Consider the following 57,671-nt stretch of genomic DNA (forward strand, 5'->3'; position numbering starts at 1 on the left):
GCGGCCATTGCGTTAACGGTCAACATGCTCAGTGAAGGTGGGCAATCGATAAAAATATAGTCGTAGTTATCGCGCACTGGCTGCAAGGCATTGGCCAGACGTTGTTCACGGGCAAAAGCTTCCATTAATTTAATGTCGGCGGCGGTAACATCGCCATTCGCAGCAACCAGGTGATACTTACCATTGGTTTCGGTAACTATTACTTCCTGTGCCGGCTTTTGATCCACCAGTAATTCGTAGGCAGTGTTCTCGACGTCGTATTTATCGATACCACTACCCATGGTCGCATTACCCTGCGGGTCGAGATCAATAAGCAAAACCTTACGTCGGGTTGCGGCCATTGACGCAGCCAAATTCACTGCGGTCGTGGTTTTACCGACCCCACCTTTTTGATTTGCAATGGCAATTATTCTACCCACGTGAAGCTAACCTCTTGTTGATATGATGACCAAATGCCGTTCTGCATCGACGCCAGGAACCTTTAATTCCGTCACTTCATCGACCTGATACGCTGCCGGTAAACTGTCGATTTCGGCCTGCGGATACACACCCTTCAACGCATAAAAGCGCCCCTTGGGGCCCGGCAAGTGCTGACACCAGTTGAGCATATCACTAAGCGACGCAAAGGCTCTACTGATGACACCATCAAATTTAGTTTCTGGTTGATAGTCTTCCACTCGACTTTGCACAGCATTTACATTGTTGATGCCAAGTTCGTGGCAGACCTGACGGATAAAGCGTATCCGTTTGCCAAGGCTATCAAGCAATACAAACTCTTTATCAGGCTGCACAATGGCTAACGGTAATCCTGGTAAGCCAGGGCCGGTGCCCACGTCAATAAAGCGATGACCTGAGAGGAAAGGTAACACTACCAAACTATCGACAATATGGCGACTGAGCATTTGCTCCGGATCACGCACTGACGTCAAATTGTAGGCTTTATTCCATTTATTCAGTAACTCGACTAAACGCAGCAATTTTTGTTGTTGCGCGGCAGGAATATCCAGTCCTGCCGTCGCTAAAAGTCCATTAAGTTTTGTTTGCATGATGATTAAGCGCTCTTGCGCAGCAATCCTTGTTTTTTCAGATGCACCAGTAACATAGAGATTGCCGCCGGCGTCACACCAGAAATCCGCGCCGCTTTGCCAACGGTCTCAGGTTGATGCTCATTCAGTTTGGCAATCACTTCGTTCGATAAACCTTTAATTCCGGCATAGTCAAAACCAAGTGGCAGACGGGTATTCTCATGCCGCAATTGCTTCGCAATTTCATCCTTTTGCCGCTCAATGTAGCCCGCATACTTAGTCTGAATTTCAACTTGTTCCGCAGCTTGACTATCGGCCAGGGCAGGCCCTAATTCAGGAATTGCCATCATCGCGTTGTAGGTAATCTCTGGTCGACGCAGCAGATCTTCACCACTAACTTCTTTGGTGATCGGCGTTTTTACCAGTTTATTTACTGCATCAACCGCTGGATGATCTTTATGGATCCAGGTGCTGCGTAAGCGCTGTTGCTCTTGCGCGATCGCTTCCATTTTTTCGTTAAAACGAGCCCATCGGGCATCGTCTACCAGGCCCAATTCACGACCTTTTTCAGTGAGTCGCATGTCAGCGTTATCTTCACGTAACAACAAGCGGTATTCGGCACGCGAAGTGAACATGCGATAGGGTTCTTTGGTGCCAAGGGTGGACAGATCATCGATTAAAACGCCCATATAGGAGTTGTCACGACGCGGCGCCCAGCCTTCTTTGTCCTGGGCTTGGCGAGCCGCATTAAGACCTGCTACCAGTCCCTGTGCACCAGCTTCTTCGTAGCCTGTGGTGCCATTAATTTGACCAGCAAAAAACAAGCCGTGGATATACTTGGTTTCCAAGGTTTGTTGTAAATCACGTGGATCAAAATAATCGTATTCGATGGCATAGCCTGGTCGCGTGATATGAGCGTTTTCAAAACCCTTTATCGACCGTACCAATTGCACCTGAACATCAAACGGCAAACTGGTAGAAATACCGTTTGGATACACCTCATGAGTGTTCAAACCTTCAGGTTCAACAAAAATCTGATGCGAGTTTTTGTCGGCAAAGCGCATGACTTTGTCTTCGATCGACGGGCAATAGCGTGGTCCTACACCCTCGATTACACCCGAATACATGGGCGAACGATCCAATCCACCACGAATAACTTCATGGGTTTGATCGTTGGTATGGGTGATGTAACAGCTGATTTGCTGTGGATGATCTTCAGCTTTGCCCATAAACGAGAACAACGGCGTAGGACTATCACCAGGCTGTTCCTGCATGACTGAAAAATCGATCGTTTTTGCATCGATACGTGGTGGTGTACCGGTTTTCAAGCGATCAACCCGTAATCGCAGTTCACGTAAGCGTTTTGCTAATGCGTTTGCTGGCGGATCACCAGCACGGCCACCCTGATAGTTCTCTAAACCAATATGGATCTGACCACCAAGAAACGTACCTACGGTTAGAACTACGGTTTTGGCTGCGAACTTCAATCCCATTTGCGTTACAACACCGACAACGCGATCGTTTTCAACGATCAGATCGTCACAGGCTTGCTGAAATAAACTCAGATTTGGCTGGTTTTCCAAAGTGCGGCGAATGGCAGCTTTGTAGAGTTCACGATCGGCTTGTGCCCGAGTGGCGCGAACTGCTGGTCCTTTGGATGAATTGAGGGTACGGAACTGGATACCTGCGCGATCTGCTGCATGGGCCATAGCGCCGCCAAGAGCATCTATTTCTTTAACCAGATGTCCTTTGCCAATGCCGCCAATCGCTGGATTACATGACATTTGTCCTAGAGTTTCAATGTTATGCGTCAACAGGAGTGTCTGACATCCAGTACGGGCTGCAGCTAGCGCAGCTTCGGTACCAGCATGTCCACCACCAATGACGATAACGTCATAGTGCTGATGGTAGTTTGAAGTGTTCGACATAAACGTAATCCTAGAAAAAATGTAGCCCAATAGTTTACCGTTTTTTTGGCTGGATCTAAACGGTTAAATTTCGGTCAATAAGGTCTTTAAGATCTTAAGAGTATTTAAAGATCTTTTGTTTTGATCTTTTATTACTATTACTACTAGGATCAGAAAATCTGTGGATAAGCATTTGCAGCCCAACAGGATCAAGGATCACAACGATCTGTAAAGATGTGTTCAGAGCATGATCCTTGTTCTGATCAACCGGTGGATAACTAGGGTACTTATGCACAGGCTGAGTTATACACAGACTTGTACAGTGAGTATCTACAGATCTTAGGGGATCTTATACATTCATTACTCACAGCTGTTGGGTGAAATAATCTAGCCATGTTGATGCTTTTTTCTCCGGATCGTCTACCGACATGTCAATTTCGAGGCGTTCGATCAAGGGTTTTGCCCCCAGTTCTTTCAGCTTATGATCAAAATCTCGTCCGGCAGCGCAATACGTATCGTAACAAGTGTCACCCACAGCGATAACAGCGTAACGCAAAGGATCGAGCGCCGGGTTTTTGGCGTGTAAATCCGCCGCGAAATCAAGCATGCTGTCGGCGTATTCCCCAGCGCCGTGGCTGGCGATACAGGCGAGCCAATAGCTTTGCTCGTTCACCGCTTCAACTAAGTCGGAATAAACCGGTTCGTAATGTAAACGGGTGCTATAGCCCTGTTGTTGCAGCTGATCACTGAGTTGGTCAGCAAGATACTCGGTATTGCCTGATGTGGTCGCAACCAGGATATCAATGGTTGGTAATGTGGTTTGCATAGATTTGGTTACCGCTATCGAAAATGAACAAATACTTATGCAGATGATACCACTTGATTGCGGCCATTGCGCTTCGCTTTGAGTAGCGCATTGTCGGCGCGTTGAAGAGCGTCAGTTAAGGATTCGTCAGGAGCTATTTCGACCACCCCGAAGCTGGCGTTGATTTGAATCAGCTCACGTCCGGCAGGTATTGCCGGTAGATGTTGGCGTAAACGCTCGGCGGTTTTCTCTGCTTCCTGCAGGTTTTGATCGGGCAGTAAAAGTAAAAATTCATCGCCGCCAAAACGGCCGATAAGGTCACATTGGCGGATGTGTGCACGAATGCTTTGGGCGGCCATGATCAGAGCTTGGTCGCCAACCAAATGGCCATAATTGTCATTTATCTCTTTAAATTCATCCAAATCAAAGACCATGAGCGCAACGGGAAAATCCCGGCTACGGCGGCCAGTCAGCTGGAGTTCTGCCTGTTCAAGGAAGTAACTTCGGGTGGCGACCTGGGTCAGGTTATCGGTTTTGGTCTGCTGATGGAGTTGCTTGTTTTGGTGCAATAAAGAAGGTACTGCAACTCCAAAATAAGTGTTGGCGGCAATTAAGCATAGAGCAAACTGATAGGTTAGGGCGTGGTCATCGACGCCAAAGGCACCGAACCAGGCTGCAATGATTACGCTAATCAGCGCAAGACTTAAAATGCCGCGTTCTAAAGATTCCGTGTAAACCATCCATAGCTGAGGCACACAGAGAAAAAAGATAAAATAAGCGATTGCTGGATGCCCGTAGACATAATCAGCAGTCAAAACAATGGCAACGAGCAGAATCATTAAACCGAGTTTTTTGCTCCACAACTGCTGATGTAAGGGTTCTCCGGAGAGTCTGATATTTAGAGGTTTCAACCAACTGTTATCAAGCTTCCACATACGCCCAAGTAACAACATAAAAAACGGGGTGAGCACCAAAGCTCCGGCTAAATCGCCGATCCACCAGGTCAGCCAGCTATTGAATACCTCGCTGACGGACATGGTGCCGATTAAGTAAAATGCAATCAGGCCGAGCCAGGCGCCGAGCAGGGTAGTCAGAAAAATAACCACGAGAAAAAACAGGATCCGTTGGGGAATATGCTGGATGTCCCAACTTCCTACCAGGCACCGGAAGTAGAAGCCACCAAGCCCGTATGCGACTGCATGTGCGGTACCCAAAGTCAGGCTGTTTTGTGCCTGACGCAGCCATGACAACGAAGAGTTTTCCTGCAAGTACATCCAAAAACCGGCGACCAGGGTTGCGGCTAATATAGGTAAAAAGGCGCGACGGCCGATAAGAATAAACGCGGCTAATGATAATCCAGCGGGTGGATACCAGAGACTAATGTATGGCTGATATTCCATCAACATCGCTGCCCACCAGACCAGCAACCAAAGACTGATCAAGGCTAAATAGCGAAACGATGATAATGACAAGTTCCCGATGTTTAGCGGATTCAACAGTAACTTCCTTTTGCAACCCTTCACTTAACTGTAAAGCATAGGATGCGATAAAGGGAAATTTTTTACGACCAGTGAAATGGTCTAACCCAGCCGAATTTGATAGTGTCCGGATAGTCTATTTAAAACAACGAGTAAAACTATGCAACGTACAAGTTTTTGGCTTGCTTGCGCAGCCATTGCTGTGGTGAGTTTTGGCGCTAATGAAAGCGCGGAAGCTTCTGCCATCAAGCAAACGAAAGGTCAGTTTGAAGATAAGTTTCGCCAATTAGATGAAGTGCTCCCCACCCCCAATGTCTATCGCAGTGCGGCGGGCGAGCCTGGCGAACGGTATTGGCAACAGCGCGCTGATTATGAAATCGATGTGCGTTTAAATGAAGAATTGCGCCGGCTTGATGCATCAGAAACCATTACCTATCACAACAACTCACCCTATACGTTGAAGTATATCTGGATTCAGTTGGATCAGAATATTTTCCGTAACGATTCACGGGCGGAACGTAGTGCAACTTTTGGTAGTCATCCGGAAACCGATTTAGCCGGTATCGATAAGCCGGCGCGGATTTCTTTAGGTGAATTACGACGCCAGCAGTTTATGACTGACAACGAATTAGGCTTCGCCATCGATAAGGTAACCAATGGTGTCGGCGACGCCCTGAGCTTCACCATTGTCGGTACTAACATGCGGGTTGATTTACCAGAGCCGTTGGCGCCGGGCGCGCAAACGACCCTGGGTATCGATTTTGGCTTTAATATTGTAGAAGAAGATGCGGTTGGCGCACGTGCTGGTTACGAGCACTTCCCTGATGATGCGCGGGAAGGCGGTAATGATATCTTCCTTATCGCACAATGGTATCCGCGGGTAGCTGCGTTCACTGATTATGAAGCCTGGACTAACAAAGAGTTTCTGGGTCGTGGCGAGTTCACTATGGAATTCGGTGACTTTGCGGTCAATATCGACGTACCGGCCGATCACATCGTGTCAGCCTCAGGGGTGTTACAAAATCCCGATGCGGTGCTGACGGATGAGCAGCAACGTCGGTTAAAAGAAGCGGAGACCGCCGAGCGTCCAGTATTTGTTGTGACAGCGGAAGAAGCTCTGGAGAACGAGAAAGCAGGTACCGATGAACGTAAAACCTGGCGTTTCGTTGCCGAGAATGTGCGCGACTTCGCCTGGGCTTCATCACGCAAGTTTATGTGGGATGCCAAAGGTTACCAACAAGGTGGCGACGTGCAGCCATTAGTTATGGCAATGTCATTCTTCCCGAAAGAAGGTGGCGATCTGTGGAAGAAGTACTCCACCGAGTCTGTGATCCATACCATGGACGTTTACAGCCGCTTCTCGTTTGACTATCCGTACCCAACTGCGCAATCAGTGAATGGCCCGGTTGGCGGTATGGAATATCCGATGATTACCTTTAACGGACCACGTACGGAATTGCAGGACGACGGTACCCGTACCTACTCATTGGCAGAAAAGCGCTTTTTGATCGGCGTGGTGATTCACGAAATCGGGCATATTTACTTTCCTATGATCGTAAACTCTGATGAGCGTCAGTGGACCTGGATGGATGAAGGCTTGAACAGCTTCCTTGACGGCGTTGCCGGGCGTGAATGGGATCCTACGATTCCGTGGGGAGTTGAGCCACGTAGCATTATCGATTACATGAAATCTTCGGTACAAGTACCGATCATGACGCAGTCAGACAGTGTTTTACGCTTAGGCCCGAATGCTTACACCAAGCCGGCTGCGGCGCTGAATATATTACGTGAAGTCATTCTCGGCCGTGATTTATTTGATTTTGCCTTCCGTGAGTATGCGCAGCGCTGGATGTTTAAGCGTCCGACGCCAGCGGATTTCTTCCGTACCATGGAAGAAGCATCGGGCGTCGATCTTGACTGGTTCTGGCGCGGTTGGTTCTATAGCACCGATCATGTCGATATCAGCCTCGATCGTGTGTTTAAGTTGCAGTTAGATACCCAGGATCCGGATATTGACTGGGAGCGTCGCCGTCAGGAAGAAGCGGATAAGCCAGTGTCGTTTTTCGTGCGTCGCAATGAGATCGAAGGCCGCAAGACTTGGGTGGAATTAAATTCTGACGTGCGAGACTTCTATGACGAGAACGATCGCTTCACTGTGACGAACAAACAGCGTAACGCTTATCAGAAGTTCCTTGAAAAACTGGAGCCGTGGGAGCGTCGCGTGTTTGATCGGGCGATTGCTGAAGACAAAAACTATTATGTTCTCGACTTTTCGAACGTTGGCGGTCTGGTGATGCCGATCTTATTGCAAATGACGTATGCTGACGGCTCGACGGAAGATTACCGCATCCCTGCTGAGATTTGGCGCCGTGACGCGAAAAATGTCAGTAAGTTGATTGTCACCGATAAAGAGGTGGTAAGTTTTGCGGTGGATCCAAATTGGGAAACTGCGGATGTAAATATTGAAAACAACTACTACCCGCGGAAAATCATTCAGTCGCGTATTGAAGCCTTTAAGTCAGAGCGTGGTACGGACCACATCAGTCGTGATCTGATGCAGGAAGCGAAAACCAAGCTCAAAGATGAGAGTGACGATAACAACGATGATTAAGGCTAAAACGCTCGTCGTTGGTTTAGTGGCCTGTTTGTTGGTGGGTAGCTTAGCTGCCCACCAACTCAAGTCAGCAGTAACAACGATTTTGTTTAATGACCGCACCGGCAACATCGAAGTTATGCATCGCTTCAATTTGCATGATGCGGAGCATGCGGTCGGCGAGTTATTTAACAAAGACCAGGTGGATATTCACACCGACGAAGCAACCCGCGCATTGTTTGCAGCTTATGTGTTGGAGCGATTCTCACTGAAAACCAGTTTAGGAGACGAGCTACCTTTAACCAGCGTCGGTTATCAGGTTGATGGGCGGGATTTTTGGGTTTATCAGGAAACCACCATACCCGCTGCCATCGAAGGCCTGGAAGTGCATCATAATGCGTTGCAGGAATTGTGGTCGGAGCAACAAAACCTGGTCAATATAGAAGGCAAAGGCGAAATTAAGAGTCTACAATTCAATGCAAACGATGACGGGTTAACCGTTCAATTCGACTGATTCTGCCGTTGGAGGCGTTATGGTTCGAATGATTCTTGCTTTTGTAATTGCTATGGTTGCTGCCGCAATAGTCGGTAGTATCATTCAGACGCAGTTTAATCTTGCGGCCTTAGCAGAGCTTTCGGTGCCCATCTCCTTCGATACAAGAATTTCTACGATAATTCACGATCTCCTGCATTTTTCGCCGATGTTCGCGGTAATTGTTGCTGCGGTGATGATGATCGCATTGCCGGTTGCGTATGCCCTTGCCCGTTGGCAGCAGCATAGAGAACGTTGGTGGTTTACCCTGGCCGGGTTTATCGGCTTATTGGTCGGCTTTTGGGTAGTAAATAATCTGGCGCCAATGCCGACGTTAATAGCTGCGACACGCACCTGGACCGGACTACTAAGCATGGCACTGACCGGCGGATTTGCGGGCTGGTTGTTTGATCGACTGTGGCGGCCGACGCCGCAGGAACTTGCGGAGCCGGTACTATGATTGGATTGAATAAAGTATTGATGGCCGGTGTCGCGGCGTGTGCGGTTTTTTTGACACCATTGACGAGTGCGCAGGATCCCGCAGACTTCGAGGTCATGGTGATAGCAAATGATCTGACTCATCCGTGGTCCTTAGTCGAATTGCCTGAACAACCCTTAAACTTTTTAGTGACCGAACGTGATGGTGGCTTTAAGTTGGTTTCCGAGCTCGGCTTTATCGATGAGATCCCGCTCGAGCTGCCTGGCTTATTTGTAACGGGGCAAGCTGGCTTATTCGCGGTCAGTCTGGCACCCGACTTTGAAAGCTCGCGCGAGCTGTATTTCAGTTATGCCTGTGGCGTTGCGAATGCCAACACGACTTGCGTTGCCCGCGGTACCTTGAGTCGAACCCGGCCGCTAAAAGTTAGTGATGTTAAGCAGATCTATGTTGCACAATCGCTGCGTGAAGGCGGTGCTCACTATGGTGGTCGTATGGTGTGGTTGCCCGATGACACCCTGGTTCTCACCTTAGGTGATGGCTTCGACTATCGTGAGGAAGCGCAAAATCTTCAAAACCATTTCGGTAAAATCGTGCGTATGACGCGTGATGGTGAGCCTGCAGCGGATAATCCGTTTCCACATAAAGCCGGTGGTTACATTTACAGTTACGGTCATCGCAACAGTCAGGGTCTGGTTTACGACTCTGAAGCAGATAATTTGTGGCAACATGAGCATGGCCCGCGCGGCGGTGACGAACTGAACCGGATACAGCCGGGCAAAAATTACGGCTGGCCGATTGCCAGTTATGGCATCGATTACACTGGCGCTTTGGTAACGCCCTATGAAGAGCTTCCGGGCGTCGCTATGCCTGAGTATCAGTGGACACCGTCGCTGGCACCTGCCGATATGGTGCTGTATCGGGGTTCTGAATTCCCCGAATGGCAGGGCGCGTTGCTAGTCACTCATCTTGCCGGCAAGCGCATGCAGGTGTTAAAGCAAAGTGCCAATGGCTGGGAGGTGGTTCACGAAATAAAGTTGGCTGAGCAACAACGGCTGCGTGCCGTTACTGGTGCCAGTGACGGAGCGATTTACCTTCTTACCGACAGCCCGCAGGGCCAGTTGCTACGGCTTTCCCGGGCTGAAAACTAATTCCTCAATGAAATCAGCGGTCATCTAAATTTTATGTAAAGCGTCCTCGCGCTTTGCGCGCGCTGTGCTACTTTGTAAAGACACAAACGTAACAACGTTCATCTGAGTTATCGAGGTTACATCATGAATAAATGGATTCCATTAGTTGCCGCCACAGCAGTTGTACTTGCGGGTTGTCAGACGCCTATGTCAAACACCCAGAAAGGGGCGACCATCGGTGCAATAGCCGGTGCAGTCATAGGTAAAGGAACTGGCGACCATGATAAAAGCCGTTATGTTTGGGGTGCTGCAGTTGGTGCGCTTGCTGGCGGTGCCATTGGTGCCTATATGGACAAGCAGGAGCGGGAATTTCGTGAGGAGCTCGCTGGAAGCGGTGTAGAAGTTATTCGAGACGGCGATACCATCCGCTTACAACTGCCAAGTAACATTACTTTTGGCACGGATAGCGCGGTTATCGCAAGTAATTTTGACCCGGTGCTGAATGACGTCGCACGGGTATTACAGAAGTACGAAAAAACGACAATGGTTATTGAAGGGCATACCGACAGCACTGGATCTGCTGAATACAATCAGCGCTTGTCAGAAAACCGTGCCTTGGCCGTCCGCAATCACCTGAATCGTAATGGTGTCGACGCACGACGCCTTACAGCAATGGGCTTCGGTGAATCGCAGCCGATAGCCACCAATGAAACCGAAAGTGGTCGGCAGTTAAACCGACGGGTTGAACTGCGTATTGTTCCTAACCGCGAGCAATAACAACCCTCAGTTCAATTGGAGAACGTTAAAAGCGAGCTACGGCTCGCTTTTTTTTATGCAGTTTGCGTCGACTGATGTTTATTTAAGTCCTGCTGTACCCGCAACAGCCAGCGTGCGGCAGTAAGCTTGGCGTTGAAGTCCAGCTTATCGGCGATTTTATAGAGCTTGAACAGGCGATGATAAAAGCGCGCGCGATAGCGTTCCAACTGCTGTTTAGTAAGACTCCGTTGTTCAATATCCTGCAACTCACGTTCAAGCGCCTGGAGTAAATGCCGCTGACGGCTGCGAAGGTTAGTGGGGAAGAGCAGTTTGTAACTCGCCATAGCCAGTAGTGGCGCCGCTGTAACTGCCAGCGCGATACTAATGGATTGCACTGCATCAAACTCATAGTGCAGGTTCGGCTGCATCAACAGTAAGAAGACTAAAATAAAGTCCATCGAACCCGGCGATGTGCGGTTGTGCGCCATTGGAATACCTGCCAGTAAAACAATCGGCACCAGACACAGAAGCATGGTAAAAATGCTGTTGGTATGGGGCCATAAAAAGGCTTGTATCGAAAGCGCGAGGATGGCCCCCGCGGCTTGTCCAATGAACACAAAGTACATGGTTTTAGCAGGATTTTCGGCAGTCGAAAATAAGGTCAGCATCACGGACGCACCGAGTAACAGGAAGGCTAATGGTGCCCAACCTGTGATCGCCCAGAGAATGCTGATTAAAGCCATAACCGCAAAGGTACGCAAGGCGGATTCTTTAGCGCCCCGCCAGTCGCGATGCAGCAGTACTGAGGGGGTGCGCACCGATTGTGCGGCCGCACCACTACCACGAAATGCCAGGCGCTCGGTGGCTGCGTGTTCAAATTCAAAAAACGCCTCGGCGACAGGGGTTTTGGCAACGAACGGGTGCAATGCAATCACCGTTGCGCGCATCCGTTTTGGGTCGTTATCGATAATCGCTTGCGCGCAGGTTTGCAAAGCCTCACTCAATTCCGGGTAGGGTGTTAACCTGGCACCACTGAAATGCAGGGTTTCAAGTTGGGCGAAAATCCCCAGTTGCGCATTGAGTAACCGGCGAAGCAATTTCGCCGACAGATGCGCAGAAGGTGAGCCACTACCGTGGTCGATGAGCTGGGTTTCTAAGTGCGCGAGCTGGGTGATGTGATCATGAACCGGTAGTTTCTCGATACTACCCTGAGCGAAGGCTTTGGACAGCAACTGCAGGTTAGCAGCCGTTTGGCGTCGCACTTTGTTGACTAAGGTTTGCTCGGCTCGTTTATAGGTAAACAACCAGCCAATCACGAGTGCTGTCAGAATGCCCAGCATCACCGTTACAAAACGGTCGACGCCGATATGTAATAAGGCATCGGATGTGCGCGTCAAAAGCACCACCATTGATGCTGAGTAGCCTGCTAACACCGCGCCGTAGGATAACAGGCCGTGCAGCAAAGTTGAGGTATAAACGCAGGCGACCACCCATAGTGTGAGCATCAGTCCGGCAAGCAGGGTGATGTCCTGGGTCAGGATGACGATAAGAATGCCGACGCTGGTGCCGATAATGGTACCCAGCGCCCGAAAGCCGGCTTTTTCCAGCAGTAAGCCGCGGGTAGGCTGGGATACCGACCAAACGGTCATGGCGGCCCACTGAGGATGTTCCAGGCCCAGCGCCCAGGCTAAGAAGAGTGCCAGACAGGCAGCGCTTCCGGTCCGTAAGCCGAACCGGAAACGGGTGTAATCAAAACCAAATTGCGCGAACTTAGTTGTTGTTGCGTTCATCCACCAATAACGCGATTGCGCCGTCTCCTGTAACGTTGCATGCGGTGCCAAAACTATCTTGCGCCATATACAGCGCGATCATCAAAGCGACCGCTGTTTCGCCAAAGCCCAGCATTGAGCCTAACAGACCCACCGCCGACATCACAGCGCCGCCTGGTACACCTGGCGCGGCGAGCATCACCACGCCTAACATCATGATAAACGGCAAAATGGTGAAAAACGAGGGAAGTGCCAGGGAATCATGTAAAAACATCACGGCCAGCGCACAGCTGACGATGGTAATGGTCGAGCCGGCAAGGTGTGTGGTGGCGCATAACGGAATGACAAAGTCGGCAACGTCATCAGTAACCTTGTTCGCTTTTGCACAGCGTAAGCTGACCGGGATAGTCGCGGCGCTCGACATGGTACCTAACGCGGTAAAATAGGCCGGCAGCATGGTTTTCAACAGGCCAAAGGGGCTGCGGCCATGACGCAGTCCGGCAAGCACATACATCGTAGTCAGATAAACCCAATGCAACGCCACCGCCATCAGCAACACGATACCGAAGGTTTGCAAGGTTTGAAAAACCGTGTCTGCATGTGCCATACCAGCGAACACGCCAGCAATATAGAACGGCAACAACGGAATAATAACTTTAGCCAACAGAACTTCGATAATATCGCGGCCATGATCCGACAACTGTTTCAGCTGCAGCGCTTGGGTTGCAGCTATTCCCAGGCCAAAAATAAACGCCAATACGAGTGCTGTCATAATGCCGAACACTGGCGGCACATCAACAGTGATAAAGGGCTCCAGCACTTCAGTAGCAGTGGTGCCATCGGTCCCCGCGGCGGTCAGTAGCGGCACCACCAGACTGGCGATGAAATACGCCGCGATACCCGCCAAAATTGTCGATAAATAGGCGATGACCAGTGTGCGCCCGAGCAGTCTGCCTGATTTCTGCGGTAAGCCAGCAATACCGCTGGTGATGAAAAATAAAATCAGCAATGGAATGGTAAAAAACAGCAATTCGCCGAACAGAACCTTAAAGGTCAGCAAAAGCTGCGTAAACCAATCTGGCATGTACAAGCCAATCAAGGTACCGAAGACAATACCAAGCACCAGTTTAAGAATGAGTCCCATATTTTTTGCTCTCGTTGTTGGGGCTGCTGTCAGCTTGAGCTGACAGTGCGGAAATGGTGAAAAGTGCGCCTATTCTTGCTGATTTGGCGGTGGATTGCCAGGTGTATGTGGCGGCGGGGAAGTCACAATTAGCTGATGGAGAGATGCGGCTGATTTTTTGTGACCAAAAAGAAAAAAAGCCCCACGAGCGAGGCTTTGGATTCAAAATTAGAGCGCTACACTTTGGAGTAAAATATCATCCTTACACGTAATTTCTAATATTGTTCTCGTGCAGCTTCTAAAACTTTTAATAAATTCGGTTATCAACCCTTTATCACCAGAGGACATTGAAATGTTAATGTCAACGGACGGGGCTTTATTTTCCACGGGCTCAATCAAAATTCGATGATGTTGGTTATTAACTTTCAACGCTGAAACTAAATAACCATTGACGCTCGCTTTTGAAAGATAGGCCCTTTTATAATCAAAAGTAGCAGGGTGATATCCCGAATAAATATTGATCTCATCGCCACTGCTAAGTCTTATTTCATAAATCCTAAAGTCCACTTGAGAAGTATATTTATACTCGTCACCAGATTTCATTCCAAAGCAAGCTGTCCCGAGAAAGACATTACAATATGGATACAACTTATTACTCGCACCAGCAGAGGCAGTGATCATAATGAAAATTAACGCAAAAAGACTTTTCATAATTTTACCTCTCATCTCTTTTCCAGTTCACATCACGCTTTTAACTTCTTTAATATTTCGACTATTTTCTGAACCAGACTTTCTTGACCACCACGCGCTGACTTGATAGGACAAAGCCTCGGGAGGGCAAATACTGTTCACTTAAGATGAGCAACATTGCTGGCAAGTATAAGGCTTTGATCTAAGGTCACTGTATACTCAAAAAAGACTACTCTTGAAGCAATTCTTTTTTTGCTGCACTCAAAGCCTCTTGAAGAATATCCAGATCTAGTGACTGAAACTTTAGTTCTCCATCAGGTATTTCAAAGCAAATAGGTTGATCTGGTTCAGTCGTGACTAAGCCAATAAAGTGGCCGTCAATTAATATCTCCGCTAACAGGTTTTCATAATTGACGTCGCTCATAATCGTTATGTTAATTCTATTGTTCATTTCTTTTTAGTTCCAAACACCCAGCAGATAACGGCGGGCGTTTACGCCAGCCCCTTCGTAGCGAATAACCGGGTCATCGTTGCCAAGGCCATGAATAAAGCGTCGTAACAGCGTGCCTGAGCTGCTGTACTCCGCCACCAGCTCGTCGCCGTCGTAAAGATAATCGATGCTTTCGCCGTTGTGTACTGTGCGCGTTAAGCGACCGGTGGCATCGTAGCTAAGCGCTACCGTATCGTCAGGGCCATTCGCTGCAACTGACTTACCGGGCTATAGCTGTAACTGCGGTCGTTAAATTCCTGGTAGTCGCAATCAAGCACCCGGCCCATGCCGTCGTAGCTGACACAGAATCTTGAACACCCCTCTTCGATGCAGCTTATTGCGGCTGAAACAGTTCGTCAGAAACTTCTTTTTCAACAACATTAACGGCGGTGTAGGTGACCTTCCAAGTGTCGTGAATTCGCTCATGCTGAAGATAAGGTGACTTGGCAATTTCCCAATACCTATCATAGTAAGCGAATTTCAAGTTTTCATAAGGCTCTGGGTTGATATACAGGCTTGGCGCGTACCAATACCTTGAAATACTTCCATCTTCATAAGCTATCTCAATTAACTTCGTATTGCGCCCGAGAACTTTGAGTTCCGCGTCCTTAACCGTCAAATGCTTTAAGACCCGTTTTTCCTCTGATGCATCAAAAACTTCTGTTTCAGCGTTAGGTTTCGTTTTAATGTATTGTTTGTTTTCGTCCGCTCGGTAAATTTCCCAGTTACCGACAGTGCTGTTAGTTTCTATCCTGAAATGACCACCTTTTCCGTAGTAAATTGTTTGCGAGTTACCATAGGTTGAATCCAGAAGTTCTTGTGGTATTTCCGGTATTAACGCTTTGCTTTGGATCTTGTATTCGATAACGCCTTCGAAAGAGTCATTAGCACAAACATCAGCACTCAAATACACCATCAACATTGCCAAAATCGTTGCAGCTTTACTCATTCTCTTTCCTTATTTTTTTCAGTAGTGCCTTCACCGGCTCATCACCGTCGTACAACTACTCGAAATCAAGCAGCCGGTGCTTAGTGACCTAAGAGTGAATCGATTACCGATTTTCTGAAAAGCTCAATCGTCCCGTATAAATCGGATTGACGAAAAGCTCTTTGGTGCTGGGGCACCTTGTTAGCTCATTCATTGGATTCGCTTCCCACGCCTCATCGTATTGCGGATCACTTACCCAGAAGCCGCGATTCAAGGCAACTGCAGCGTTTTTTATTTCCGGCGTGGCAAACTCTTCTTCCATCATGGTTTTATGGGCGAAAAATAGGTTTAAGGCTTCTCTGTCTCCTTCAAACATTCTTCCGTGAAACAAAACATCGTGAGCCCAAACATCGAAAGCTAAACAGGGCGCTTTTTCACCCTTATTATTTGAGGACACCCCTAATTCCCAGTGACGTGACACGCGAGCATCGGTTACCTCAAATAAATCTGCATCATAATCCTTAGGATAGACGATTCCCGATTCATCGATGACACAATACCAATCGGTTTCATTTGGGTAGAACTTAACAGCGTAGCAAATATAATGCTTACCTTTAGATAAGGCGACATCTCTGTCCGATTTCCCACAATACTTTACTATCATTTGTTACCTCTGCTACGAGCATTCGTGTCATCTTTAATTTTGAGATCCTCTCGCTCACCTGTCGCCCTATCAATATCATAATGAACTTCTGTAGATGTGCCATCACCATGTTTATGATGATGCGTCTTTTTGTCCTTTGTACCCGTTTCAGGGTGATATTTAGGGTCACCAAGCTTGCCTTTCCAATCCATACCCGCGCCTCCTTTAGCTTCTTCTAAGGTAAGCTGCTCTTCTAAGTCCTTGGGCTCTGATCTTGAACCACTACTCCAAGTTTCTGGCACGTCAGAGTCATTTAGATCACTATTTGTAGCAGGTGTCGGAGTTGGAGCGATGATCCCGTTATCTCGCAGGAATCTTTTTGCATCTCGATACCCTTGCTTAACTGACCACCAAGGGTTCTTAAGGAGTCGAAATAGTGGACGCCTAATACTCCCGCCCGGATCCGTTGCATTCAACGGGTCATTCCCGACATAAGCATACCAGTTCATGCCATCTTTGTAGCCGATGGGGTCGGTTTGCATAAACCGGCCCAGCCGCGGATGGTAAACCCGTGCTTTGTAGTAGTACAGCTCGGTGCCGGGGATGAGAATTTGCCCGGTAAAACGAAAGCGTGCATCGCTGCTGTGCTTCGGGTTGCCGTAGGCATCGTACTGATGCGCTTGCAGCAGGCCGCCATTGTCGGTCATTTCGGCGATGATGCTGCCGCGCTCATCGGCCAGCAGATAACGGCGGGCGTTTACGCCAGCACCTTCATAACGAATGACCGGGTCATCGTTGCCAAGGCCATGAATAAAGCGTCGTAACAGTGTGCCTGAGCTGCTGTACTCCGCTACCAGCTCATCACCGTCGTACAGATAATCGATGACTTCGCCGTTGTGTACTGTGCGCGTTAAGCGACCGGTGGCATCGTAGCTAAGCGCTACCGTATCGTCAGGACCGTTCGCTGCAACTGACTTACCGGACTATAGCTGTAACTGCGGTCGTTAAATCCCTGGTGGTCGAAATCAAGCACCCGGCCCATGTCGTCGTAGCTGACACAGAATTATGAACACTACCTCAGGATCGGATTTAACAGTGCAATCAGCCATTTACAAAAAATCTTTTACAGTCTCAATATTGAATACCCTCTAGCTGACACAGAACTCTGAACGCTACCTAATTAATCCTCTAAGCTTATCGTATATGAAAATGTTACTGGAATTTTTAGGTCTACTATCAACTTATTTATTAAGGGGGGCAACTCAATAATATCACTGTCAAGCTCCGAAAATATCGAAACAAAAAGATCAACTTTACCTTCACTGACTTTGTTTACGCAGCTTTTCAATTTTGACGAATCACACTTGTCATCTATATCAAGAACAAACACAAAATTTTCAGGGTTCTTAAAGTAATCCTTCGTTGAGCAATTATACTCTGCAAGTTCTTTTTTCAAAAAAGTTACGCTATCTTTTTCTATATCGATAAACCTTAATGAATAGTCAACGTCTGTAAGCTCTTGCATCCACTTTTACCTTCTATTTTTGAACTGATCTGCTAAATCGAGAAGCTCACTATAACTATAATTGTCACTGCCACCTCTACCTTCAGACTTTTTCTGTTTTTCGATAAACTTACCAAATTCGTTCCTGTTTACTCCAGAGGAACGAGCTACATCATCGACCTGCTTACGATCCCTCTTATTTGCTCCTCTCGTTTTGGGCCTGTTTTTCTTCCCGCCCATTTTCGCCTTTGCAATTATACCGCCAATTGCGGCCAACTCTCCTGTTATAGAATTGTCACCGGCTTCATGTGCAAATTCACCTTCAGGATCTCGTTCTCCCTGAGGGACAACATCAATACCAGAGTCCCCCATTATACCCTCAATGATAGGCTCTAGGATCTCCGTCATTTTATCTTCAAGCCAGCACACCAGCTTAGAACCCGAATGTCCTTCAGAACACAATCCACTTGAATCTGTGTAGTTCAGCGGGTCATTCCCAACATAAGCATACCAGTTCATGCCATCTTTGTAGCCTATGGGGTCGGTCTGCATAAACCGGCCCAGCCGTGGGTGGTAAACCCGTGCTTTGTAGTAGTACAGCTCGGTGCCGGGGATGAGAATTTGCCCGGTAAAACGAAAGCGTGAGTCGCTGCTGTGCTTTGGGTTGCCGTAGGCATCGTACTGATGTGCTTGCAACAGGCCGCCATTAGCGGTCATCTCGGCGATGATGCTGCCGCGCTCATCGGCCAGCAGATAACGGCGGGCGTTTACGCCAGCACCTTCATAACGAATGACCGGGTCATCGTTGCCAAGGCCATGAATAAAGCGCCGCAACAGCGTGTCTGAGCTGCTGTACTCCGCTACCAGCTCATCACCGTCGTACAGATAATCGATGCTTTCGCCGTTGTGTACTGTGCGCGTTAAGCGATCGGTGGCATCGTAGCTAAGTGCTACCGTATCGTCAGGACCGTTCGCTGCCACCAGGCGATTATGGGCATCGTAAACATAGCTCCAACCATCAAAGCCGGCTAGGTTCCCGGCACTGGTGTAGTTCGCGTACTCTGGCAGGCCATCGTAGTTGATACACGATATTGAGCCCCATTTTGTTAACGATTCTTTTGCAAGCTAAATCCATATGACTATAACGCCACCGATCCCAGTTAAAGCTGTAATGTAAAACGTATACTTACTGTCGTCAGCCTTAGCATTTTGTTTTAGAAATCGCCGCCTACATTTCTTCGAGAATAGTCCTAAAAATCCAAAACCTCCTAAGAAAATAAACGCAGGGGACCACATAAATGGAAGCCAATACTTAGCTACAAATGCACCCAATACGGCTGGCCCCACCGCTAACATCGTGTATCCAATAACCAGAAACTGAATCGTTTCGTATCTAAAGCCGCCCCAAACAAAATCACCGCCTGTTATTCTTATAAAATAATTTAAATACCTGCTTTGGAGACTCATTGCGTTTAATACCTTTAATCTTTAAAAAACCGTTTCACTTTTTCATACGCGTTAGTCGGGCTAAAAGTGGCGGTTCCTTTAAATGAGGGACCCGTACTTATTCCACCCCTAAGCTGTAAACCGATCTGAGGCTCCAATTCGCCTCCCACAAGGTCATCAAACCCGCCCTCAACGCCTACTTTTAATTTTGCTTCACCCGTCGGATCCGTCGTATTCAGCCGGTCATTCCCAACACAAGCATACCAGTTCATGCCATCTTTGTAGCCGATGGGGTCGGTTTGCATAAACCGGCGTAGCTTTGGATGGTAAACCCGAGCTGTACTAAAACAAAGCACGGATTTGGTTGAGCATTACAAGTGTATATAAAATGTTGACATAGTGAAGTGGGTTCGTTAGCGTTCAAACTGTGGATCACACATGGAAACTAACCACATGGAAACTAACCACATAGCGCCTCCTAAGCGCCGGTCTGTTGCTCTTCTGAAGACCCTCATTGTCGCTGCTGGCTTAACCTGTTCGGGTGCTGCTCTTGCTGTCGATAAGATCTATTCCTGCGATACTTGTGATGCGCAAAAAGCAGAGTGGGTAGCAGCACAACATGTCCCGGAGCCGAATTGTTACGACTCAGAGCAAGAAGAGGCAGGGACGACACAGACAATTTATGTTTGCGAATCGGCGTACCGCACGCTTATTGTCGCTAATCCAGTGTCTGAAGATGCTTTCAAATTCCGCGTCAACTATTCATGTAAAGATTCACTGTGTAATCGTACTGACCCGGTGATCACAAGGCTGTCGATAAATGACCAGGAGGCTGCGGATCTTGAATTGTTTTATCAGACCGACCAGGACTTTCGCGAAATGATGCGTGGTGCGCCTACTGTAACGGATATTAGCAGCGATGATAATTCCGTTGCCTTGAGTGCTGACGAACAAAAATCGAGTTCAGACCCGAACAGTGGCGGAGAGGACTGTAGTGTAAGCCCAGCACGTTATTTTACCAGTGCAAGTTATCGAGCAGAACTGGAAGATATCATGGCTGACGTTCTTGCGAACGCAGCAGGGTCTCAATCTTTCCAATCTGTCACGAGAGGTGCAGATTTGACGGGTTTCTCTGTGGGGGTAGAAAGTATCTCAATCAGCTTTCAGCACAATCAAAACAACCTTCATCACATGGTCACATTTAACGGTGATCCATCACAAGACAGATTAGCCTTTCGCGTAAATTATGTAGGCGACGCGACTGCTCCTGGGCTCGAGCAAATATACCTCCAATTTCATCTCGTCTATCCAAGTTCGCGTATCGAGGGAGTCAGTTTAGAACAATTACTTCAAGGACCCGTTAGCCTTCTCGATGAGGATGATATCGGATGTCTGAGTACCTTATTCGATGACCCGGACATTTCGGAAACTCTTAGCCAAGGCTCGCCGCAGTGGTTCCCAGCGGATACTGGCGAAGGTGCTGGCCCGGATTTAGGATATTTACGTTGCGCAACGACGACTGAAACGGAGACTTGCTCAACCCTTGAGGATGGCAGTCGCCAGTGCATTGTGTCGACCGTAACGCATTGGGATGTATGTGAGTCGCAACCTTAACACCGAGCACGGTTCCGGAAATTTCGGAGGGTTAACGATTTCACTTCCCGATACAAAACGAACTAAAAATCTTGCCAAGCAGATCATCGGAGGTGAATTCTCCGGTGATTTCGTTCAGGTGCTGTTGCGCAAGGCGCAGCTCTTCCGCGAGGATTTCGCCAGCGACATGCTGTTCTAGCGCGTCTTGACCAGTAAGTAAGTGCTCACGTGCTTTGGTCAGAGCGTCGAGGTGACGGCGTCGTGCCATGAAGCTGCCTTCACTGGTGGCCTGATAGCCCACGCAGTGTTTCAGGTGTTCACGTAGCAGCTCAACGCCGCTGCCGGTTTTTGCGGACAGGTGTAACACAGGAACGCCGCCGATATCTTCAAGTTCTACCGATTCAGCGTTTAAATCAACTTTGTTGCGTATCACCGTGAAAGGTAATTCGGCAGGCAACTGTTCGAAGAACTCCGGCCAGATATCAGCAGGATGCACGGCGTTGGTTTCAGTGGCATCGACCATGAAAAGTACCCGGTCGGCACCGCGAATTTCATCCCAGGCGCGTTGAATGCCTATTCTTTCGACTTCGTCCGGGCTTTCGCGTAAGCCAGCGGTGTCGATGATATGTAGTGGCATACCGTCAATCTGAATGTGCTCGCGCAAGACATCGCGGGTAGTGCCGGCGATGGCCGTCACAATGGCAGACTCGCGGCCAGCGAGAGCGTTCAACAGGCTTGATTTACCTGCGTTTGGCCGGCCAGCGATAACGACCTTCATCCCTTCACGTAATAACGAGCCCTGTTTCGCTTGCACCATCACCTGCTGCATATGGTCGAGAATGGCTTCCAGATCAGCGGTGACTTTGCCGTCACTAAGGAAATCAATTTCTTCTTCTGGAAAGTCGATTGCGGCTTCAACGTACATGCGCAGAGAAATCACCGCATCAACAAGCTGATCGATCTCGTGCGAGAAGCCACCCTGTAAGCTCTGTAAGGCGGCTTTGGCAGCTTGCTCTGAGGTGGTATCGATTAAGTCGGCAATGGCTTCTGCCTGGGTTAAATCAAGCTTATCGTTAAGGAACGCGCGTTCGCTAAACTCACCGGGCCGTGCCGGTCGCACACCAGGCAAGTCGAGGACCGCTTTAACGATCATGTCGATAAGAACGGGGCCACCATGACCCTGGAGTTCAAGAACGTCTTCACCGGTGAAGGAATTCGGTCCGGCGAAAAACAAGGCGATCCCCTCATCGAGAAGCTGTCCTTGGGTATCTTTAAAGGGTAGGTATTCGGCTTTACGAGGGGGAGGACAGTGGCCAAGCATTGCCTCAGCAATAGCTTTGGTTGCCGGACCACTGACACGAACGATACCAACCCCACCACGGCCGGGCGGGGTGGCCTGTGCGACGATGGTATCGTTACTTAGCTCGAAGCTCATTTTTTCTTACGGCGCTCCATCATGCCTTTTTTCTCTAAGCCGCGGTAAATCCACTGCATTTGCGCGATAGTGATCAAGTTGTTACTCAACCAGTAAAGTACCAGACCTGATGGGAACCACAGGAAGAATACCGTAAAGATAACCGGCATGTACTGCATTAGTTTCTGCTGCATTGGGTCGGTGCCTGGCGTCGGTTGCAGACGCTGCATGTACCACATGGATACACCCATTAGCAGTGGCAAAATGTAATACGGGTCTTTCGCCGATAAATCCTCAATCCAGAGGAATAATGGAGCGTGACGTAGCTCGACACTTTCCAGCAGTACCCAATACAAAGAGAGGAAGATAGGTAATTGCAACAGCATCGGCAAACAGCCACCGAGCGGATTTACTTTCTCTTCTTTATAGAGCTTCATCATCGCTTGCGACATTTTCTGACGATCATCGCCATAACGCTCGCGCAAGGCTTTCATTTTTGGCTGAATCATCCGCATTTTCGCCATCGACACGTACTGTGCTTTGGTGAGCGGGTAGAGTAGCGCTTTAATGATCACTGTGACTGCGATGATCGACAGACCCCAGTTGATGAGGAAGCTTTGTAAGAATTGCAATAACTTAAAGATAGGCTGTGCGAGCCACCACAAGAAACCATAATCGACGGTCAGGTCGAGGTTCTCGGCAACGGCAGCCATGGCATCCTGGTCTTTTGGACCGACAAACAGGGTCGCGCGAATCTCAGCCTGACTATTTGGCGCAATCGTCGCGGTCGGATAGATCACGCGCATCAGTGCCAGATTGCCGCTCAATACGCTAGAAGAAAGCTGCTTGGTACCTTCGCTGCGAGGAATCCAGGCACTGACAAAATAGTGCTCTAACATGCCAACCCAGCCGTCTTCAGTAGCTATACTCAGAGGTTTGTCGCGCATGTCATCGAACGAGTATTTCTCGTAACGATCTTCGTCCCACGAGTAAGCACCACCTTTATAGGTCGGCATCATCATGCTGCCGCCAGCGTCAGTAATTACCTGCTTCAGCTGTGCGTAAAATTGGACTTCTTTATGCTGGCTAGCGGCGTTTTCAATCGTATAGAGAACATCAATCGCATAAGAACCTTTGGTGAAAACGAAGGTTTTAGTGATTGTTGAGCCGTCATCCAGGGTATAGGTCAAAGGTACTCGTAATGAGTCGCCCGACATGGTGTAGCTATCACGTTCCACGTAGAACACTGGACGGCCTTCGGCGGAGTCCGTGCCATTTTTGCCTACCAAGCCTGACTGCGCGATATAGAGTCGCGCTGGGTCGGAGTGCAGCAGTTCAAAGCGTGCTTCAGAATCCTGGGTACGGGCAAACTCGCGTAATTGGGCGTTAACGACATCGCCGCCGCGCAGTGAGATTTTCACATCCAGAACGTCAGTTGTTACGCTGATGCGGGCACCTTGAGTCGCTGCTACAGAGCTAGGTGTTTCGCCTGGTGCTGTGGTGGCGGGTACACTGCCGTCGGTACGCAATTCAGGATTTGCGGCTGGAACACCGCTGTCGCTCGACGTTTGCGTGGTTTGTGTCGGTGCCTGAGCTGCTTGCTTAACTCCTGGCGCTGTATCATCGAGCCAGTTTTGGTAGAGGAAAAAGCTGACTACCAAAAAAGCAATAAACAATATGGAACGTGGCGAATTCATAAGTCCTTCGTCTCTTTTGTACTTTCGTTCGTTAATTCCGATGCTTTCGCGTCTGGCACCGGGTCGAAGCCGCCCGGATGACCGGGATGACATTTACTAATGCGTTTACTGGCAAGCCAGAAGCCCCGCATCATACCATGCTTTTGTATCGCTTCGATGGCGTATTGCGAGCAAGTGGGCTGGAACCTACAGCGCGGACCAATGAGTGGGCTTATGAACCACTGGTAGAGTCGGATGCAGCCGATAGGTATTGCACGCACCGCTTGCTTAATGTTCGCCATAAATAATCGAGCCGTTGTTGCAAAGCATCAGTTTCGAGATCGACGATACCGCTTTTTGCGATCACGATAATGTCGAATGCCGGTATTTTATGCTGTTTTAGCCTAAAATTCTCGCGAATCTTGCGTTTTATTCGATTCCGATCGACCGCACGTTTAGCGCGTTTTTTCGAGATAGTGACGCCAATGCGTGGATGATCTAGCTGATTGGGTGTTGCGAGCATGGTGAGCTCAGCCGTAACGGCCTTCACCGGGGGGGCATTAAAGACTTGCTGAAATTGAGCGGGAGTTAACAGACGTAACTCCCGACCATAGGAATACTTCTTCAATTACGCAGACAGGACTTTGCGGCCCTTGGCACGACGACGAGCCAAAACCTGGCGGCCGTTTTTAGTTGCCATACGAGCACGGAAACCGTGGCTACGCTTGCGCTTTAATACGCTTGGTTGAAATGTTCTTTTCATGACGTTACATCCGTAATCGGTTACCAAAAATTTAGAGCGCGAATTCTAACGATAAAAAGGATCAAAGTCAACGCAAAAAGCTATCCACAAACTGTAAAACAGAATGATTCTTATTGTGGATAACCTTCATGCAGTTGGTCGCATAATTTGCCTTTCAGGCTAGCGATTCCAGAGTGACTTCAGTACAATCGAAGGATTCTAATTATACAATATTTCACGGTCGATTCTCGCGTCTTTGGTGACAAAGTGGTGTAAGTGTGGGGCATCAGCGAGGATCGTCGTTGCTATAGAAAATGCAGGGAGTCGAGTGTGAATAAATCGCTGTGGGATCAATGTACCGAACGCCTACAAAGCGAGCTGTCGACGCAACATTTCAATACGTGGATTCGTCCTCTTCAAGCTGATCAAGGGGATCAAACGCTGACGTTGTACGCGCCAAATATGTATGTGGTCGATTGGGTGAAAGATAAGTACTTAAACCTGATCAACGATTATTTAGGTGAAGCAGCGAAAGAAAAGGGCGGTGAAACCCCAAGCGTGTCTTTCGCGGTTGGCGGTATTGAAGAACGTAAGGCGAATGGTAGTGAACGTCCAACCAAGCGTGCCGAACCTCGCCGGGCGGCGGAACGCCCGAGTCGGCGACAAAGCCCATGGGATGATGATGGCCCGGCGCCTGCATTCGAATGTAATATCCATCCAGAATACACTTTTGATAACTTTGTCGAGGGTAAGTCTAATCAGCTTGCGCGCGCAGCAGCATCTCAGGTGGCGGAAAACCCGGGTGGGGTTTATAACCCGCTGTTTGTTTATGGCGGCACAGGGCTGGGTAAAACTCACCTGCTTCATGCCGTCGGCAATGCCATCATGGCGAACAAAAAAGGTGCGAAAGTTTTCTACATGCGTGCCGAGCGCTTTGTTCAGGACATGGTTAACGCATTGAAAAATAACTCAATTAATGAATTTAAGCGTTACTACCGTTCAGTTGATGCGCTACTTATCGATGACATCCATTTCTTTGCCAATAAGAAAGGCTCGCAAGAAGAGTTTTTCCATACCTTTAATGCCTTACTTGAAGGCAATCAACAGATTATAATGACCAGCGACCTGTACCCGAAAGAGATTGAAGGGGTCGAGGACCGTTTGCGCTCACGTTTTGGTTGGGGACTGACCATTGCCATTGAGCCACCAGAGCTTGAGACGCGGGTTGCGATTTTGATTCGAAAAGCACAAGAGCGGGGTATTACTCTGCCGCACGAGGTTGCTTTTTTCATCGCCAAACGCTTGCGCTCAAATGTGCGTGAGCTTGAAGGTGCGCTAAACCGCCTGGCTGCCAATGTGAATCTTACCGGGCGGCAGATCACTATAGATTTCGTACGTGAAGCCTTACGTGATTTGATTGCGGCGCAAGAAAAGTTGGTCACCATAGAAAACATACAGAAAACAGTCGCTGAGTATTACAACATTAAGATGGCTGACTTATTATCGAAAAGGCGCAGCCGCTCTGTCGCAAGACCACGTCAGTTAGCGATGGCGTTAGCGAAAGAGCTGACCAACCATAGCTTGCCGGAAATAGGTGATGCTTTCGGCGGCCGTGATCATACGACGGTTTTACATGCGTGTCGCAAAATTAAAGAATTAAAAGACGCACAGCATGATATAAAAGAAGACTATAGAAACTTAATCCGCACGTTATCAGCCTAAGTTCTAGGTGGTAGTTAAGGCCGGTGCTGCAAGGACACGAATACAGGGGAATAATGGGATGAAATTTACCATCAATCGCGATGCGTTTTTAAAGCCGCTTCAAGTGGTCAGTGGTGCTGTTGAGCGACGCCACACGATTCCAATTTTATCTAACGTTTTAATCCAGGTTGCACCGGATCATGTTCGCCTCACCGGTACTGATCTGGAAGTTGAGCTGGTATCGGTTTGCAGCATTGAAGGTGGCGAAGAAGGGCAACTGACAGTGCCGGCGAAAAAGCTCGTCGATATCGTGCGCAGTCTGCCCGACGGGGCTCAGGTAGAAGTCAGTGCGAGTGGCGAAAAAGCGACGATTCGCTCCGGCCGCAGCAAATTTACTCTGGCAACCCTGCCCGCAGAAGATTTCCCTAATATTGATGATTGGGACAGCGATATTCAGCTCGTCACCTCGCAAGGCGTATTGCGTGAACTTATGGAGCGCACGCATTTCTCGATGGCAAATCAAGACGTGCGTTATTACCTGAATGGCATGTTGTTTGAAACCGATGCCAATACTTTGCGTACGGTTGCCACTGATGGGCACCGACTAGCTATGAGTTCAGTAGATATTCCTCAACCCAATTTAGCTGGGCGCCAGGTGATCGTGCCGCGCAAAGGTATCACCGAACTTATGCGACTGCTTGATGACGTCGACAACGAAGTGAAGGTTGCCATCGGCGCAAACCATATTCGGGTAGAAACAAACGGCATGTCGTTCACCAGCAAGCTGGTTGACGGTCGCTTCCCTGATTACCGCCGTGTACTTCCACAGGGCGGCGATAAATTTGTCGTCGCTGAACGCGATATTCTGAAGCAAGCTTGCTCGCGTGCTGCGATTTTATCGAACGAAAAATACCGTGGTGTACGCGTTACTCTGAGTAATGGCGAAATGTGTTTGACTGCCAATAACCCAGAGCAAGAAACCGCAGAAGAAGTCATTGAAGTCGATTATCAGGGCGATAGTCTGGAGATTGGATTTAACGTCAGCTATTTGATTGACGTACTGAACACTATTGACGGCGATAAGATTAAAATGACCTTGTCCGGGCCAGATGCGAGTGGTCTCATTGAAGATAACGAAGATGACTCGTCGTTGTACGTCGTTATGCCAATGCGACTTTAGTGAATGCCCGCTGTAGCTAGTTATGCATATTGACGCTCTTACGCTTACGGACTTTCGCAATTTTAAAGAAGCAAAGTTGTCGCCGGAGCGTCAAATTAACCTAATCATTGGCGACAATGGTAGTGGTAAAACAAGCCTGCTTGAATCCATTTACTGTTTAGGCTCAGGCCGTTCATTTCGGCCTGGTACCCATAAACAAATCATTCGCCACGATACCTTCAGTTTTACGATCTTCGCCCGAGGCACGGATGAGCAGGGCGATAAACATACGTTGGGCTTTCAACGTGATCGTGAAGGCTTGGTGAAGATTCGTGTCGATGGCGACCTGGTTCGCAGGTTCGGCCAAATGGCGAAGTTGGTACCAGTGCAGTTGATGACGCCTGAGACAGTTGAACTGGTTTTGGGTGGACCGAAGTTACGACGTCAGTTTCTCGATTGGGGAGTGTTCCACGTGGAACATCGCTATATCGAGGCGATTACAGGATTCAACCACGTTCTTAAACAGCGTAACAGCCTGCTTAAGCAACGTCTCCAAAGCTCAGAGAGCGCCTACTGGGAGGCTAAGTTTGTAGAGCTTGGTGAACAGGTGGCGAAGGAACGAAAAGGTTACTGGAATGGTTTTGAGCCTGTTCTACAGGAACGACTCAAACATTTCTTACCGCAGTACCAATTTAAGATTCAATTAAAACAGGGTTGGGATGCAGAACTTACGCTTCGTGAGGCTATCGAGCGAAACAAATCCGCCGAAGAGCGTTACGGACATGCTATTGTAGGACCTCATAAAGCTGAACTGAAAATGACAGCAAACGGGGAAGATGTGAAGGCCATTCTTTCCCGGGGACAGTTAAAACTCTTTGTTGCTGCAATAAAAGTCGTGCAAGGCGAGTACCTCTTTGCGCAAACAGGAGTACAATGTATTTATTTAGTGGACGATATTACTGCGGAGCTTGATGCTGATAGCCAGCAAAAGTTCTGTGAGGCACTCATCGCCACCAAAGCACAGTTATTCGTTTCAGCGATCAATAAGGGCGAATTGCCTGATATAATTACAAGCGCTGATACCAAGATGTTCCACGTGGAACATGGGACCGTCAAGGAACTATAGAGAAACTCGTTATGGCAGAAAACAATTACGATTCGACCAGTATTAAAGTCCTAAAAGGACTAGATGCCGTTCGTAAACGCCCCGGCATGTACATCGGTGACACCGATGATGGCACGGGTTTGCACCACATGGTGTTTGAAGTCGTCGATAACTCGATTGATGAAGCTCTTGCAGGACATTGTAAGGACATCGTCGTCACTATCCATTCCGACGGCTCGGTCTCAGTTAAAGATGATGGCCGCGGTATTCCGGTCGATATGCACGAAGAAGAGGGCGTATCAGCTGCACAGGTCATCATGACCGTATTGCACGCCGGTGGTAAGTTTGATGACAACTCTTACAAGGTTTCTGGTGGTTTGCACGGTGTAGGTATCTCCGTGGTAAACGCTTTGTCGGATACTTTGCAATTGACGATTCGTCGCTCCGGCCATGTATATGAGCAATTTTACAAAATGGGCGACCCTGTTGAGCCGCTCAAGCAGATTGGTGATACGGATAAAACGGGTACTGAGCTGCGTTTCTGGCCAAGCCCGAAAGTGTTTGCTGATATTGAATTCCATTACGATATTCTTGCCAAACGTTTACGTGAACTGTCGTTTTTAAACTCAGGCGTCTCGATTATTCTGCGCGATGAGCGCACGGACCGTCAGGATCATTTCAAATACGAAGGTGGGATCTCTGCTTTCGTTAAGTATCTTAATGATAAGAAGACCCCTATTCATCAGAACGTTTTCCATTTCCTGCTAGCTCGTGAGGATGGAACTACTGTTGAAGTTTCGATGCAGTGGAATGACTCATTCCAAGAGAATATTTATTGCTATACCAATAATATTCCACAACGGGATGGCGGTACGCACCTTGCCGGTTTCCGCGCAGCTTTGACCCGTACGCTCAATTCGTACATGGATAAAGAAGGTCTTAATAAGAAGTTTAAGACCAATGCAACAGGTGACGATGCTCGCGAAGGTTTGACTGCTGTTGTATCGGTGAAAGTTCCCGATCCGAAGTTCTCTTCACAGACCAAAGAAAAGCTGGTTTCCTCTGAAGTTAAAACCGCAGTCGAACAGGCAATGAACGAAAAGTTCGGAGACTTTCTTCTAGAGCAGCCTAACGATGCGAAAATCATCGTTGGCAAAATTATTGATGCGGCGCGTGCGCGTGAAGCAGCGCGTAAAGCACGGGATATGACGCGGCGTAAGGGCGCGCTCGATTTAGCTGGCTTGCCAGGTAAGCTTGCCGACTGCCAGGAAAAAGACCCTGCGCTTTCAGAACTCTACATAGTGGAGGGTGACTCTGCAGGCGGTTCTGCAAAACAAGGGCGTAACCGGAAGTTCCAGGCCATCCTACCGTTAAAAGGTAAAATCCTTAACGTTGAGAAGGCGCGGTTTGATAAAATGCTGGCGTCTCAAGAGGTCGCCACCCTTATCACTGCGTTGGGTTGCGGCATCGGTCGCGATGAGTACAATCCTGACAAAACCCGGTATCACCGCATTATCATCATGACGGATGCTGACGTCGACGGCTCGCATATTCGTACCTTGCTGTTGACCTTTTTCTACCGTCAAATGCCGGAATTGATTGAACGTGGCTACATGTATATTGCTCAGCCGCCGCTCTATAAAGTTAAGAAGGGTAAGCAGGAAACCTACATTAAAGACGATCCAGGTTTGATTGCTTATCTGACAAGCTTGGCGTTAGAAAACGCATCTTTGCACGTTAATGCAGAAGCACCGGGAATATCTGGCGCGCACCTGGAAAGCTTGGTGAATGATTACCAACTGGCGCAAAACTCGATTAAAACTCGGTTGTCACGTCGGATGCCTGAAGCCTTTTTGCAACGTCTACTCTACGCACCACGTCTGAACGAAGACTTGATGAAAGACGAAGCTGCAATGCAAAATTGGGTTGAGACGTTGCAAAACGATCTGACAACGCGGGAAACGAACTCGGCGACCTACACCATGTCGATCCAGTTTGATGACGAGCGCAAACTTTATCTGCCGGTGATTACCTTACGCCGTCACGGTATCGACACCAGTTATCCGCTTAACTTTGAATTCCTGATGTCCCGTGACTACGACCAACTGGTGAGTATTGGCGAGAAGATTAATGGGCTCGTTGAAGCTGGCGGTTACGTTCGCCGCGGTGATAAAGAAAAACCCATCGATGATTTCGTTGAAGCGGTGGAGTGGTTGATTAGCGAATCAAAACGCGGAATTTACGTTCAACGTTACAAAGGTCTCGGTGAGATGAACCCTGATCAACTTTGGGAAACCACCATGGATCCAGAGACGCGTCGTATGCTGCGCGTCACCATTGAGGACGCGATTGCTGCGGATCAGTTGTTCACCACACTGATGGGTGATGATGTTGAACCGCGTCGTGACTTTATCGAAACCAACGCGTTGAAAGTGGCTAACCTGGACGTCTAGGCTGAATCACTTACGATGGCATTTGTTTTGCATTAAAAAAAGGAGCCGTTCGGCTCCTTTTTTTGTTTATTGATCAAGCGTTTATGTGTTAATTAAGAACTGATATATCAGCGATTTGCAGGAATAGCTCACGTAGACGCTGCAGAATGGCTTGTCGGTTTTCCCTTACTGCGGTGTCGTCCGCGTTCACCATCACGTTGTCAAAGAACTCATCAACGGGCTTCTGTAGCGCCGCTAGCGCCTTCAACGCACCGGTGTAGTTGTTGTGCTTGAGGGCATCGTTTGCACGCAGCTCAGCCTCTTCAAGCGCCTTAACGAGGGTGAACTCTTCGCTAGCCGATAACAGACCACTATCAATTTTGCTGGCTACCGGAGAGTCGAGCTTGGCGAGAATATTTGCGACACGTTTATTGGCAGCGGCCAATGCCTCTGCTTCGGGTAATTGCCGGAAACTTGCTACCGCACGGACCCGCTGATCAAAATCAACAGGCGCAGTCGGGCGACGAGCCAGAACGGCCTGAATGACGTCCACGCTGATGCCTTGTTCCTGATACCAGGGGCGGAAGCGACCTAACAAAAACTCGACGACATCCTCATCAACACTTGAGCTGGTCAGTACCTCGCCAAAACTCTCACGCGATAGCTTCACCAGATCGGTTAAGTCCAACGGTAAGTCTTTTTCTACGATAATACGCAGCAGGCCAATGGCCGCACGACGAAGCGCAAAGGGGTCACGATCACCCTTAGGAACCTGGCCGATGCCGAAGATACCCACCAGTGAATCAAGCTTATCGGCTAACGCGACCGCACAGCCTGGAATCGTCTGTGGCAATATATCACCGCTAAAGCGGGGCAGGTAATGCTCATAAATCGCCTCTGGCACGCCCTTAGGCTCATTATCATGGCGCGCATAGTGCATACCCATGACCCCCTGGGTTTCAGGGAATTCCAGCACCATCTGCGAGACCAGATCCGCTTTACTTAAATAGCCTGCACGCTGCGCGACAGCTTCATCGCTACCCAGCATATTGGCGATACCCGCAGCAACTTCGGCTATACGATCAGATTTATCTTTAATGCTACCAAGCTTTTTCTGGAACAACACATTGTCGAGCGCTGCAACACGATCAGCCAGAGGCATTTTCTTATCGGATTCATAGAAGAATTGCGCATCGGCAAGGCGCGGACGTACCACGCGTTCGTTACCTAAAACGATTTGCGCAGCGTCTTTGCTCTCGATGTTAGTTATGAAAACAAAGTGGGGCAGCAACTGACCCTGGTCATCTTCCAACGGGAAATACCGTTGGTCATCTTTCATGGTGACGATCAGTGGTTCTTTCGGCACATCCAGAAAGCTCTTGTCAAAGCTTGCGGTAAGGGCCACAGGCCACTCGACCAAAGCGGTAACTTCGTCGAGTAAATCGTCGTCCCTGCGAACCTTGCCCTTTGCTTGTTTGGCTTGGGAGGCGATGCCCTCTTCGATACGTGTGCGTCGCTTGGCAAAATCTGCCACCACCCAGGCTTTTTCCAACGTATCTTCGTACGCGTCGGCGTGCGTCAGTTGCGTGCCTTGTGGGCAATGGAAGCGGTGGCCAAGCAGGTGATTGTTAGAGGCAATGCCAAGAACTTCACCGGGGATCAGCTGGTCACCATGCATAAGCGTTACCGTATGTACCGGGCGAATAAAGTGGACGGTGCCGTTACCCCAGCGCATTGGCTTAGCAACTGGCAGCTGCTCAAGGGCGCGCTGCACAAAACCAGGCAACAGCTCGGCCAGGGGCTGACCCTTCACTTCTGCTTTATAGAGTAACCATTCACCTTTATCGGTGGTCAGACGCTCGGCTTGATCAACGGTAATGCCGTTTGAACGTGCCCAGCCTTCTGCGGCTTTGGTTGGTTTGCCATCGGCGTCGAATGCAACATCTACTGAAGGACCACGTTTTTCGACCACTTGATCGGCTTGTTGCGCCGCAACTTTTGCGATTTGAATGGCCAGCCGACGGGGCGTGGCAAAACAACGCACATCGCCGCAAGGCAGGCTGCTATCGGCGAGCTGCTGGGCAAGATTTTGCGCAAAGGCTTCGCTTAGATTTTTCAGCGACTTTGGCGGTAGCTCTTCGGTACCAATCTCAACTAAAAGGGTAGCTTCTTGCACGACTAAGCTCCTTGCTCTGCCAACGGGAAACCAAGCGCTTCACGCGCTGCGTAATAAGCTTCTGCACAACCTTTTGCCATGCTGCGAACGCGTAAAATATAGCGTTGGCGCTCGGTAACTGAGATGGCATGCCGGGCATCGAGGAGATTAAACGCATGCGAAGCGCGCATGACCTGTTCGTAGGCTGGCAATGGTAGGTTATGTTGAAGTAAGTGTTCACACTCACGCTCGCAGGCATCAAACCGGTCAAATAGCACATCGACGGCGGCGTGTTCGAAGTTGTAAGTTGATTGTTCAACTTCATTTTGATGAAACACGTCACGATAAAGAATTTTGCCGCGTGGACCGTCGGTCCAGACCAGGTCGTAAATGCTGTCGACGCCCTGGATATACATCGCAAGACGTTCGAGTCCGTAGGTGATTTCGCCGGCGACGGGGCGGCATTCGAGTCCGCCAACCTGCTGGAAGTAGGTAAACTGAGTTACTTCCATTCCGTTGAGCCAAACTTCCCAACCCAGACCCCAGGCACCAAGTGTTGGCGATTCCCAGTTGTCTTCGACAAAACGAATATCGTGTACCAGCGGGTCAAAACCGAGCAGCTCTAGTGAGCCCAGGTAGAGTTCCTGAATGTTCTTCGGTGAGGGCTTCAAAATCACCTGGAACTGGTAGTAGTGCTGCAGGCGATTTGGATTTTCGCCGTAGCGGCCGTCGGTCGGACGACGGCAAGGTTGCACATAAGCGAAGTTCGCAGGTTCAGGCCCAACGGCGCGTAAAAACGTCATTGGGTGAAAGGTACCGGCGCCCACTTCCATATCGAGGGGCTGCACTATGGCACACCCCTGTTGCGCCCAGTAATCTTGGAGCGCGAGGATGAGACCTTGAAAGGTTTTTACATCATAGCTGGCCATGCGTTGTACTCGTGCTGATTTTTAACCAAAAGTGGCGTAAATTATACCCTTTGTTGGCCAAGGGTTACAGGAGCGCAGTTAAAAATGCAGACATCTGTTACAAGATGCAGTTGGTGCGGCACGGATCCGGACTATGTGCATTACCATGATACGGTGTGGGGGCGACCTGTGGCGGACAGTCAGGAGCTATTTGCCAAGCTCTGTCTCGACGGTCAGCAAGCGGGGTTAAGCTGGATCACGATTTTGCGCAAGCAGAAGAATTATGAGGCTGCTTTTTGTAACTTCGATCCGGAAAAAATTGTTCGGCTGCCAGAGAGCTACAAAGCGGAATTAATGCAAAATGCGGGGATAGTGCGCAATCGTCTTAAAATTGAGTCGATTTTCAAGAATGCGCGAGCCTACCTGGAAATTCGCGATAGTGGGCAGTCATTTCAGCAGTTTTTGTGGCAGTTTAGCGATGGAACGCCGCGTATTTTCGCCCGACAGGGTGGTGACGTTCCCACCTCGGATGAAGTTTCTGATACTATGGCGAAGGCCCTTAAGAAAGCGGGCTTCAGCTTTGTAGGCACGACGATTTGTTACGCGTTCATGCAGGCGGTCGGTATGGTGAATGACCATGTGGTGGAGTGTCATTGCTATAATGATGTTTGTGATGAAATGCGTGGTTTTTCCTTAACAACATGAGATAACCATGGTCGACATAACTTTAGCCGATTATCAAAATCCTAAGCACCGTCAAGCGGTTGTAGCTATGCTGGACGATTATGCGCGTGATCCGATGGGCGGCGGTGAGCCCTTGCCGGATGAAACCAAAGAGAACCTGGTCGAGGAAATGGCGAAACGGGAGTATGTGTTCTCGTTGCTGGCATTTGTCGACGATGAGCCGGTGGGTCTGGCGAACTGTGTGGAAGGTTTCTCAACTTTTGCGGCGAAACCGGTGATGAATATCCATGATATTGCGGTCATTAAGGATTTTCGCGGGCAGGGTATTGCCAAACGGTTGCTGCAAGAGGTAGAAACTCTGGCGCAATTCCGCGGCTGCGTGAAACTGACGCTCGAAGTGCTGGAAGGCAACGAGCCAGCCAAGCTGGCGTACGACAAATTCGGCTTCAAGCCCTACCAACTCGACGAAGCCACCGGCAAAGCCGAATTCTGGCAGAAGTACATTTAGCTCGGCTTCGGCTTATGGCTGGGTCGATGCTTCGTTGCCAAGGGACGCCGTGAACCCATCCGTGGGGGCTTGGGCGCCGCATCCCTGCGGCGCACACCCTTGACAACGAAGCACCGACCCATCCGCGCCTTCGCTCGCCGCATCCATGCGGCCGACACCCTTGGAAATAGCCTGCCACCCTCGCACGCGGCCTCCGCCACCACCTGTTTTGTCTTTGTGTTTTAACGAATAACGAACAGCGAAGCGTACGAAGAACGAAGAACGCTCTTGCCTTTAAATCCCTTTCCGAATCACATATCGATAGGGTGCTGAAGCGGTTTCAGCAACGACCAGCTGATGATCCATAAAGCGGCAAAAGCTTGGGATGTCGCGGGTGGTGGCGGGGTCGTCGGCGATGACTTCGAGTAAGTCACCATTTTCCAGTTTACGGATGGTGGCGCGGATCAGCATCACTGGCTCGGGGCAGCGTAGCCCAAGGGTGTCGAGGGTTTGTGTTATTGCTTGTGTCACGCGCGTTCCTTTTAGCTGGCCACTACGGGTAGCTGGCCACTACTGATCAATAAAAAAGCCGTAGCAGTTGGCTGCTACGGCTTTTTATTTTACGGTAAAACCGTCTGTGGCAAAAGCTCAGCTTAGCGCATGCGCTCGTAGACGGTGGCGATGCCCTGGCCAAGCCCGATACACATGGTGGCGACGCCAAAGGTTGCGTCCTTTTCTTCCATGAGGTTGATCAGGGTGGTGGAGATGCGCGCGCCGGAGCAGCCTAAGGGGTGTCCGAGGGCGATTGCACCGCCGTTCAGGTTGACCTTCTCGTCCATTTTATCGAGCAGGCCGAGGCCTTTGAGTACCGGCAGGGACTGCGCTGCGAAGGCTTCGTTAAGCTCGAACAGGTCGATATCGTCGATGCTTAGGCCAGCGCGTTGCAGGGCTTTCTTGGTTGCTGGTACGGGGCCGAATCCCATGATCGATGGGTCACAGCCAGCTACGGCCATGGCACGGATTTTTACCCGTGGGGTCAGGCCGAGTGCTTTGGCTTTTTCGGCTGACATGATCAAGGTAGCGGCTGCGCCGTCTGATAAAGCTGATGAGGTGCCAGCGGTGACGGTGCCGTTCGCCGGGTCAAATACCGGGCGTAACTGTTGCAGGCCCTCGAGATTAGTTTCCGGGCGAATGGTCTCATCCTCGCGGATAAGGCGTAACACGCCGTCGGCGTCGTGGCCTTGCAATGGCAGGATCTCTTTGGCAAAACGGCCTTCAACGGTAGCGGCATGCGCGCGTTGATGTGAGCGTACGCCGAAGGCATCTTGTGCTGCGCGGTCGATGTCGAACTTGCGCGCCAGCAATTCGGCGGTCATGCCCATTGAGCCTGATGCCCGTGCCACGGATTTGTTCATGCCTGGATGGAAGTCAATGCCATGGGTCATGGGTACGTGGCCCATGTGCTCGACGCCGCCGGCGATAAAGATTTCGCCGTCACCGGCCATAATGGCACGGGTGGCGTCGTGAATGGCTTGCATGGAGGAGCCACACAGGCGGTTTACGGTGACGCCGGCAACATGATGCGGGATACCGGCAATAAGTGCGGAGTTGCGTGCGATATTGAAGCCCTGTTCGAGGGTTTGCTGCACACAGCCCCAATAGATGTCTTCGAGTTCGTTCACGTCAACCTGTGGGTTGCGTTCCAGCAGGCCTTTCATCAGGTGTGCCGAAAGATCTTCGGCACGGACGTTGCGAAATACACCGTTTTTTGAGCGCCCCATAGGGGTGCGAATACAGTCGACTATTACTACGTCTTTCATAATTTCCTCCGTTAGCCTGCAAAGTACGATTTATTGGCTTTCGCCATTTCGCGCAGGCCATCGGTGACTTGATACATCTCACCCAGATGCGCGTATTTATCGGCCAGTTCGACGAACTTAGCTAAGCCCACGGTTTCCAGATAACGGAAGGGTCCGCCACGGAAAGGTGGGAATCCTAAGCCGTAGAGTAGGGCAATGTCGCACTCAGCGGCTGAGTTGACGATACCTTCTTCAAGGCAGCGTACGCATTCGTTGACCATGGGTACCATGGTGCGCGCGATGATTTCATCGGCACTGAATTCTTTGCCACCATCTTTGTCGATGCCCAGCATGTCATAAACCTCAGGGGCTTTTTCTTTGCTGGGGCGGCCTTTCTTGTCAACGCCATAGTTGTAGAAACCTTTGCCGTTCTTCTGGCCATAGCGTCCGGCTGCGGCAAGTATGGCGATGGCGCTATCGGTGTCACGTGGCATACGCGACGGGAAGCCTTCGGCCATAACTTCGGTGCAGTGGTCTGCGGTATCTATGCCGACCACGTCAGACAGGTAGGCAGGACCCATAGGCCAGCCGAACTGACGTTCCATGACTTTATCGATAGCGGCGAAATCTGCGCCTTCATCGACCATACCGGCAAAGCCTGCGAGGTACGGGAACAATACGCGGTTAACCAGAAAGCCCGGGCAGTCATTGACGACTATCGCGGTTTTACCCATGCGTGATGCATAAGCGACAACTGCAGCAACGGTCTCATCGGATGTTTTCTCGCCGCGGATAACTTCTACCAACGGCATTTTGTGTACCGGGTTGAAGAAGTGCATGCCGCAGAAGCGTGACGGATCTTTCAGATTCTTCGCCAGGCGGTCAATGGAGATGGTTGAGGTGTTCGACACGATAATTGCGTCGTCAGCAACCACGGTTTCCATTTGTGCCAGGACTTTGCCTTTCACATCTGGGTTCTCCACGACGGCCTCGACTACGATATCTACGCCGCGAACTGCGTCATCGAGTAAGGTCGGGGTGATTGACGACAATACTTTAGCCATTTTTTTATGGTCGAGTTTGCCGCGTTCGAGTTGCTTACTGAGAATTTTGCTGGCTTCGTCCATGCCTTGATCAAGCGCTTCCTGACGGATGTCTTTCATGACCACAGGCACGCCTTTGTAGGCGGACTGGTAGGCGATGCCGCCACCCATAATGCCAGCGCCTAATACTGCAGCCGTTTTGATTTCTTTAGTGGCTTGTTTGGCGGCTTTTTTGGCTTTGCTTTTAACCAGTTGGTCGGCCATAAAAATGCCGACTTGCGCATGACAGGCGTCGGTTTGCGTGAGGCCAACGAAAGCTTCGTTTTCGGCGTTTAAGGCTTCTTCACGATGCGAACGGGCGCCGTCTTCGATGGCTTTGATTGCTGCATGTGGAGCCGGATAGTGTTTACCGGCTTTAGCTGCCACCATACCTTTGGCGGTGACAAAGGTCATGGTCAGCTCGGTATCATTTGCTTGCAACGGATCCAGTTTCGGCTGGCGTTTGGCTTGCCAGTCCAGATCGCCGTCAATGGCCTGCTTAACGATAGCTAGTGCCGCATCGCGGAGCTTTTCTGGTGCTACAACTGCATCGACCAGGCCGATTTTCTGCGCATCTGCAGCGGAGTTATTTTTACCAGTGGTAATCCACTCCAACGCATTGTCTGGGCCAATAATACGCGGTAACCGCATGGTGCCGCCAAAGCCTGGGATAAGGCCCAGTTTAACTTCCGGCAGACCAATGGTGGCGGTGGTATCGGCAACCCGGTAGTCACATGCCAGTGTCGCTTCACAGCCGCCGCCCAGGGCAAACCCTGTTATGGCTGCGGCGGTAGGTACTGGCAGGTCTTCAAGCTGGTCGAAAACCCGTGAGGCTTTGTGTACCCATGTCTTGGTTTGTTCCAGATCGGCGAAGAGAGTTTGGAATTCAGTGATATCTGCGCCTACAATGAAGGTAGGCTTACTGCTGGTGACGATGACGCCACGCAGGTCTTTGGTTTCGGCGAGTTGCGCTAAAGCCTGACTGAATTCTTCCAAGGTTTTCTGGTCAAATTTGTTGACGGAGCCAGCGGCTGCAAATTGCAGTTCGGCAATACCGTCTGAAACAAATTCGACCCGAATGCTATCACCCTGATAAATCATATATGGTCTCCTGATTTTCAGATTGCGCTCGGTTAGCGTATGATTCGTAATCACACTATGTCGTGATACAAGTAGTGACAAAGAGTTTGGCCCGATTAGGCCAATTTTTCAATGATTTTTTAAACGAGCGTTTGAAATTATGTGGTTAATTCGAACTACAGCATGTGCGCTTCTGTTTACAGCGGTTTTTTCTACAGCGCTATTCCCGAGCGACACTCAAGCTGAGCCAAAAATTCACGATCCCTTGTTAAATGGGGGCGAACAGCGCGAATTACAACGCCAGCTGTTTGTGAAAGCCGAGTACGCAGCGAAACGCGGTCGATTAAACGAATACAATCAGCTCCTCGATGAATTGCGCGGCTACCCGTTACTGCCTTATCTGGAGCTGGAGCGGCTGCTGCAAGTCGGCTACGTCGCCAACGAAGAACGGGTGCTGGAGTTTTTCGAGGTATTGGATAATACCCCCCTCGACTGGCAATTGCGTTACCCCTGGCTTGATTATCTGGCCCGAAACAACGAACAACAGCGCTTTCTGCGCGACTTCATTTATCCTGGACGACTGGAGCACCGTTGTTATTTCTGGCGCTTTAGTTTGCAGCAGGGAACTCAGCCTGAAGCTGCGGTGATGCGGGCAGTCGACCAATTATGGCTAACCGGGGAGTCGCTGCCGAAAGCCTGTGACCCATTGCTGGCGACCTGGGCGAAAGCAGGGCATCGTACGGAAGATAAAGTCTGGCAGCGGGCGAAGCTGGCAGCTGAAGATGGTAAACATACATTATTGCCATACCTGGCCAGTCTGGTAACGGCTCCGACTAACGCACTGATTGATAGTTATCATCAGGTACGCCGCAATCCGGCCAATCTGGTACGTGAGATCGATGATTTAGCGAAGCTACGTGGCGCAGCGGCAGAGCGCGCGGCAAGTATTGTGACTTATGGGTTAGGGCGGCTTATCTGGCGTGATCCGGATGTTGCTATCCGAACTCTGGGTGAATTGCCTGATGCCATTCCGTTGACTGCGAGTCAGCGCACTGAATTGGAACAAAAGTTTGCCGTTGCATTAAGTGCCAAAGACCATCCTGCAGCAGAGGAGTGGCTGGCACAGTTGCAAGCAAATGAACACACTGCAGCCACCTTACAGTGGCAGCTCGCTGAGTGGGTCCGGGAAGGCAACTGGCAAGCATTAATTGATAACCCCGCAGCTAAAATTGGGATAAACAGCGAACAGGATCAGTGGTTTTACTGGCGTGGCCGAGCCTATGAAGAGCTGGGGCGGCACGAGCAGGCAGAACGTGATTTTCAACATATCGCCGGGCAGCGTAGCTATTACGGTTTTCTGGCAGCAAGCAAGTTGCAGCTGCCGTTGCAGCTGGCGCGAGAACGCATCAATTACAGCGATGATGAAATGACAGCGATTCGTTCACTTGATGCAGTACAACGGGCCTATGAGTTTTTACAGCTGGAGCGCTACATCGAGGCGCGTCGCGAGTGGTATCAGTTGCTACAGGGGGCGGAGCCCCGGCAACAGGAACTGTTGGCGGTGCTTGCATCGCAGTGGGGATGGCACGATCAGGCGATCTACACTTTGGGCCAACTTGGAGAATTTGGCGCTATCGAGCAACGTTTCCCGTTAGCCTATGCGGATGAACATCGTACCCATTCTGAAACGGCAGGAATAGCGCCGGACTGGGCCTTTGCTGTCTCGCGTCGCGAAAGTGCATTCCGGTTTGATGCGTTTTCCCATGCTGGTGCACATGGATTGATGCAATTACTGCCCAGTACAGCGCGCTACATCGGACGGCGTGATTATGCGCGGCATGATCTGCAAACGGCGGGCGTCAATATTCGTCTGGGCACGCGTTATTTAGCTGACTTAAAACGCCGTCTTGGTGATAACTGGGTGGTAGCTACAGCGGCCTACAACGGTGGCATTTATCGTGTTATCGATTGGATTCCACAACAGCCGATGGCGATTGACCGCTGGGTTGAGACCATTCCCTACCGGGAAACGCGCGATTACGTAAAAAATGTACTCGCCTACCAGCAGATCTATTTGATGCTGGAGAACCCTGGACAGCCGGTGAATCGTTTTAGGGAACTGACGGATATGAAAATAAGTAAGTCCTTGCTGGGGCTATAAGTATTATGACTGAGTATTGGATACCGGCTGCGACCTGTATTGATGAACTTGAAATTAAACACAGTCGCTTCATAACTTCTGTGCAACAGGTCACCTCGGCCGCTGAACATCAGGCACATATTCGTGCTTGCCAGCAGCAGTGGACGGGGGCGAACCATTACTGCAATGCGGCGATTACGAGTGCGCCGGACGACAGTCAAAGTTATGTCATGAGCGACGATGGCGAGCCCAGCGGCACTGCCGGCCGGCCGATGTTGAATGTGCTGCTTAACAGCGGTATTGGGGAAGTATCTGTGGTGGTGGTGCGTTACTTCGGTGGCGTAAAGCTAGGTACCGGAGGATTACAGCGAGCCTACACCCAAGCGACGCTGAATGCACTCGAGTGCACCCCTAAACACGCAAAAATAGTTCGCAAATCTGCCTGTTTACACTACGATTATGCCGATCAAAAAGTTGTCACGCATTGTTTGGCACAGTACGATGCCATTACAGAACAACAAGAGTTTGCCGCAGCTATTGAGCAGCATATTGCGCTGCCTGAAGAGGATTTCGAAGCCTTGGCGGCGGCATTAAAAAATGCGACACAAGGGCGTGTCACACTAAAACGTCAAACTGGGGATAATTCGTGCGCCTAAGAAGTATTCTTCGTGTACTGGGGCTATTGATCTGCCTGTTCAGCGTCACGCTGCTGCCACCCGCAGCTGTTGCCTTAATCTATGGGGACGGTGGCGGTTCTGCATTTACCCTGGCTTTTGCCATAAGTTTGATTATTGGTTTTTTGGTTTGGTACCCGAACCGCACCCAAAGTACTGAGCTTAAAATCCGTGACGGTTTCCTACTCACTGTGCTGTTCTGGACTGTACTGGGTATGGTCGGCGTCATGCCGTTATGGTTCGCACAAGAGCTTCCTTTATCCTTTACCGATGCTGTCTTTGAGTCTTTTTCCGGACTGACGACAACTGGGGCAACGGTAATCCAGGGCCTGGAAACCCTGCCGCATAGTATCTTATTTTATCGCCAGCAACTGCAGTGGCTCGGTGGCATGGGTATTATCGTATTGGCGGTGGCAATATTACCGATGCTCGGTATCGGCGGCATGCAGCTGTATCGCACCGAGATCCCGGGACCGCAAAAAGACGCCAAAATGACACCGCGTATTGCCGATACCGCAAAGCATCTTTGGTATATTTACGTCGCCCTCACGGCGGCTTGTGCAGTGGCGTATCGTTTGGCAGGTATGGGATGGTTTGATGCCATTAGTCATTCCTTCTCGACCATAGCGGTGGGGGGATTCAGTACCTATGATGCCAGCATGGGTCATTTTGACAGCAGCACCATCAACACCATTTGCGTGGTGTTCCTGCTGCTCTCAGCCATTAACTTCGCAATCCATTACACGGCCATCACGGGTCGAACATTGATGAGCTATTTACGTGATCCTGAGGTCAGAGCCTTTTTAGGTATTCAGGCGACGCTGGTTTTCGTGGTTTTTGCTGCGGTACTCGTTCACGACCAGTTTAGTGATACCGGAACAGCCTTCAATCAGGCGATGTTCCAGGCGGTTTCGATCAGTACCACCGCGGGCTTCGCGACCACCGACTTCGCGTCATGGCCGTTGTTTTTGCCCATCCTGCTTATTTTCGCCAGTTTTATCGGGGGCTGTGCCAGTTCAACAGCAGGCGGTCTGAAAGTTGTACGGGTGGTGTTGTTATTCCGTCAGGGGGTGCGTGAGCTTAATCGTTTGGTTCATCCCGCCGGCGTCTACACGGTTAAACTCGGGAACAGGATTTTGCCACAACGTGTGGTTGAAGCGGTTTGGGGCTTCTTCGCGGCATATGCGCTGGTATTCGTGGTGGTCATGTTAGGTTTGCTGGCCACCGGGCTTGACGATATTACCGCGTTTTCAGCGACCGCGGCCTGTCTGAATAATCTTGGTCCGGGCCTGGGTGATGTCGCGGCGAATTATGCGACGATTCCCGACGCCGCGAAATGGTTGCTGGTGGTGGCTATGCTCTTCGGCCGGCTTGAAGTGTTCACCATCCTGGTGTTGCTGACCCCCACATTCTGGCGCTCTTAGAAGAACAGGGCGCTTGGCTGGAACAGGCGTTCCACTTCCCGCACGTACTTTTTGTCCACTAAGAACAGAATGACATGGTCATCAGCATGCAGCACAGTATCGTCGTGGGCAATCATAACCTGGTTGCCGCGGACAATAGCGCCAATGGTGGTTCCGGGTGGTAACTTAATCTCACTAATCGATTTACCGATGACTTTTGAGGTTTTTTCATCACCGTGGGCAATAGCTTCGATGGCTTCGGCAGCGCCCTTACGCAACGAGTAAGCATTTACAATGTCACCCTTACGAATTAGTGATAACAGTGCTGATACAGTGGCGCGCTGAGGTGAGATCGCAATATCAATCACATCATCCTGAACCAAATCGACGTAGGCCTGACGTTGAATCAGCACCATGGTTTTTTTCGCACCCATCTTCTTAGCCAGCATGGCAGACATAATGTTGGCTTCGTCGTCGTTGGTGACTGCAATAAACACATCGACGTCTTCGATATGCTCGTCGCTTAGTAAGCGACTTTCCGAAGCGTCACCTTCGAGAATGGTGGTATGGCGTAATTTTTCGTTAAGCATCTCGCCGCGGCTGAGGTTTCGTTCAATCAGTTTTACATGGTGATTTTCTTCCAGCAGCCCGGCCAGACCAGCGCCAATGTTGCCTCCGCCCGCGATCATTATGCGTCGGTACTGATGCTCCAGCTTCTGCATTTCTTCCATAACCATACGCACGTAACGTGTATCGGTAATGAAAAAGACTTCATCTCCGGCTTCGATAATGGTGGTACCCATAGGTCGAATCGCCCGACCTTGACGGAAAATAGCTGCTACCCGAGTTTCGACATTGGGCATGTGTTCTTTTAGCGACGAAATCGCGTGACCTACCAGCTTACCCCCATAATAGGCCCGAACGGCAACCAGGCTCGCGCGGCCGCCGGCAAATTCCATTACCTGCAGTGCGCCAGGGTAATCGACCAGACGTTTAATGTATTGAGTAACTTGTTGTTCTGGCGAGATCGTGTGATCCACGGGCACGTCATCTTTGTGGAACAGCTGGTCTTTGAAATCGATGTATTCTTCTGAACGAATCCGGGCAATGCGCTTTGGTGTGCGGAACAATGTGTAAGCGATCTGGCATGCCATCATATTGGTTTCATCGCTTGGCGTAACAGCGATAAGCATGTCGGCATCTTCACAGCCGGCGTTGCGCAGCACCCGGGGGTGAGCACCGTGGCCATGAACCGTGCGGATATCGTACCGATCGGAAAGTTCGGCTAAACGGCCCGGGTCGGTATCGACAACTGTAATATCGTTATCTTCACCGACTAAGTTCTCCGCCAGCGTACCACCGACTTGTCCACCGCCAAGAATCACTATTTTCATTGTTGCTTTTCCACAATTGCGTAAAAGAAGCCATCACCGTCCTGCTCACCGGGAAGCCGTTGCCAGCAGCTTGCACCGTCGGGTGCTGTAGGCATGGAGTGAGCGTCCTGATGACGCTGACAGAATGCCTCTATTTGCTTCTGGTTCTCTTCCGGAAGTATCGAGCATGTTGCATAAACTAACCTACCACCAGCACGTAACAATGGCCAGAGGGCATCCAGCAGAGCCGCCTGAGTTTTGACCAGCGCCGGGATATCATTTGCCCGGCGCAGCCATTTAATATCTGGGTGACGACGGATGACACCGGTGGCGGAGCAGGGGGCATCAAGCAAAATACGATCATAAAGTGTACCGTCCCACCATTGTTGCGGTTGGCTTGCGTCGCCGCAAAGAATTTTCGCATTAAGCTGCAGCCGGGTAAGATTTTCTTCGACTCGTGCCAGTCGTTGCGCATCTATATCAAGAGCATGGACTTCAGCTGTGGGTATTTGCTCAAGGATATGCGCAGTTTTTCCACCCGGAGCCGCACAACAGTCGAGCACGCGTTGCCCGGGCTCAGTCGTTAACAATGAAGCTGCATACTGGGCGGAACAGTCCTGCACCGAAAACCACCCCTCTGAGAAGCCCGGGAGTTGACGAACGTCAACGGCTTTTTGCAGTTTCAGTGCGCTGGGTAATCCGGCAACAGCGTCTGCCAGCAAGAGCTCATCATCGTAACTAGTTAGTGCCTCACGAAACTTAGCGACGCTGACTTGCTGTGTATTGACCCGCAACCATAGCGGCGCCTGCAAATTATTGGCATTAAATATTGCCTCTGCCTGCTCCGGGTAGGCGGCTTTGATTGCGTCAGCAAGCCAGCGCGGATGGCTGTGTTGTAACTCGGAATTTGCATTCAGGTCGGCTAGCACGGCTTCACGCTGACGCTGTAAATTGCGCAATACAGCGTTGACCAGACCCTTCTGGCGACGCTTTTTAAGTAATTCTGTGGCCTCTACTGTAGCAGAAACAGCCGCGTGGTCGGAGGTTCCCATAAGCAATAGTTGGTAAGCGCCCACTAACAGTAGATGATGAAGTATCGCAAGGTCTTTTTTCAATGGTTTGGCAAGAAACTTAGTCAGTGCAGCATTCAGTAAGGGCAAGTTGCGCAATACACCAAAGCACAATGACTGCACCATTGCGCGGTCCCGCGGCTCAAGTTTGGTTGTGTAATCGGGAAGTGCCTGTGACAACGACCGGCCCTGCTCAAGCACCTGTTCAAGCACTTGTGCCGCAGCAGCTCTGGACTCCGCACCTTTACTCATTTGCGGCTCCTGGCAGCTGCCCGCCTACCGGAAACCAGTCCGCGCGCGCATTCAGGAAGTCTCCTGCGGGCATCGCTTTTTTGCCCTGGGGTTGTAATTCGGTAATGCATAGCGCTTGCTCAACGGTTTGGATCAGGATGCCTTCTTTGTCCGCCGAGAGTACAGTGCCAGGTTCACAACTGGCGTCGCCTTCAACAACCTCAGCGCGCCAGATCTTTACCGTACCGCCACAACTTTCCAGCCACGCCATTGGCCACGGATTAAACGCCCGTACCCAACGCTCCAACACCGCAGCGGGCTGTTGCCAGTCGAGCTCGGCTTCTTCTTTGCTTAACTTCTGTGCGTAGGAAACCTTGGCTTCATCCTGGGTCTGAGCTTGTTTTAGGTAGGCAGGCAGGTCGCTGAGCGTTTCCAGTAACGCAGCGGGGCCAAGCTCGGCGAGCTTGGCGTAAAGTGATGAAGAGGTGTCGTCACTGTTAATAGCAACCTCTTTGCTTAATAAGACTGGACCTGTATCTAAGCCTGCTTCCATTTGCATAATGGCAACGCCAGAATGGCTGTCACCCGCCCAGATAGCCCGTTGAATCGGAGCCGCGCCGCGCCAGCGTGGCAGCAATGAACCGTGCACATTGATACAGCCCAGTTTAGGTATGGTTAGCACGGCGGCCGGTAGAATTAATCCGTAAGCCACTACTACCATAACATCGGCGTGATAGCTTGCCAGCTGTGCCTGGGCATCGGGGCCTTTCAGCGATTCCGGCTGCTCGACGGGTAAATTATGCGTCAGTGCCAACTGTTTAACGGCACTGGCCTGAAGTTTCTTGCCGCGGCCCGCCGGGCGATCCGGTTGCGTATAAACGGCAACGACTTCGTGTTCATCACAGTTAAGCAGTGCAGCTAAATGGCCTGCGGCAAAATCTGGAGTGCCTGCAAAAACAATGCGCATGGTTTAAACCGCATCCAAACGAGCTTCTTTCTCTAGCTTTTTGCGAATCCGGCTGCGTTTAAGCGGCGATAAATAATCGACGAAGAGTTTGCCGTTCAGGTGATCAATCTCGTGCTGAATGCAGATCGCCAGCAAACCTTCAGCGTTCATTGTGAAGGTTTCGCCATTACGGTCGAGGGCTGTAACAGTGATTTTTTCAGCACGTTCCACCTTGGCGTAAACGCCCGGAAACGATAAACAACCTTCTTCATTTGCGAACAAGCCGTCTTTCTCTGTAATCTCTGGATTGATAAAAACTAACGGCTCGTTCTGATCTTCGCTACAATCAGCAATGAAAAGTCGTTTATGTACATTGACTTGTGTTGCCGCAAGGCCTACACCATTAGAGTCGTACATAGTTTCGAACATTGCGTCGATTGTTTCGCGCAAACTATCATCTACACTAGTAACTGGTTCTGCGACGGTGCGTAAACGCTCGTCTGGATACTTTAAAATAATTAAATTAGTCATAACTCGTCTTTCGTTAGTTTCATCTTTGCCAATTTTAACGTAATTTGGGGATGAAAACACGAGTTTACAATGGAGCTCAACATGGCTACCTGGCGATTCCAAGCGATTGCGGTCATCGGTTTATTGTTATTACCTTCAGCAGCAGCGTCCGCGCCCCAGGAAAATGGCACGGCTGCGACCTCAACCACCAGCGGTGATGTCATCCGTTTGCGCGAAGATGCGCCGCGCGAATACGTGGTTAAAAAAGGCGATACCCTGTGGGATATATCTGAACTTTACTTAAATGATCCATGGCACTGGCCAGAGCTCTGGCGGTTGAATGATGATATCAGCAATCCCCATTTGATTTACCCGGGCGACCGGCTTTATCTGAGCTGGGTTAATGGCCGGCCGCAACTTAGTCGCAAAGAATTCCGCGCGATGAGTCCTGAAGGGGTAATTGAGCCCAAAGGTAACCCGATACCAACTTTTGATCGGGAGGCTTTAACGCCATTTATCGATGAGCACCACATCGTTAGTGCAGCAGAACTTGCAACGATGCCACGAATACTTGGTGATAATCGCGGTGCACCAAGGCTTAACGGAATAGCACCGGTTTACATCGATGGCAACGTGGAACTCGACGAAAAATATCGCATTTTTACTCCAGTCGATCAACTGGGTGACTTTTCGTTGTTGCGAGATGTGGCGGGGGTACGTATTACCTTCCACCATGGAGAAACGATCGAAGGGGATGTAATAAAGCCTAAGCGCGAAATACGTCGTGGAGACGTTGTTATACCTCACCAACCAACACCAATCCCTGAGGTGATTAAAGCGACGTCTGGTGCGCCGGTAGACGGATATATTGTCGCCACACTAAACGACCAAAACAAAAGTGGGAAGTACGATATTTTAGTAATCGATAAAGGTAGTAATAATGGTGTCGAGATTGGCCAAATGTACCAGGCTTTGCGACCCGGCATAAAGGTCTTCACTGAAGATAGAGTGCCGGAAGCGGTAAATCCCTATAAGCCCAGCGACGACCTTTCACGACTGTGGCGGGAAACTGTTACTTTGCCACCACATGCGACATCGGAGCTTTTGGTGATTAAAGTGTACCCTGATTATAGTGTGGTTATCGTGGTTGATGCCAACGAGTGGCTTGAAGTTGGAGCTTATTACGTACCGAAGCAACTTGCTTCCGATTAAAGTTTAACCAAATCACCAGCACAAGGATGTGCGATGCAAGCCTCACTTTTAGAAGCTTTAACCCTGGCCCGGGTAACGGGCCAGGATCGACGTAAAATACGCAAACTCAGCAGTTTTGCGGCCGGCAAATCTATACTGGCTAATCATGAAGCAGCGGTATCAGCTGATGATCAGCGACAAACGGAACAGTGGTTGAGCCGCGGACAGCGACGCATCATTCACTGGTTTGAGCCTGACTATCCAGAATCCCTCAGGAACATTTCACAGCCGCCGCTGGTGCTGTTTGTGGCGGGCGACGCGAGTTTGTTGCAGACGCCTCAGGTGGCATTGGTCGGCAGCAGAAAGGCAAGTCCACCGGGGCAAAGTACAGCGAGCTTTTTTGCCGAACATTTAACCCATGCCGGTTTGCTGGTTAGCAGTGGCCTCGCCCTGGGTATTGATCGCGCGGCTCATGAGGCTGCACTGAGCGTCGGACCTACGCTTGCCGTGCTTGGCACCGGTCCTGATCACTTTTATCCCAGACAACATCGGCAGCTGCAACAACGGATCGAGCAAGGGGGCGTCATTGTCTCAGAGTTTCTGCCGGGTACAGAGGCACGTCGTGATCATTTCCCCAGACGAAATCGTATTTTAAGTGGCCTGGCATTAGGGGTGCTAGTCATTGAGGCGCAACTGCACAGTGGCAGTTTATCGACTGCACGCCTGGCGCTTGAGCAAAACCGGTCGCTTATGGCGATTCCAGGTTCCATCTGGGATGAAGGCATGACAGGTAATCTCAGACTATTGCAACAAGGAGCAGCTCTTGTTACCAGCGTGAAGGATGTCTGCAACGAGTTGAATTTTAAACGACTAACCCCCATCAATGGAGATGAGTACGAAAATAAATCAGAGCGGAGCTTGGCAAACCCCGGATTGTTGGCTAATGTGGGCAATGAGGCTACATCGATAGACACTATCGTAGCGCGCAGCGGACTACCGGTCGCTGTGGTTTCCGAGCAGTTGGTGTTATTAGAATTAGAGGGGCGAGTGGCTTCAGTCGCCGGTGGTTATATAAAAGTGGGGAGGCGCTAAAGATGTTTGATATCCTCATGTATCTGTTCGAGAACTTCATCCACTCGGATGTTGAGGTAGTGGTAAACCATGATGAGCTCACTGATGAACTCACGCGGGCGGGTTTCCGTCAGCAAGAGATTCATAAAGCGCTGGCATGGTTGGAACGCTTGGCCGATCTCCAGGACAGCCAGGTTAAACCTTACCTGAATCGCTCTCAAGGCAGTACAACACGAGTGTTCACGGCGGAAGAAACGGCGCGCATCGATTGCGCAAGTCGCGGCTTCCTGATTTATCTCGAGAATCTTGGCGTGCTCGATTTCGCTACCCGCGAAATGGTAATGGACCGCGTGATGGAACTCGATATGGCAGAAGTGACGCTTGACGATCTGAAATGGGTTGTGCTGATGGTGCTCTTTAACGTGCCAGGGCGCGAAGATGCCTATAATCAGATGGAAGGTTTGTTGTTCGAGGAACCAGAAGGTCTGTTGCATTAAATGACCGACAACTTTCTTGAACCTCAGTCACTGGGCGTACCTTGCCCCCGGTGTGAGAAAGAACTGCAACTGAAGAAAGGCCGCTTTGGACTTTTTGTCGGTTGCAGCGGCTATCCTGACTGCGACTATATGACTGCTGCGGACTTCGATCCCGGCACTGATGTCAGTTGCCCTGATTGTCAGGTGGGCAAATTAGTACAAAAGACCAGCCGTTTCGGCCATTCCTTCTACGCCTGCGATCATTACCCGGAATGTAAGTTTTCCGTTCCGCTGCCGCCTGTGGCAGAATCATGCCCGACATGTGCTTACCCGCTTTTGCTGCGTAAAAAGACAACAGCCGGCGAGCGCCTTGTCTGTGGCAGTAACGAGTGTGATTACAAATCTAAGATTCGCTAGTGAGCAGAGGATTCCAGCATGAGTTGGCAGGCAGCAAAAGCAGCATTCGCAGCAGGTGAATTATTAGCCTATCCGACTGAGGCCGTCTTCGGGCTCGGTTGTGATCCACGCAATGAAGCGGCAGTGATGAAATTACTGGCGCTGAAACAACGTCCCGTCGAGAAAGGCTTGATTCTGGTCGCAGCGGATTACAGTCAACTGGTTCGTTACGTCGCCGATTTAAAGATTCCGCAGGATAAACGTTTTAGTGTATTTTCCCACTGGCCGGGGCCTATTACTTTATTGCTGCCTGCTGCGCCCGATGCGCCGCCGTGGTTGACTGGCGGGCGCCAACAGATTGCGGTGCGGGTGACCGCCCATGAACCCACACGTCAGCTTTGCAAAGCCTTAGGCAGCGCGATTGTGTCAACCAGTGCTAATCGCTCCGGCGAACCGGCATTGACGACCGCCGCAGAGGTTCGCCAAGAATTCGGCAATCAGCTTGGCTGGGTCATGGAAGATGAAGTCGGCGGCGCCAGCGGTCCCTCGAAGATTATAGATCCACTTACTCAAGAAATTGTAAGAGCTTAAAATGAGTCATCAGGCATTAGATCAAGTAATCGATTACCTTCAGCAACTGCAAGATCGCATTTGTCATGCGTTGGAAGCGGCAGACGGCGGTGCTATTTTTGCTGAGGAGCAATGGCAGCGCGAAGGCGGTGGTGGTGGACGCTCGCGCGTGTTGCGTGATGGTCAGGTGCTGGAGCAGGGTGGCGTTGGTTTCTCTCATGTTTTTGGCCCACAGATGCCCGCTTCAGCGACGGCGCACCGGCCGGAACTTGCAGGGCGAAACTTTAATGCCTGTGGGGTTTCGCTGGTCATGCATCCAAGCAACCCTTATGTACCAACAAGCCATGCTAATGTCCGCTTTTTTATCGCCGAAAAAGAGGGCAGCGAGCCGGTTTGGTGGTTTGGGGGTGGCTTTGACCTTACTCCGTTCTATCCTTTTGACGAAGACATAAAACATTGGCATCGGGTTGCAAAAGCAGCTTTAGATCCTTTTGGCGAAGAACTGTATCCGAAATTTAAAGCTTGGTGTGACGATTACTTTTGGCTCAAACACCGTGATGAAACCCGCGGTGTTGGCGGCTTGTTCTTTGATGATCTGAATGACCGCAGCTTCGAGGAGAGTTTTGCGATTATGCGGGCGGTCGGCGATGCCTACCTTGACGCTTATTTGCCGATCATCGAACGGCGTAAAGCGACACCTTACGGCGAACGGGAGCGTAATTTTCAACTGTACCGCAGGGGTCGTTATGTGGAATTCAATCTGGTTTGGGACCGTGGCACGCTATTTGGCCTGCAAACCGGCGGTCGTACCGAATCCATTCTGATGTCCATGCCGCCTTTAGTACGCTGGGAATACGGCTACCAGCCCGAGCCGGGGTCGCCGGAAGCGCGACTGTATTCCGACTATTTGCGGCCTCGTGACTGGTTAACTGAACTCTAGTCAGCCGTGGTCATAGGTTGAGCTAACGCTGGATATTCTTAAGAACAGACACCATGAATCACTTCACAGTATTTGGAAATCCGATAGCACACAGTTTGTCGCCCAAAATTCACCAGCTTTTCGCTGAGCAATTTGGTATGCAGCTGAGTTATACGCGTAGCTTGTCATCCGCAGCTAACTTTCCAACCGAGGTGGCCAGGTTTTTCCGCCACGGCGGTGCTGGCGCAAATGTCACCGTGCCTTTTAAGGAGCGTGCTGCATCGCTGGTGACCCATCTGACGGCTCGCGCGGAGCGCGCCGGTTCGGTGAATACGCTTATTCCACTGGGATTAGGTCAGCTTGCCGGAGATACTACGGACGGTTTCGGCCTGTGCCGTGATTTACAACGTTTAACAGGTTCTGAGCTACCGGCTCCGCAGATCGTCGTGATTGGTGGCGGCGGTGCCGCACGGAGTATCATTGAACCGTTGCAAGCCGTGGGCAGCAAGGTGGTCATCGTTAATCGTACGCGTGCCCGGGTGGAACCGCTACGTGAGCTGTTCCCTGGCTTACAGGTTATGGATCTTGCTGAACTTGCGCTGGCCCCTAAGTCGGGTATTGCCAGTAGTGGCTTCATTTTGATTAACGCCACCTCTGCCTCGCTGCAAGGCGCTGACCTTGATATCCATCCAGGCTGGATGTCTGCGGCTGAGCTGGTCTACGACATGATGTACGGTGTCCACGCGACAGCCTTTTTAAAACAGGCTGAAAGAGGTGGTGCAAAGGTTACGGCTGATGGGCTGGGAATGTTGGTTGAGCAAGCTGCGTTATCTTTTGCCTTATGGCATGACGGGTTGACCCCAAAAACAGAGCTGGTTCTTAAAGCGTTACGGGACAGCGCTTAAAGTAACAAAGAGGGTTAGTCGCGGATGGTGATCTGAGGATCCAGATTGACTTCGCCAGCTTGGTTTACCGTTGCATAGTCGCGTTGACGGCGAACAACGGCGAGTGGTCCGGCTTCGGGCAAATTACGAATAAACGCCAGCTCGAATCCAAATTTACTTAGTTGATAAACACCAAACTTCTGATCCATAGACAGTCGCTCCCACCACTGCGTCGGCTCAAACTTGCCGCGGCGGCGTTCGTGCCTTGGTGTCTTGTTCGTCTCAATGTCTGTAGGACTCATTGTTTGTGTTTCCATAACGATTAACCTTCCAATCGGCTGGTTTGTTTTATCGGTTATGCAAAACCTAATATGACGATCATTATAGAAAAGTTCAACTACTATTTCTGATTACTATTTCGTCTAACGGAATCGGGTCATATACGAAAAACATTCTAAAAAATCTTACGAGTGAGCTGGTAATCCCCCCACGTTGTGATAGTCTTATTTCTCGGTTGATTTGCTGACCGAATCCAGTCTCGGCCGATTGGAGCATCACTTAATTTTTATACAGTGTTTGCTCGAATTTGGATCAGACGTACAGATCAGTTTCCACAACTGACACAAAATAGAATAATAAAGCTGTCAGGGAATGAAAGAAGTAAAAATTCCTTGTTATTCAACACATTAAACTAAATCTTGCTACGGGATTCATCGATCTCTATGTGGCAGGGTTATTTATTGTCAACAGACTTATCCACAGTATATACACATTAGCCCTAACCTTGAGCGCTAGCTTGAAACGTCCGCCTGTGGCATGCTTAGCGGCATAATTCACAACGACGGCGTGACTCTTAGTATGGCAGCAAATAACACACCGCAAGTGCCGGAAAATCCATTCATTTTGGTTGATGGTTCCTCCTATCTGTTCAGAGCTTTTTATGCTCCGCCACACCTGACTAATTCAGCTGGAGAGCCGACCGGCGCCATCTACGGCGTGGTGAATATGCTGCGTAGTTTAATCAAGAAATATAAGCCGTCGCACATGGCTGTGGTATTTGATGCTAAGGGCAAAACCTTTCGTAACGACATGTATGAGGCATACAAGGCGAATCGCCCGCCAATGCCTGATGATTTGCGTTCGCAAATCGCACCGTTACACGCGATCGTCAAAGCATTGGGGCTGCCATTGCTCTGTATTGATAACGTCGAAGCTGATGATGTGATTGGTACTCTAGCCCGACAGGCTGGCGACCAGGGTCGCTTTACGCTAATCAGTACTGGCGACAAAGATATGGCACAACTGGTCAATGAACATGTGATGCTGATCAACACCATGACCGACACGCTGCTGGACGAACAAGGCGTAGTGGACAAATACGGGGTGCAACCTCAGCAGATTATCGACTATCTCGCACTGATGGGGGATAGCTCAGACAATATTCCCGGCTTACCAAAAGTAGGTGAAAAGACTGCGCTGGCAATGTTACAGGGTATGGGATCTATCGACGCCATGTACAAAGATCCTGATGCGGTAGCAAAACTCGAATTCCGCGGCGCGAAGTCAATGCCTGATAAGCTTCGTGAGCATGAAGATATTTTGCTGCTATCACGCGAATTGGCGACCATCAGGCTCGATGTAGACCTGGATGGTATCAAGCCAGAAGGGCTGGGGATTACCGACCCTGACCGCGAGGAACTGATTCGCCTTTATAAAGAGTGTGAATTCCGTCGCTGGCTTGATGAAGTTTTGCAGGAAGGAGCGGTGACTGAGCAGGCAGCAGGTAAGCCGGCACCGGCAGATTCCACTGCTGCTGCTATTTCTCACGACAATTACCATGTCATCACCACAGATGATGAGTTACAAAAATGGCTAACGCGACTCGAACAAGCCGATGCTTTTGCGTTTGACACCGAAACCACCAGCCTTAATTACATGGAAGCCGAGCTGGTGGGTGTGTCCGTTGCTTTAAAAGCCGGAGAAGCTGCCTATATTCCAGTGGCTCATGACTACCCTGGAGCTCCCGACCAACTGGATCGTAAACATGTGCTGGACGCGTTTAAGCCATTATTAGAAAGCGAGACTGTAGGCAAAATCGGACAAAACCTTAAATACGATAGCCATATACTGCGTCGTTATGGGATCCGCCTTGCCGGTATCAAAAACGATACCATGCTTGCGTCCTATGTCTTTAATAGCGTTGCTTCACGACATGATATGGATAGTCTGAGTTTGCAGTATCTTGGTCACCGGCCGATTTCATTTGAGGATGTTGCCGGCAAGGGCGCCAAGCAGCTGACCTTTAATCAGATCGGTCTGGAACAGGCCGCGCCTTATGCTGCAGAAGACGCTGACGTAACCTTGCGCTTACATGAAAAGCTTTGGGCGGCAGTGAACGACGTGCCATCGCTAATGAAGGTACTGCAGGATATCGAACTGCCTCTGGTGCCTATTCTGGTCGATATGGAGCAACGGGGGGTGCAAATTGACGCCCAGTTACTGGCAAAACAAAGTAACGAAATTGCGTTGGAACTGGCGAAACTTGAGGAGCAAGCCTATACCATCGCAGGTGAAGAGTTTAATTTAGGCTCACCTAAGCAGTTGCAGACCATTTTATTTGAAAAGTTACAGTTACCGATCCGGAAGAAGACCCCAAAAGGTGCACCATCAACGGCGGAAGAGGTGCTGCAGGAGCTGGCCCTGGACTATCCCTTGCCCGATGTGATCATGCGTCATCGCGGCTTGAGTAAGTTGAAGTCGACCTACACCGACAAGTTGCCGAAAATGGTAAACCCGCGCACGCAACGGATCCATACCTCTTATCACCAGGCTGTAACAGCGACCGGACGACTGTCGTCAAGCGACCCGAATTTACAGAATATCCCGATTCGTACAGAAGCCGGGCGACGTGTGCGCAAGGCTTTCACGGCGCCGGAGAATTACCGCATTATGGCGATCGATTACAGCCAGATTGAATTACGCATCATGGCGCATTTGTCGCAGGATAAAAATCTGCTGGAAGCTTTCTCGAAAGGCAGAGATATTCACAAAGCCACTGCGTCTGAAGTGTTCTCACTCGCCCTTGACGAGGTTAGCAGCGAACAGCGACGCCGGGCCAAAGCGGTTAATTTCGGTCTCATCTACGGCATGTCTGCGTTCGGCCTGGCGCGACAGCTGGATATTCCACGCCACGAAGCGCAGAACTACATGGATAAGTACTTCGAGCGCTTCCCGGGGGTGTTGGATTACATGGAGCGTACACGTGAGCAGGCTAAGCGTGACGGCTATGTGGAAACCCTGTTTGGCCGGCGTTTACACCTGCCGGAAATTCGGGCGCAAAACGCAATGCGCCGCAAAGGCGCCGAACGCGCGGCAATCAATGCGCCGATGCAAGGTACAGCTGCGGATATCATTAAGTATGCGATGATTAAAGTTGCCAACTTCATGCAGCGGGAAGTGCCACAGGACCAGGCCTGGATGATCATGCAGGTACACGATGAACTGATTTTTGAGGTGCATAAAGATCACGTTGAACGCTGGCAAAAAGAGTTGGTCAGAATCATGGAAGATGCCGTTAAACTTGATGTGCCATTAATCGCCGAAGCAGGTGTTGGTGATAACTGGGATGAGGCGCATTAGAAAATAATTCAGGCAATCAATTTTTTTTTGAACTATTTGAAAAAGGCTAAGTCAGAACTATTGAAAGGCGCATTAAACGAGAGATTATGGCTCCGTTTGCGAAGTCCTTTCAGAGATGTTCTCTCCCTGGATTGTAAGTTTTTTGCCCGGCCTCGTTGCCGGGCTTTTTCTTTTCTAAGAGCCGGTTTTTTATCACTAGCGCTGGAAATTGACGGGTTGGCGTTTGCGCCGATTAGCAATCCAGACGCCAGATAAGATTGCTGCGAGACCGATGCCCTGCTGGACGAAGAAGGGTTCGCCGTCGAGGATTCCCAGAATCAGTGCGACGATCGGTATCAGGTAGGTCACAGAGCTGGTAAAGGTGGTGTCAGTAAGTTTCACTACGGTATTGAAAATAATTAGCGCCATCGCTGTACCGACAATTCCCAATAGCAAAATTGCGGATAACGGAAACCAGAGCTCTGGCTGACTCACCTGACTGGCAAAGGGAGTTGCCAGGAGCAGATAAGCCAGGGCGGGCGGCGCGACCAGAAATAGTGAAACACCGGTAATGGTGAGGGCGCCCAAGTCAGGGATATGATGTTTTATCAGGTTTAAATTCAGACCATAGCAAATGGTTGCCGCAATAATCAGCAACCCATAGCGATTAAACTCAAGATTGCCTGACGCTGTTGCGGTGACCAGCAAAATCGTACCAACCAAGCCAATAACGACCCCTACCCACTGTTGCAGCCGCGAGGGCTGCCGGAATAGCAGTACCCCAATGATCAGGGTGGCAAGGGGGGTAAAGGTGTTTAACACGCCAGTGACGCCGGACGGTAACTCTGTTTGTGCGAAGGCGAACAAAAACGCCGGAATGAAACTTCCAACCAGTCCGACACAGATGAGTTTTAGCCAATGATGCGA

At 50.1% G+C, this 57,671-nt stretch carries 55 protein-coding genes (2 of these 55 cut by a window edge); 23 read left to right on the forward strand and 32 right to left on the reverse strand.

Annotated features, from left to right (window positions below; translation table 11 throughout):
- From CWI69_RS06305 to CWI69_RS06325, 5 genes are all read right to left on the reverse strand, one after another.
- A protein-coding gene (locus CWI69_RS06305; RefSeq protein ID WP_126763001.1) for a ParA family protein crosses the window boundary here: on the reverse strand, positions 1–419 show its 5' portion. Its footprint begins 379 nt before the window's first position; the window shows 419 of its 798 coding nt (coding positions 1–419); the start codon lies at positions 417–419; its stop codon lies beyond the left edge, outside the window.
- A gap of 6 nt (positions 420–425) precedes the next feature.
- Entirely contained in the window at positions 426–1,046 is a 621-nt protein-coding gene (rsmG, locus tag CWI69_RS06310; RefSeq protein WP_126763003.1) for a 16S rRNA (guanine(527)-N(7))-methyltransferase RsmG, read from the reverse strand.
- A gap of 5 nt (positions 1,047–1,051) precedes the next feature.
- Entirely contained in the window at positions 1,052–2,953 is a 1,902-nt protein-coding gene (gene mnmG, locus CWI69_RS06315) for a tRNA uridine-5-carboxymethylaminomethyl(34) synthesis enzyme MnmG (protein WP_126763005.1), read from the reverse strand.
- A gap of 343 nt (positions 2,954–3,296) precedes the next feature.
- A complete protein-coding gene (locus tag CWI69_RS06320; protein ID WP_126763007.1) occupies positions 3,297–3,758 on the reverse strand; it encodes a flavodoxin domain-containing protein in 462 nt (153 codons plus the stop codon).
- A gap of 35 nt (positions 3,759–3,793) precedes the next feature.
- On the reverse strand, positions 3,794–5,233 hold the full coding sequence (locus tag CWI69_RS06325; RefSeq protein ID WP_126763009.1) for a GGDEF domain-containing protein: 1,440 nt from the start codon (positions 5,231–5,233) through the stop codon (positions 3,794–3,796).
- Between the two features lie 142 nt (positions 5,234–5,375).
- On the opposite strand from CWI69_RS06325, the gene CWI69_RS06330 reads away from it, so the two are divergent.
- The 5 genes from CWI69_RS06330 to CWI69_RS06350 all read left to right on the forward strand — a co-directional run bounded on the left by CWI69_RS06330 (position 5,376) and on the right by CWI69_RS06350 (position 10,683).
- Complete coding sequence (locus CWI69_RS06330) at positions 5,376–7,826, forward strand: M1 family metallopeptidase (RefSeq protein ID WP_126763011.1); 2,451 nt, start codon at positions 5,376–5,378, stop codon at positions 7,824–7,826.
- Complete coding sequence (locus CWI69_RS06335) at positions 7,819–8,322, forward strand: DUF6702 family protein (RefSeq protein WP_198678913.1); 504 nt, start codon at positions 7,819–7,821, stop codon at positions 8,320–8,322. Before CWI69_RS06330 ends, CWI69_RS06335 begins: the two co-directional genes overlap by 8 nt.
- A gap of 19 nt (positions 8,323–8,341) precedes the next feature.
- A complete protein-coding gene (locus CWI69_RS06340) occupies positions 8,342–8,800 on the forward strand; it encodes a hypothetical protein (protein WP_126763013.1) in 459 nt (152 codons plus the stop codon).
- On the forward strand, positions 8,797–9,927 hold the full coding sequence (locus tag CWI69_RS06345; RefSeq protein ID WP_241971051.1) for a PQQ-dependent sugar dehydrogenase: 1,131 nt from the start codon (positions 8,797–8,799) through the stop codon (positions 9,925–9,927). The genes CWI69_RS06340 and CWI69_RS06345 overlap by 4 nt, the downstream gene beginning before the upstream one ends.
- 123 nt (positions 9,928–10,050) lie before the next feature.
- Entirely contained in the window at positions 10,051–10,683 is a 633-nt protein-coding gene (locus CWI69_RS06350; protein WP_126763014.1) for a YiaD family glycine zipper/OmpA-like lipoprotein, read from the forward strand.
- A 53-nt stretch (positions 10,684–10,736) separates the two neighbouring features.
- Here the strand turns inward: CWI69_RS06350 and CWI69_RS06355 are convergent, their stop codons facing one another.
- The 11 genes from CWI69_RS06355 to CWI69_RS06400 all read right to left on the reverse strand — a co-directional run bounded on the left by CWI69_RS06355 (position 10,737) and on the right by CWI69_RS06400 (position 19,611).
- Positions 10,737–12,452 (reverse strand): FUSC family protein, encoded by a 1,716-nt coding sequence (locus CWI69_RS06355; RefSeq protein ID WP_126763016.1) that lies wholly within the window; start codon positions 12,450–12,452, stop codon positions 10,737–10,739.
- Positions 12,433–13,575 carry a dicarboxylate/amino acid:cation symporter gene (locus CWI69_RS06360; protein WP_126763018.1) on the reverse strand — a complete coding sequence of 381 codons (1,143 nt, stop codon included), beginning with the start codon at positions 13,573–13,575 and terminating at the stop codon, positions 12,433–12,435. The genes CWI69_RS06355 and CWI69_RS06360 overlap by 20 nt, the downstream gene beginning before the upstream one ends.
- Before the next feature lie 207 nt (positions 13,576–13,782).
- The gene (locus CWI69_RS06365) at positions 13,783–14,265 is read right to left on the reverse strand and encodes a hypothetical protein (protein WP_126763020.1); all 483 of its coding nucleotides are present in this window, start codon (positions 14,263–14,265) and stop codon (positions 13,783–13,785) included.
- A 208-nt stretch (positions 14,266–14,473) separates the two neighbouring features.
- Positions 14,474–14,695 carry a hypothetical protein gene (locus tag CWI69_RS06370; RefSeq protein ID WP_126763022.1) on the reverse strand — a complete coding sequence of 74 codons (222 nt, stop codon included), beginning with the start codon at positions 14,693–14,695 and terminating at the stop codon, positions 14,474–14,476.
- Between the two features lie 6 nt (positions 14,696–14,701).
- Positions 14,702–14,833 (reverse strand): hypothetical protein, encoded by a 132-nt coding sequence (locus tag CWI69_RS12355; protein ID WP_275070092.1) that lies wholly within the window; start codon positions 14,831–14,833, stop codon positions 14,702–14,704.
- Positions 14,834–15,068: 235 nt separating this feature from the next.
- Positions 15,069–15,683 (reverse strand): hypothetical protein, encoded by a 615-nt coding sequence (locus CWI69_RS06375; protein ID WP_126763024.1) that lies wholly within the window; start codon positions 15,681–15,683, stop codon positions 15,069–15,071.
- 103 nt (positions 15,684–15,786) lie between these two features.
- Complete coding sequence (locus CWI69_RS06380; protein ID WP_126763025.1) at positions 15,787–16,326, reverse strand: hypothetical protein; 540 nt, start codon at positions 16,324–16,326, stop codon at positions 15,787–15,789.
- A complete protein-coding gene (locus CWI69_RS06385; protein WP_476742300.1) occupies positions 16,323–17,189 on the reverse strand; it encodes an RHS repeat-associated core domain-containing protein in 867 nt (288 codons plus the stop codon). The genes CWI69_RS06380 and CWI69_RS06385 overlap by 4 nt, the downstream gene beginning before the upstream one ends.
- Before the next feature lie 296 nt (positions 17,190–17,485).
- Positions 17,486–17,830, reverse strand: a complete 345-nt coding sequence (locus tag CWI69_RS06390; RefSeq protein ID WP_126763029.1) for a hypothetical protein — start codon at positions 17,828–17,830, stop codon at positions 17,486–17,488.
- Positions 17,831–17,836: 6 nt separating this feature from the next.
- A complete protein-coding gene (locus CWI69_RS06395) occupies positions 17,837–18,901 on the reverse strand; it encodes an RHS repeat-associated core domain-containing protein (RefSeq protein ID WP_338051947.1) in 1,065 nt (354 codons plus the stop codon).
- Between the two features lie 389 nt (positions 18,902–19,290).
- Positions 19,291–19,611, reverse strand: a complete 321-nt coding sequence (locus tag CWI69_RS06400; protein ID WP_126763033.1) for an RHS repeat-associated core domain-containing protein — start codon at positions 19,609–19,611, stop codon at positions 19,291–19,293.
- 82 nt (positions 19,612–19,693) lie between these two features.
- Between CWI69_RS06400 and CWI69_RS06405 the strand changes: the two genes are divergently transcribed.
- A complete protein-coding gene (locus CWI69_RS06405) occupies positions 19,694–20,869 on the forward strand; it encodes a hypothetical protein (protein ID WP_126763035.1) in 1,176 nt (391 codons plus the stop codon).
- A 40-nt stretch (positions 20,870–20,909) separates the two neighbouring features.
- On the opposite strand, the gene mnmE is transcribed toward CWI69_RS06405, so the two are convergent.
- From mnmE to rpmH, 5 genes are read right to left on the reverse strand one after another with little or no spacing between them, the layout of a single operon-like run.
- Positions 20,910–22,283 carry a tRNA uridine-5-carboxymethylaminomethyl(34) synthesis GTPase MnmE gene (mnmE, locus tag CWI69_RS06410; protein ID WP_126763037.1) on the reverse strand — a complete coding sequence of 458 codons (1,374 nt, stop codon included), beginning with the start codon at positions 22,281–22,283 and terminating at the stop codon, positions 20,910–20,912.
- The gene (gene yidC, locus CWI69_RS06415; RefSeq protein WP_126763039.1) at positions 22,280–23,959 is read right to left on the reverse strand and encodes a membrane protein insertase YidC; all 1,680 of its coding nucleotides are present in this window, start codon (positions 23,957–23,959) and stop codon (positions 22,280–22,282) included. The genes mnmE and yidC overlap by 4 nt, the downstream gene beginning before the upstream one ends.
- The gene (gene yidD, locus CWI69_RS06420) at positions 23,956–24,240 is read right to left on the reverse strand and encodes a membrane protein insertion efficiency factor YidD (protein ID WP_126763041.1); all 285 of its coding nucleotides are present in this window, start codon (positions 24,238–24,240) and stop codon (positions 23,956–23,958) included. The genes yidC and yidD overlap by 4 nt, the downstream gene beginning before the upstream one ends.
- The gene (gene rnpA / locus CWI69_RS06425; protein WP_126763043.1) at positions 24,171–24,566 is read right to left on the reverse strand and encodes a ribonuclease P protein component; all 396 of its coding nucleotides are present in this window, start codon (positions 24,564–24,566) and stop codon (positions 24,171–24,173) included. Before rnpA ends, yidD begins: the two co-directional genes overlap by 70 nt.
- Positions 24,567–24,701 carry a 50S ribosomal protein L34 gene (gene rpmH, locus CWI69_RS06430; protein WP_082863315.1) on the reverse strand — a complete coding sequence of 45 codons (135 nt, stop codon included), beginning with the start codon at positions 24,699–24,701 and terminating at the stop codon, positions 24,567–24,569.
- A gap of 309 nt (positions 24,702–25,010) precedes the next feature.
- Between rpmH and dnaA the strand changes: the two genes are divergently transcribed.
- The 4 genes from dnaA to gyrB are packed head-to-tail and all read left to right on the forward strand — an operon-like array spanning position 25,011 to position 31,098.
- Positions 25,011–26,402, forward strand: coding sequence for a chromosomal replication initiator protein DnaA (gene dnaA / locus CWI69_RS06435; RefSeq protein ID WP_126763045.1), 1,392 nt, complete (start codon positions 25,011–25,013; stop codon positions 26,400–26,402).
- 58 nt (positions 26,403–26,460) lie between these two features.
- The gene (gene dnaN / locus CWI69_RS06440; protein WP_126763047.1) at positions 26,461–27,561 is read left to right on the forward strand and encodes a DNA polymerase III subunit beta; all 1,101 of its coding nucleotides are present in this window, start codon (positions 26,461–26,463) and stop codon (positions 27,559–27,561) included.
- Positions 27,562–27,583: 22 nt separating this feature from the next.
- On the forward strand, positions 27,584–28,666 hold the full coding sequence (recF, locus tag CWI69_RS06445; protein WP_126763049.1) for a DNA replication/repair protein RecF: 1,083 nt from the start codon (positions 27,584–27,586) through the stop codon (positions 28,664–28,666).
- 11 nt (positions 28,667–28,677) lie between these two features.
- On the forward strand, positions 28,678–31,098 hold the full coding sequence (gene gyrB / locus CWI69_RS06450; protein ID WP_126763051.1) for a DNA topoisomerase (ATP-hydrolyzing) subunit B: 2,421 nt from the start codon (positions 28,678–28,680) through the stop codon (positions 31,096–31,098).
- Between the two features lie 88 nt (positions 31,099–31,186).
- Here gyrB and glyS read toward each other — a convergent pair whose 3' ends face one another.
- Complete coding sequence (gene glyS / locus CWI69_RS06455) at positions 31,187–33,253, reverse strand: glycine--tRNA ligase subunit beta (RefSeq protein WP_126763053.1); 2,067 nt, start codon at positions 33,251–33,253, stop codon at positions 31,187–31,189.
- Positions 33,254–33,255: 2 nt separating this feature from the next.
- Positions 33,256–34,161: a glycine--tRNA ligase subunit alpha gene (glyQ, locus tag CWI69_RS06460; protein ID WP_126763055.1), complete on the reverse strand. Its 906-nt coding sequence runs from the start codon at positions 34,159–34,161 to the stop codon at positions 33,256–33,258.
- Positions 34,162–34,245: 84 nt separating this feature from the next.
- Between glyQ and CWI69_RS06465 the strand changes: the two genes are divergently transcribed.
- Positions 34,246–34,845 (forward strand): DNA-3-methyladenine glycosylase I, encoded by a 600-nt coding sequence (locus CWI69_RS06465; RefSeq protein WP_126763056.1) that lies wholly within the window; start codon positions 34,246–34,248, stop codon positions 34,843–34,845.
- Between the two features lie 7 nt (positions 34,846–34,852).
- Complete coding sequence (locus CWI69_RS06470) at positions 34,853–35,332, forward strand: GNAT family N-acetyltransferase (protein ID WP_126763058.1); 480 nt, start codon at positions 34,853–34,855, stop codon at positions 35,330–35,332.
- Positions 35,333–35,605: 273 nt separating this feature from the next.
- Here the strand turns inward: CWI69_RS06470 and tusA are convergent, their stop codons facing one another.
- The 3 genes from tusA to fadB all read right to left on the reverse strand — a co-directional run bounded on the left by tusA (position 35,606) and on the right by fadB (position 39,293).
- Positions 35,606–35,842: a sulfurtransferase TusA gene (gene tusA, locus CWI69_RS06475; RefSeq protein ID WP_126763060.1), complete on the reverse strand. Its 237-nt coding sequence runs from the start codon at positions 35,840–35,842 to the stop codon at positions 35,606–35,608.
- A gap of 122 nt (positions 35,843–35,964) precedes the next feature.
- Positions 35,965–37,131, reverse strand: coding sequence for an acetyl-CoA C-acyltransferase FadA (gene fadA / locus CWI69_RS06480; RefSeq protein ID WP_126763062.1), 1,167 nt, complete (start codon positions 37,129–37,131; stop codon positions 35,965–35,967).
- 11 nt (positions 37,132–37,142) lie between these two features.
- Positions 37,143–39,293: a fatty acid oxidation complex subunit alpha FadB gene (gene fadB / locus CWI69_RS06485; RefSeq protein ID WP_126763064.1), complete on the reverse strand. Its 2,151-nt coding sequence runs from the start codon at positions 39,291–39,293 to the stop codon at positions 37,143–37,145.
- Positions 39,294–39,432: 139 nt separating this feature from the next.
- Here fadB and CWI69_RS06490 point away from each other — a divergent pair, with 139 nt between their 5' ends.
- Genes CWI69_RS06490 through CWI69_RS06500 form a run of 3 tightly spaced genes read left to right on the forward strand, consistent with a single transcriptional unit; the run spans position 39,433 to position 43,510 of the window.
- Positions 39,433–41,433, forward strand: coding sequence for a transglycosylase SLT domain-containing protein (locus CWI69_RS06490; protein WP_126763065.1), 2,001 nt, complete (start codon positions 39,433–39,435; stop codon positions 41,431–41,433).
- Between the two features lie 5 nt (positions 41,434–41,438).
- Positions 41,439–42,068: a YigZ family protein gene (locus CWI69_RS06495; protein ID WP_126763067.1), complete on the forward strand. Its 630-nt coding sequence runs from the start codon at positions 41,439–41,441 to the stop codon at positions 42,066–42,068.
- Positions 42,059–43,510, forward strand: a complete 1,452-nt coding sequence (locus tag CWI69_RS06500) for a TrkH family potassium uptake protein (RefSeq protein ID WP_126763068.1) — start codon at positions 42,059–42,061, stop codon at positions 43,508–43,510. Before CWI69_RS06495 ends, CWI69_RS06500 begins: the two co-directional genes overlap by 10 nt.
- Here CWI69_RS06500 and trkA read toward each other — a convergent pair.
- Genes trkA through def form a run of 4 tightly spaced genes read right to left on the reverse strand, consistent with a single transcriptional unit; the run spans position 43,507 to position 47,640 of the window.
- Positions 43,507–44,883: a Trk system potassium transporter TrkA gene (trkA, locus tag CWI69_RS06505; protein WP_126763070.1), complete on the reverse strand. Its 1,377-nt coding sequence runs from the start codon at positions 44,881–44,883 to the stop codon at positions 43,507–43,509. The two genes, CWI69_RS06500 and trkA, sit on opposite strands and share 4 nt — an antisense overlap.
- Positions 44,880–46,184: a 16S rRNA (cytosine(967)-C(5))-methyltransferase RsmB gene (gene rsmB / locus CWI69_RS06510; protein ID WP_126763072.1), complete on the reverse strand. Its 1,305-nt coding sequence runs from the start codon at positions 46,182–46,184 to the stop codon at positions 44,880–44,882. Before rsmB ends, trkA begins: the two co-directional genes overlap by 4 nt.
- Positions 46,177–47,130: a methionyl-tRNA formyltransferase gene (fmt, locus tag CWI69_RS06515; RefSeq protein ID WP_126763074.1), complete on the reverse strand. Its 954-nt coding sequence runs from the start codon at positions 47,128–47,130 to the stop codon at positions 46,177–46,179. Before fmt ends, rsmB begins: the two co-directional genes overlap by 8 nt.
- Before the next feature lie 3 nt (positions 47,131–47,133).
- Positions 47,134–47,640: a peptide deformylase gene (def, locus tag CWI69_RS06520; RefSeq protein WP_126763076.1), complete on the reverse strand. Its 507-nt coding sequence runs from the start codon at positions 47,638–47,640 to the stop codon at positions 47,134–47,136.
- 81 nt (positions 47,641–47,721) lie between these two features.
- Between def and CWI69_RS06525 the strand changes: the two genes are divergently transcribed.
- The 7 genes from CWI69_RS06525 to aroE are packed head-to-tail and all read left to right on the forward strand — an operon-like array spanning position 47,722 to position 53,147.
- Positions 47,722–48,831 carry a LysM peptidoglycan-binding domain-containing protein gene (locus tag CWI69_RS06525; protein WP_157984247.1) on the forward strand — a complete coding sequence of 370 codons (1,110 nt, stop codon included), beginning with the start codon at positions 47,722–47,724 and terminating at the stop codon, positions 48,829–48,831.
- 33 nt (positions 48,832–48,864) lie between these two features.
- On the forward strand, positions 48,865–49,902 hold the full coding sequence (dprA, locus tag CWI69_RS06530) for a DNA-processing protein DprA (RefSeq protein ID WP_126763080.1): 1,038 nt from the start codon (positions 48,865–48,867) through the stop codon (positions 49,900–49,902).
- Between the two features lie 2 nt (positions 49,903–49,904).
- Positions 49,905–50,378 (forward strand): DUF494 family protein, encoded by a 474-nt coding sequence (locus CWI69_RS06535; RefSeq protein ID WP_126763082.1) that lies wholly within the window; start codon positions 49,905–49,907, stop codon positions 50,376–50,378.
- Positions 50,379–50,774 carry a DNA topoisomerase family protein gene (locus CWI69_RS06540; protein WP_126763084.1) on the forward strand — a complete coding sequence of 132 codons (396 nt, stop codon included), beginning with the start codon at positions 50,379–50,381 and terminating at the stop codon, positions 50,772–50,774.
- Between the two features lie 18 nt (positions 50,775–50,792).
- Positions 50,793–51,344, forward strand: a complete 552-nt coding sequence (gene tsaC / locus CWI69_RS06545) for an L-threonylcarbamoyladenylate synthase type 1 TsaC (RefSeq protein WP_126763086.1) — start codon at positions 50,793–50,795, stop codon at positions 51,342–51,344.
- 1 nt (position 51,345) lies between these two features.
- Positions 51,346–52,263, forward strand: coding sequence for an oxygen-dependent coproporphyrinogen oxidase (gene hemF, locus CWI69_RS06550; RefSeq protein WP_126763088.1), 918 nt, complete (start codon positions 51,346–51,348; stop codon positions 52,261–52,263).
- 53 nt (positions 52,264–52,316) lie between these two features.
- Entirely contained in the window at positions 52,317–53,147 is an 831-nt protein-coding gene (gene aroE / locus CWI69_RS06555) for a shikimate dehydrogenase (RefSeq protein WP_126763089.1), read from the forward strand.
- Positions 53,148–53,161: 14 nt separating this feature from the next.
- Here aroE and CWI69_RS06560 read toward each other — a convergent pair whose 3' ends face one another.
- The gene (locus CWI69_RS06560; protein WP_126763091.1) at positions 53,162–53,443 is read right to left on the reverse strand and encodes a hypothetical protein; all 282 of its coding nucleotides are present in this window, start codon (positions 53,441–53,443) and stop codon (positions 53,162–53,164) included.
- A gap of 541 nt (positions 53,444–53,984) precedes the next feature.
- On the opposite strand from CWI69_RS06560, the gene polA reads away from it, so the two are divergent.
- Positions 53,985–56,765 (forward strand): DNA polymerase I, encoded by a 2,781-nt coding sequence (polA, locus tag CWI69_RS06565; protein WP_126763093.1) that lies wholly within the window; start codon positions 53,985–53,987, stop codon positions 56,763–56,765.
- A 195-nt stretch (positions 56,766–56,960) separates the two neighbouring features.
- Here the strand turns inward: polA and CWI69_RS06570 are convergent, their stop codons facing one another.
- On the reverse strand, positions 56,961–57,671 hold the 3' portion of the coding sequence (locus CWI69_RS06570) for a DMT family transporter (RefSeq protein WP_126763095.1). 192 nt of this gene lie beyond the right edge of the window; only the last 711 of its 903 coding nucleotides appear in the window; the start codon falls outside the window, past its right edge — the gene reads right to left on this strand; its stop codon occupies positions 56,961–56,963.

The sequence above is a fragment of the Pseudidiomarina halophila genome, assembly GCF_003987215.1.
GTDB classification, from domain to species: Bacteria; Pseudomonadota; Gammaproteobacteria; order Enterobacterales; family Alteromonadaceae; genus Pseudidiomarina; species Pseudidiomarina halophila.

Excerpts from the sequence above, each read along its gene's own strand:
- CWI69_RS06465 (WP_126763056.1), top strand. The coding sequence starts at position 34,246 with ATGCAGACATCTGTTACAAGATGCAGTTGGTGCGGCACGGATCCGGAC.
- polA (WP_126763093.1), top strand. The coding sequence starts at position 53,985 with ATGGCAGCAAATAACACACCGCAAGTGCCGGAAAATCCATTCATTTTG.
- fadB (WP_126763064.1), bottom strand. The coding sequence starts at position 39,293 with ATGATTTATCAGGGTGATAGCATTCGGGTCGAATTTGTTTCAGACGGT.
- fadA (WP_126763062.1), bottom strand. The coding sequence starts at position 37,131 with ATGAAAGACGTAGTAATAGTCGACTGTATTCGCACCCCTATGGGGCGC.
- rpmH (WP_082863315.1), bottom strand. The coding sequence starts at position 24,701 with ATGAAAAGAACATTTCAACCAAGCGTATTAAAGCGCAAGCGTAGCCAC.
- CWI69_RS06360 (WP_126763018.1), bottom strand. The coding sequence starts at position 13,575 with ATGGGACTCATTCTTAAACTGGTGCTTGGTATTGTCTTCGGTACCTTG.
- hemF (WP_126763088.1), top strand. The coding sequence starts at position 51,346 with ATGAGTCATCAGGCATTAGATCAAGTAATCGATTACCTTCAGCAACTG.
- CWI69_RS06540 (WP_126763084.1), top strand. The coding sequence starts at position 50,379 with ATGACCGACAACTTTCTTGAACCTCAGTCACTGGGCGTACCTTGCCCC.
- CWI69_RS06375 (WP_126763024.1), bottom strand. The coding sequence starts at position 15,683 with ATGAGTAAAGCTGCAACGATTTTGGCAATGTTGATGGTGTATTTGAGT.
- CWI69_RS06405 (WP_126763035.1), top strand. The coding sequence starts at position 19,694 with ATGGAAACTAACCACATGGAAACTAACCACATAGCGCCTCCTAAGCGC.
- CWI69_RS06380 (WP_126763025.1), bottom strand. The coding sequence starts at position 16,326 with ATGATAGTAAAGTATTGTGGGAAATCGGACAGAGATGTCGCCTTATCT.
- yidD (WP_126763041.1), bottom strand. The coding sequence starts at position 24,240 with ATGGCGAACATTAAGCAAGCGGTGCGTGCAATACCTATCGGCTGCATC.
- CWI69_RS06365 (WP_126763020.1), bottom strand. The coding sequence starts at position 14,265 with ATGAAAAGTCTTTTTGCGTTAATTTTCATTATGATCACTGCCTCTGCT.
- dprA (WP_126763080.1), top strand. The coding sequence starts at position 48,865 with ATGCAAGCCTCACTTTTAGAAGCTTTAACCCTGGCCCGGGTAACGGGC.
- CWI69_RS06390 (WP_126763029.1), bottom strand. The coding sequence starts at position 17,830 with ATGCAAGAGCTTACAGACGTTGACTATTCATTAAGGTTTATCGATATA.
- recF (WP_126763049.1), top strand. The coding sequence starts at position 27,584 with ATGCATATTGACGCTCTTACGCTTACGGACTTTCGCAATTTTAAAGAA.
- glyQ (WP_126763055.1), bottom strand. The coding sequence starts at position 34,161 with ATGGCCAGCTATGATGTAAAAACCTTTCAAGGTCTCATCCTCGCGCTC.
- rsmG (WP_126763003.1), bottom strand. The coding sequence starts at position 1,046 with ATGCAAACAAAACTTAATGGACTTTTAGCGACGGCAGGACTGGATATT.
- CWI69_RS06525 (WP_157984247.1), top strand. The coding sequence starts at position 47,722 with ATGGCTACCTGGCGATTCCAAGCGATTGCGGTCATCGGTTTATTGTTA.
- aroE (WP_126763089.1), top strand. The coding sequence starts at position 52,317 with ATGAATCACTTCACAGTATTTGGAAATCCGATAGCACACAGTTTGTCG.
- dnaN (WP_126763047.1), top strand. The coding sequence starts at position 26,461 with ATGAAATTTACCATCAATCGCGATGCGTTTTTAAAGCCGCTTCAAGTG.
- CWI69_RS06470 (WP_126763058.1), top strand. The coding sequence starts at position 34,853 with ATGGTCGACATAACTTTAGCCGATTATCAAAATCCTAAGCACCGTCAA.
- trkA (WP_126763070.1), bottom strand. The coding sequence starts at position 44,883 with ATGAAAATAGTGATTCTTGGCGGTGGACAAGTCGGTGGTACGCTGGCG.
- CWI69_RS06370 (WP_126763022.1), bottom strand. The coding sequence starts at position 14,695 with ATGAACAATAGAATTAACATAACGATTATGAGCGACGTCAATTATGAA.
- gyrB (WP_126763051.1), top strand. The coding sequence starts at position 28,678 with ATGGCAGAAAACAATTACGATTCGACCAGTATTAAAGTCCTAAAAGGA.
- CWI69_RS06355 (WP_126763016.1), bottom strand. The coding sequence starts at position 12,452 with ATGAACGCAACAACAACTAAGTTCGCGCAATTTGGTTTTGATTACACC.
- CWI69_RS06350 (WP_126763014.1), top strand. The coding sequence starts at position 10,051 with ATGAATAAATGGATTCCATTAGTTGCCGCCACAGCAGTTGTACTTGCG.
- CWI69_RS06560 (WP_126763091.1), bottom strand. The coding sequence starts at position 53,443 with ATGGAAACACAAACAATGAGTCCTACAGACATTGAGACGAACAAGACA.
- CWI69_RS06495 (WP_126763067.1), top strand. The coding sequence starts at position 41,439 with ATGACTGAGTATTGGATACCGGCTGCGACCTGTATTGATGAACTTGAA.
- rsmB (WP_126763072.1), bottom strand. The coding sequence starts at position 46,184 with ATGAGTAAAGGTGCGGAGTCCAGAGCTGCTGCGGCACAAGTGCTTGAA.
- CWI69_RS06340 (WP_126763013.1), top strand. The coding sequence starts at position 8,342 with ATGGTTCGAATGATTCTTGCTTTTGTAATTGCTATGGTTGCTGCCGCA.
- CWI69_RS06345 (WP_241971051.1), top strand. The coding sequence starts at position 8,797 with ATGATTGGATTGAATAAAGTATTGATGGCCGGTGTCGCGGCGTGTGCG.
- CWI69_RS06320 (WP_126763007.1), bottom strand. The coding sequence starts at position 3,758 with ATGCAAACCACATTACCAACCATTGATATCCTGGTTGCGACCACATCA.
- CWI69_RS06535 (WP_126763082.1), top strand. The coding sequence starts at position 49,905 with ATGTTTGATATCCTCATGTATCTGTTCGAGAACTTCATCCACTCGGAT.
- def (WP_126763076.1), bottom strand. The coding sequence starts at position 47,640 with ATGACTAATTTAATTATTTTAAAGTATCCAGACGAGCGTTTACGCACC.
- fmt (WP_126763074.1), bottom strand. The coding sequence starts at position 47,130 with ATGCGCATTGTTTTTGCAGGCACTCCAGATTTTGCCGCAGGCCATTTA.
- CWI69_RS06330 (WP_126763011.1), top strand. The coding sequence starts at position 5,376 with ATGCAACGTACAAGTTTTTGGCTTGCTTGCGCAGCCATTGCTGTGGTG.
- yidC (WP_126763039.1), bottom strand. The coding sequence starts at position 23,959 with ATGAATTCGCCACGTTCCATATTGTTTATTGCTTTTTTGGTAGTCAGC.
- CWI69_RS06335 (WP_198678913.1), top strand. The coding sequence starts at position 7,819 with ATGATTAAGGCTAAAACGCTCGTCGTTGGTTTAGTGGCCTGTTTGTTG.
- tsaC (WP_126763086.1), top strand. The coding sequence starts at position 50,793 with ATGAGTTGGCAGGCAGCAAAAGCAGCATTCGCAGCAGGTGAATTATTA.
- CWI69_RS06490 (WP_126763065.1), top strand. The coding sequence starts at position 39,433 with ATGTGGTTAATTCGAACTACAGCATGTGCGCTTCTGTTTACAGCGGTT.
- mnmE (WP_126763037.1), bottom strand. The coding sequence starts at position 22,283 with ATGAGCTTCGAGCTAAGTAACGATACCATCGTCGCACAGGCCACCCCG.
- mnmG (WP_126763005.1), bottom strand. The coding sequence starts at position 2,953 with ATGTCGAACACTTCAAACTACCATCAGCACTATGACGTTATCGTCATT.